The following is a 51,746-nucleotide window of genomic DNA, read 5'->3' as shown; positions in this document are numbered from 1 at the left end:
CCGCCACCGTAGCCGCCGCGACCACCGCCGCCGCCGCCATAACCGCCGCGACCACCGCCGCCGCCTTCACCGCCACCGTAGCCGCCACGACCGCCGCCGCCTTCGCTGCCGCCACCATAGCCGCTGCCGCCCCACCGTCGCATAGTCGCCGAACGCCTCCCCGCGCTCGTCGTAGCACACCACGTGGTCCCCCTCGACCCCCAGCCACACGTCGGCAATCTCCAGATGCACCCGTCCTTCGCCGTCCGGCGGACGCAGCCGATACCTCCCGCCCTCCAGCCGGTAGTCGAGCAGCCGCACCCGTCGCACTCCCCCACGCCTCACATCGTCCACAATCACGTACTGCCCCACCCCCGCCCGCGCATAGTGCTCCACCTTGCGCTCCAGGTCATTCTCACGCGTCTCTGGCGACGTGATCTCGATGATCAGCGCCGGACGTGCCCCCTCGACCGCCACCTCGAACGTGCTCCAGTCCCGCCGTTCCGCAATCCCCGGAATCACCATCATGTCCGGTCCGTGCGCCCGCAGGTCGGGCAGGTCCCAGGCGATGCGCACGTCGCTGAGCACAATCGCCGCGCCGGACCCCTCCAGCCGCGCGCGCAACACCGCAGTCAGGTACATCCGGTCGGTCTCGTGGCGGTCGCTATGCACGATGAAATCTCCCACTTCCGGGTGCAGCACATCCTCCAGCGTCAGCGGAACCTGTTCCAGATTGTTGGGATCATCCGGCGTGGGACGCCGCACGAAGCGCCAGCCGTAGCGAAACGGGTCGTCGGCGCGCGCCGTCTCGGACGCGGGCGGGGGATGGAGCGTGGTGCGGGTCATCGGTCTGACCTCCTGACGAAGAGCGTGCAACAGACGTTCGTATTGTAGCACATCCATTGGCGCCCTGCGGCGTCGCGCGCGTGCGCCGAACGGTGCGCGCCCCCCCTGGCGACCTCGCTCCCCTCTTCCGGCGTGGCGGTCCGGTCGCCCCGTCGGCGCAATTGCGCCAGGCTGGCGCGTGCCGGGAAGGGAGGCGCGCACTCCTTGGCGAGGGTCCAACCCGCAGCAATGCGGCGGTTGCTGAGCGCGCCAGCATCCGCCGGGCTTCGCCCACCATTATCGGGGCGACCTGGCGGGAGCGATCGCCGACTTCGACAAGGCGCTGGCGCTGGACCCAAATGTAATCACGTATATCAACCGGGGTCTCGTCCGCTACCAGCAGGGCGACCGGAAAGGAGCGCGCGCCGATTTCGAGCGCGCCCGTGCCATAACAACCGATCCGCAGTTGCAAAAACAGCTGGACCAACTAATCGCGGCGCTGCGGTGAAGCATCCCAAACTCCCAACGCAACGGCGCGCCAGGGGTTTCCTTGAGGCACTGATCGCGGCGCTGCGGCAAGCATCAGTTGGTAGAACGTCTCTCCTCGCCCGGCGCCCGACGCCTGCCCCCCGGTTCTTTGTTCTCATACTACCTTGCGGTCAGTCAGACAAGATGTTCGAGCGCCCGGTTCGCAAGGCATACTGATCCACAACGCGCGCTGGCGGTTGTGGACGCATGACTGCGCATTGGCATCAGCAGCCCCGGCGGGGCTTTCACTTGCCTCAGCGAGGGCTTTAGCCCGCAGCGCCCCGGCAGTATTGTACGAATGATCGCACATTAGTATCAGTTCTCGCAACCCCTGATCACCGCCAGCGTTCGACGCGCAACTTCGGCAGGCGTGCCAGAGCCGTCGATGCGACGCAGAATCCCCTGATCGTCATAGTAGGCAATCAACGGCGCAGTCTGCTGGTGGTACGCCGCCAGGCGCTGTCGCACCACATCAGGACGGTCGTCGTCGCGCTGCACCAGCCGTCCGCCGCGCTCCCGACAGCGCATGATGCTCGCCAGATCGTCGATATGCACCGGGAACGGCTCGCCAGCCCCTTCGCAGATGCGCCGTCCGCTCAGACGGCGCACCACCTCATCATCGGCGACATCGATGGCAATGACCATGTGCAGGACGCGATCACAGTCGGCGAGCATCGCGGCAAGGCCCAGCGCCTGACGCATGGTGCGCGGGTAACCATCGAGCAGGATGCCCTGGTCTGGATCGAGCGTTTCCAGGCGGGCGCGCAGCACCCGATCCATCAGCGCATCGGGCGCCAGGTCGCCGCGTTCGAGCAGCGGCGCCACCTCACGTCCGATGGATGTGCGGCCTTTGATCTCGGCGCGCAGCAGCGCTCCGGTCGAGATCGGAACCAGCGGCAACTGATGGACGAGTTCTTCGGCAATGGTACTCTTGCCGGCGCCAGGCGGACCCAGCAGGACAATGTTGAGCGCGGCATTCATGCGCTTCTCGCTCCTAAATCCTCGCTCCCAAAGAACGTTTACAGCGCGCCGGATGAGCCTGGAGAGAGTGCATCGTTGACCGAATCTGGATCGACGGTGGTATGCCGATCAAGACGACGCTCGAAGGCTTCCAGCGACATCATCAGTTGATCCTGGCGGATCGCAGCAGTGACATCGCCGCGGGTCCGTTCGAGCACGGCGCGCAGCGCGTCGGTCGTGCGCCGCAGGCCGCCGGTGACGGCTTCGGGGTAGTCCACCGTCATCAGAAGACTGTAGACATCTTCCATCACTGCCAGCAGTCCGGCGCTGCGGGCGGTTGCGCCTGTGCGCAGGCTGTCGAGAATGGCGCGGCGCAATTCCGACGCCGCCTCAGCCAGTCCGTTAAGATATGCCGCTGCATCAACTCCCAGCGCCGCCGCATCCGGCGGCGGGTCGCCGTGGAGAAACGCATACACCAGCGCAGCCTCGGCGTACTCCTTGAGCGCGTCTTGTGAGTAGCCAGCGTACAACAGATCGGGATGATCGGCAAGGCTCTCGCGCAACGCGCGCGCTGACGCGCCCGCTTCCGCCAACAATACGGCAGCCTCGGCAAACTCACGACGATGCGCCGCACGAATGGTGTTGGCGCACTGGCGCGTCAGCGCGCGCGCCAGGGTCAATGCTCGCTCGCGCGCAGCATGACACGCCTCGATCTCCGCGATAGCATGGGCAACAATCGTATCTATCGAGTTCATGGCGTTCCTTCTGGCTTCTCTTTCGCTGCCGGAAATATCCACAGTATAGCCAGCGCAGTAACTCGTAGCGAATCTCAAAAGTCGTTCCCCGACGCCTGTGCTATACTGAAGCCTCTACCCGGCAGTCGCTCATAGACAGGCATCTGACGTATGATGATCAATCGGCGTTCGCATAATGTGCTCAATGCTGCTGAAACGCTTCCCGTTCGCGCCGTTGACTGGCGCCGCTTGCTAACCTACCTGAACCCGTATCAGCGGCACATGGCAGGCGCGCTGCTGGCGCTGGCAGGCGCAAGCGCCATCAACCTCGGATTCCCGCTCGTCATTGTCCAACTCCTGGAAGCGGTGCTGCAGCAGGGCGATCAAACGGTGCTGACGAATCTGACGCTTGCGCTGATTGCGCTCTTCTTCCTCCAGGCATTTCTGACATTCCTCCAGGGATACATCCTCAACATCGTCGGTGAGCGGATCGTTCTCGATATGCGCGTCCAGTTGTATCGTCATTTGCACACACTGTCGTTGAGTTTCTTCGCCAACCGACGCGTCGGTGAACTTGTGTCGCGCATCTCCAGCGATGTGACGCAGGTGCGCGCTATTCTGACGAACAATGTCACCCAATTTCTGTCGAGCATCGTCGCACTGATCGGTGCGATCATCATTGTGTTCCTGCTCAACCCGCGACTGGTGGGGTTCGTGCTGGCGCTGGCGATCAGCGTTGTTGCCGTTGCCGCTATCTTTGGGCGCTGGTTGCAGCGTTTCAGCACCCGCGTTCAGGACGAACTGGCAGATGCAACGGTGGCGGTCGAGGAGGGATTGCAGGGGGTGCGGGTAGTCAAGAGTTTTGTCCGCGAGTCGTATGAGATCGAACGGTACGAGCGCGCCATGCAGCGCACCCTGAAGGCGGCGTTGCGCCTGGCGCTGCTCCGATCCGGGTTTGGCGGCCTGATGGCGTTTCTCGGATTCAGCGGCATCGCGGCCATCCTCTGGTTCAGCGGCAGCGAGGTGCTGGCAGGGCGCATGTCGTTTGCGACGATCAACGGTTTTCTGATCTATGCGATCACCATCGGCGCCAGCCTGGCGCAACTCTCCGGGTTATACGGCCAGTTCCGCGAAGCGGTTGGCGCTGTGCGGCGCGTATTCGAGATCCTCGACACGCAGCCGGCCATCGGCGATGCGCCGGATGCGCGTGATCTGCCCCCGGTGCGCGGCGAGATTACATTCGACAATGTATCGTTCGAGTACGAAACCGGGCAGGGGGTGCTGCATGACATCGCATTGACCGTGCAGCCAGGCGAAATCGTGGCGCTGGTAGGACCGAGCGGCGCCGGCAAGAGCACGCTGTTCAACCTGATCCCGCGCTTCTACGATCCGACTGCCGGGCGCGTTCTGATCGACGGATACGATCTGCGGAACGTCACGCAGCGCAGCCTGCGGGAACAGATCGGTCTGGTGCCGCAGGAAACGATGCTTTTCGGCGGAACGATCCGTGAGAATATTGTGTACGGAAAACTGGACGCCAGCGACGAGGAGATCGTTGCCGCAGCAAAAGCCGCCAACGCGCACGACTTCATCATGACAATGCCGCGCGGCTACAACACGCTGGTCGGTGAGCGCGGCATCAAACTGAGCGGCGGGCAACGCCAGCGCATTGCGATTGCACGCGTGATGCTGAAGAACCCGCGCATTCTGCTCCTCGACGAAGCCACCAGTTCGCTCGACAGCGAATCGGAGGCGCTGGTGCAGGAAGCGTTCGAGCGCCTGATGCGCGGGCGCACATCGGTCATTATCGCACACCGGCTCAGCACCGTGTCGATTGCCCACCGGATCATCGTGCTCAACCATGGGCGCATCGTCGAACAGGGAACCCACGAGGAACTGCTGGCGAACCAGGGGCTGTATGCGCGCCTCTACGCCCTGCAGTTCCGCGAGGGGGTGATGGTGGGGTGATTCGGGTTGAAGGTTGCAGGTGGGAAGGTTGAAGGTTGAACGTTCCATGCTGAACGTTGAATGTTGAATGTTGGACGTGGTCAGTCGAAGAACGCTCCCGACCCGTGAGGTCTCTACCGCCGATCCTGCACTGTGGTGGAGCGTCGTTGGCGAAATCGCTCCACCCCGGAATCCATGATCCTGACCTCAAGGTTCCAGGGGACAACGTTCGTGTTCTTCGTGGATACATATTTTGAACTTCGTGCTATTTCGTGTCCTTTGTGGACAGAGAAGGAGGTTACCATGCAAACCGGCGGACCTGTCAGCCAGTTTGTACGGCATCATTTCCGCCACTTCAATGCCGCAGCGCTCGTCGATGCCGCAGAGGCGTACCGTGCGCATCTCGATAAAGGCGGGAAGATGATGATCACGCTTGCCGGCGCGATGAGCACGGCAGAGCTCGGGCTTTCGCTGGCGAAGATGATCCAGCAGGACAAAGTGCACGCGATTTCGTGCACCGGCGCCAATCTGGAAGAAGATATCTTCAACCTGATCGCCCACGATTTCTATGAGCGTTTGCCGAACTACCGCGATCTTACGCCCGCACAGGAGCAGGCGCTGCTGGAACGCCACATGAATCGCGTCACCGACACCTGCATTCCAGAAGAGGAAGCCATCCGCCGGCTCGAGAAGGCGCTGATCGAAGAATGGATGCGCGCCGATCAAACCGGTGAGGCTTGCTTTCCGCATCAGTTTCTCTATCGCATTCTGCGCTCAGGCGCGCTGGAACAGTACTACCAGATCGATCCGCGCGACTCGTGGATGTATGCCGCAATGGAGCGCGATCTGCCGATCTATGTTCCCGGATGGGAGGACTCGACGACCGGCAATATCTATGCGGCGCACTGTATTGCCGGCGAGATTACGAATGTTCATACGGTGCGCAGCGGAATCGAATATATGATCGACCTGGCGGACTGGTATACCAGGACTTCCGCCCATCACTCGATCGGGTTCTTCCAGATCGGCGGCGGGATTGCAGGCGATTTTCCGATCTGCGTCGTGCCGATGCTGCACCAGGACCTCCACCGCACGAATGTGCCGGTCTGGGGATACTTCTGCCAGATCAGCGACTCAACGACCAGTTATGGATCGTATTCAGGCGCGGTGCCGAACGAAAAGATCACCTGGGGTAAACTCGCAGTGGAGACGCCGAAATTCGTCATTGAGTCGGACGCCGCCATCGTTGCGCCGCTGATATTCGCCCTGGTGCTGGGCTGGTGAACCTGTCCCGCAGCCTGCCTTCAGGTGAAAGAGTAAAGCCTTCCTCTTTACAGAATAGAACACTTGTGCTATACTACTCACACGGATTCCAAACAAGGAGGAATGGCATGTTTCAGCGTCTCGACGAGTTGCATACCGGCAGCCTGTATATCCTGACCGGTCAGGCGGGAGCGGGCAAGTCGCATCTTGCCGCCGCCGCTCGCCGCGCCGGAATGTTATGGGTGCTCGACACCGAAGGCGCGGCGCAAAACCTTGCGGGCAAACCCGGTATTCACCGGCGCATTCAGGTACTGCAATCGCTGTCGCTGCGTGCGCTCACGGCTGCAATGGAGGAGATTCGCGCGCAGGGCAAACCTGGCGATACCGTGATCCTCGACTCGATCTCCAAAGTCTTTCAGGCGATGCGCGCCTATGCGCAACGGCGCGCCGGCGCCGAGACCGATCGGAAGACGGGGATCGCGTATGATGAGCACGCTTCGGTCAATCGCAACATGCAGGCGGTTTACACCGGGCTGACCGAGCTGAAGCATGCCGGGTTCCACGTCATCATCATCGGGCATCTGGCGCGTAAATACCGCGCGCTCGACGATGGCGGGCTGCACGATGAAGGGTTGCGTGTGCTGGCAGACGATCAGATTGCCTATGAGGCGGACGCTATTCTGCTTGTCGAGCGCGACGGTGATGAGCGGTTCGTCACGCCGATCATCAAGCCGCCTCGTCCAGCGCATCTGAAATTGGGCAAACGCTATCCAGCAGTGCTGGCAGCGCTCTACCCCGAACAGACGCCTGAAAGTGATGCGAAGCCGCGGCGTAAAACAGCAGCCGGCGCAGCCGCACCAGAGGAAACGCCGGAAGCAACCTCACCCGCTGCGCCCGAACCTGCCGCTGCGCCCGCGCATGCCACGCCGCCACGCGACGCTGCCGAGGCGGAACAACGGTTCTACGCCCGCTATGCTGGCGTCATCGGCGGTACGGCGTGGTCCGATGTGCAGCGCTATTTGCAGAGCCGCGCCCCGCGCCCAACGACGGTCGAAGGCTGGATCGCCGTCGCCGAAGCAGTGCGCGACCGCGCCCGCGCCGAAGGGGTATCGGTTATGTCGGCGTAACACAGAAATGGCGGCTGTACCAATTGACCAGCATCCGGGTTGGGCGTAGCCGGGCGTATCAGAGCAACGTCGAAGGCTTACGTTTCGGCTGCAAAAATGCTTCTGCACCGCACGCACGCGCATATTCCAGTGCATACGCCGACAGATCGTTCTCCTCGCCATTGAGATACGCGCGTACTGCGGGCAGCAGTGCGCTCACAGCGTCTGCCAGATGCGGCTTGATCTTCACTCCCGGTCGTTGCGCCGTCAGAATGGCGCCGTAGAGCACTGCACGATCCGCCTCGCGCGCCAGATCGTCCGTCGTTACGCCAACCCGACACGCGGGTCGTGGCTCTTCGTCGGTCATGGTTCGTCTCCTCTTCATCCGAACGCCATACCGGGCATTCTCGTGAACTGAACGTCTGCGCCTTCCCTGCGTCTGGAGCAATAACCACAGAGACACAGAGGGCACAGAGTTGTTCCACACGTTCGTTGCAGGTTGGTTCCTGGTTTCTGGCTAAGCAGGGCGACCAGCAAGGATTGGTTCTCGGTTCTCGGTTCTCAGTTCTCAGTTCTCGGTTCTCAGTTCTCAGTTCTCAGTTCTCGGTTCTCAGTTCTCGGTTCTCAGTTCTCAGTTCTCAGTTCTCGGTTCTCAGTTCTCAGTTCTCGGTTCTCAGTTCTCAGTTCTCGGTTCTCAGTTCTCGGCTCTCCTCCCCGCTTCATGGTATACTTCACTCAGAACGAATACCATTGTCTGGGAGATAACCGTGCCATACGTACCGGTTCCAACGATTGTTGAGCGCACCCCGCGTGGTGAACGCTCATGGGATCTTTTCTCGCGCCTCCTGCAGGAACGCATCATCCTGCTTGGCACCCCTATCGACGACGAAGTCGCTTCATTGATCGTTGCGCAACTGTTATATCTGCAACATACCGATCCCGACCGCGACATCTGGTTTTATATCAACAGTCCCGGCGGCAGTGTGCGCGACGGGCTTGCCATTTATGATACGATGAAACTGATCTCGCCCGATGTATGCACCGTCTGCCTTGGGCGCGCTGGCAGCATGGCCACCATTCTGCTTGCCGGCGGCGCACGCGGCAAACGCTACGCCCTCCCGAACGCCACAATCCACTTCCATCCGGCCGGCGGCGGCGCCGAAGGGTATGCGCCCGATATGGAGCGTATCGTCAAAGAACTGTTGCGCATTCAGGAACTCGGCAACAGCCTGCTTGCCAGAGATACCGGAAGGACAGTCGAAGAAATCGCCCGTGATTTCAGCCGCGACCGCTTTATGACTGCGCAAGAGGCGCGCGAATACGGCTTTATCGACGCCATCCTTGAATCGAAGAAACTTCCGGCGTCAACGCCAGCATAGGGCATTCAGGCGTTCAAACGCCCCGCCATCCACGCCGCCATGCGCCGGAGCGCTTCCGGATGCAAAATAAGCGTCAGGTGACCCGCATCCGGCACGAGCAGCATGGTGGCGCCGGATGGCGCAGCACGCCATACCTCCTCCGCCTGCACCCGCTTGACGATCGCATCGCGTTCGCCGTACACCAGGAGCAGCGGCGTCTCGATACGCGACAGGCTGCCACACAGATCACATGCAGCGATCAGGTCCCAGGTGCTGATCGCTGCGCGAATGCTTGGCGTGCGCTGTGCGCGCACCAGACGATAGACGGCGCTCCCCAGGTGCATGATCGACGCCTCGCGGAGGAGATCGATCACGTATGGCTGAAAAAGCGTGCGCGCCTCGTTCCACCGGTCATGGTTATCGAAGCGCAACACTGGCGGGGCTTCCATAATCGCTAGCGCATCGACCTCCAAACCGTCCGCTACCGCACGCGCTGCCAGGCATCCGCCCAGGCTGATGCCCAGTATCCCAACCCGCGCATGGCGGGCACGCAACCAGCGTACCGCCTCGGTGGCACACTCGAGCATCTGTGGATAGCGTTGCACCCGCGGGTTCTCGCCGTGGCCGTCGAGATCGACCAGCAGCACAGCCATCTTTTGTCGCAACAAGGCATTGGTCAGGCGCCACGAGAAATAGGTTTTGTCGCACCCCGAGCCATGCAACACCGCCACCGCCGCCTGAGCGCCATTGCGCGGCACGACATACAACCCCGGCATGAACGCTTCCGGCATTGGAATATCAATGCGCGCAACCGTGCAGTCATCGTACAACCCCGGTTTGAGCGTCGCGCGTGCGTCCAGCGCACGCCGCCGCATACCGGCTGCCGCTGCCTGAATCACCAGCGCGGGGAGCGCCGCCAGCGCCAGCGCCGGCGCCCGTTGCCGCCACGTAGCGTTGCGCGGATGCAACGCCAGCGCCGCAATTGCCAGCAACGGGCGCAGCGCCGGATGCCCCCAGCTCAATCCACGCCACCCGCGCATATCGGAAAGGAACTCATACACGATCGCCGCTAACAGCAGCGCACGAAGAAAGAGCGGCATACATGCTCCTCGATCATACTCAAACTTCATAGTATCATACCCGGCACAATGCTACTGCACTGTCAAGGAGGAAATGATGAGCCTGCTACAAGGCAAAAAAGGTCTGGTCATGGGCGTCGCCAATGATCATTCGATTGCCTGGGGAATTGCGAAGGCGCTTCACGCACAGGGCGCCGATCTCGGCTTCACCTACGTCGGCGAGGCGCTCGAACGGCGGGTGCGTCCGCTCGCTGAGAGCCTCGGCGCGCGCCTGATCGAACCGTGCGATGTGCAGCGCGACGAGGACATCGACGCGCTGATGGCGCGTGTGCGCGATGTCTACGGCTCGCTCGACATCATCATTCACGCGATTGCGTTCGCCAACCGCGATGAACTGAACGGACCCTACCTGAAAACCACGCGCGAAGGGTTTCGCCTGGCGCTCGACGTGAGCGCCTATTCACTGACGGCGGTCGTCAAAGCCGCGCAGCACCTGCTCGCTCCTGGCGCATCGATTGTCACGCTCACGTACCATGGATCGCAGCAGGTTGCCCAAAACTACAACGTCATGGGGGTCGCCAAGGCGGCGCTGGAGGCGAGTGTGCGCTACCTGGCGAATGACCTGGGTCCGCGCGGCATTCGGGTGAATGCGATCAGCGCCGGTCCGATCCGAACCCTGGCAGCCAGCGGCATCGCCGGCTTTCGCACGCTGCACAAACAGTTCGCCGAAGTCGCACCGCTGCGCCGCAATGTCACAATCGAAGACGTCGGGAATGCCGCCGTCTGGCTGTGTAGCGACTGGTCATCGGCGGTGACCGGCGAAATCATCTATGTGGATGCGGGATTCCGCAACATTTCGATCAGTTTGCCGGAGTGACCGCTTTCTCGGCTTGATCGACCTGCGTTACAGTCGCGTGATCGATGGGCGCCGGCGCCTAGTCGTGCTGGACCGCGCTCGACGGCGCCGGCGCCTGTCCATGACGCACAGGCGCAAGATCGAGCGGCAGATCGGGCGTATCGATCAGTTTATAGTACAGGTAACGCAGCAGCAGGCGCGCGACCGCGGCAACCGGGATCGAAACGAACAACCCGAACGGTCCGCCAAGCGCGCCGCCTGCCAGAATGGCAAAGATGACCAGCATGGGGTGCAGGTGAACCGCAAGACCGACCACATGTGGAATGATGAAATTGTCTTCGAACATGCGGAGCACAAAGTAGGTCAACCCGATCGAACCTGCGATCAGCCACGCAGGCCACCCCCACGGCGCTGGCGCTTGAAAAAGCGCCACGGTGATCGCAATTCCGGCTGCCGACCATGGACCAAGGAGCGGAATCGTTTCCAGAATGCCAGTCACTATCCCTAACACCAGCGCATAGCGCACCCCCAGGAGCATCAATGCGATAGTGGTCAGCGTCGCCATAATCGGAATGAGCATCAGCGTTCCGCGCACATACCCTGCCAGGATGCGATCAATCTGAGCGCCGAGCGCGCGAATTTCGGCGCGGTAGGGTGCAGGCGCAAGCTTATACATCCACTCGACAATCCGCGGCGCTTCCAGCAGCAGATAGAACGTGACAATCAGATAGGTGACGAATAACAGCAACGTCTCGAAGGCAACAGCGACCAGATGCGGCACATGCTCCGGCAGGCGTCGCCCGAAATCGGCGAGCGCTTCGCGCAGCGCCTCGTTGATCGGTGCGAAATCGACGCTGATGCCCGCAACAATGATTTGATCGCGCAGCAGCAACTCCTGCTGGATCAGGTTCAGCGCATGCGGTATCTGCGCCTGCAAGCCGACATACTCGCGTTCGATCGCCGGTCCAAGCGTCCGCCAGAGACCATAGACCAGGCCCCCGATCACGACATACAGCAGACCGATCCAGATTGCCCGGCCAACGCGTGTGCGGCGGTGCAGCCAGGTAATGAGCGGATTGAACAGGTACGCCGTAATTGCCGCTCCCACAAACGGGATCAGCACATTACCCAACCCGCGGACTAACCAGAAGAAGAACGCTGCAATCAGCGCGATCGTAATCAGTTTGACCGTTGGCGAAAAGCGGATCGGGCGAGCTTCTGCGCTCATGTAGACCTCCGGACGTCAAAATGCGGAGATGCTCATCTCGCCTATTGTACCGCATGGAAGCCCGTGATGGAACGTAAAACACGATCGAACGCGCCAGGCGGGCAGGTGTTGAACGTTGCGCGTCGAATGTTGAACGTTTGGAAAGCGGGGATGTTGAACGGGAGGTGCGAAGGTCTGAAGGTTGCACGTTGAAGGGGAAAGTTGAACGTGGCACGTGGGAATACAGCAGCACAGAGAGACGGCAGCGGGTGCGAAGGTCTGAAGGTTGTACGTTGAAGGGGAAGGGCGAGAGGGTTCGCCTCACGCCTCACGCCTCACACCTAACGCCTCACCCCTCACCCCTCACAACTTCTGCGGCGTCCGTCGCAACGGAATATCCGCCTTGAGATGATCGACCGCCTCGCCACGCAGAAGCGTCACCTCAATCGCGCCAGCATCAACCGAAGGCACATACCGTGCAATGACCGCCGAAAGATCGGCCTTCAGCTGCTCCATCATATCAGGCGTCAACTTAACCCGATCATGGACCAGTACCGTCAACAGACGCTCACGCGCAACATCGGAGCTACGCTCACGCTTGCCAAACAATGCATCCAGAAAACTCATCGCATCCCTCGTTTGCGCTTGATAGCCGAACAGGTCCGAAGCGCTTCCATCTTCGGGAACCACAGGACCTATCGCTCACTTCCCCTCGGTCGAATGCCAAATGCGCCAAAAATTCGGTTCAAGAGGCCCGAACTATCATCAAACACGGTGATTGGTATATCCTCGCCTGCCAGCCGACGGGCAATCTCGGCGAACGCCCGCCCCGCGCGCGAGTTGCGGTCCAGCACAGCGACTTCACCACGATTGGTGCTGGTGACGATCAGTTCATCGTCGGGCACCACGCCGATCAGGTCGATCGCCAGGATTTGCAAGACATCATCGATGCTCATCATCTCGCCGCGGCTCACCATGCGCGGTTTGAGGCGATTGATAATCAGGCGCGGATGCCCTTTTTCAAATGCTTCGACCAGACCAATGATCCGATCAGCATCACGCACAGCGGCGACTTCCGGCGTCGTAACGATCAGCACTTCATCAGCGCCGGCGATGGCGTTGCGGAACCCGGCTTCAATCCCGGCTGGACTGTCGATCAACACATAGTCGAATTCTGCGCGCAACTGATTGGTCAGCGCAATCATGTCATCCGCCGTCACAGCGTCCTTATCGCGCGTTTGCGCCGCCGGAAGCAGACAGAGATCGGGAAAATGCTTGTCCTTGATCAACGCCTGGCGCAGACGGCAGCGTCCCTCGACCACATCGACCAGGTCATAGACGATCCGATTCTCCAGACCCAGAACGACGTCCAGGTTGCGCAGGCCAATGTCGGCGTCGACCACCGCCACTTTCAGCCCCTGTAGTGCCAGCGCAGTGCCCAGGTTAGCGGTCGACGTCGTCTTCCCGACGCCGCCTTTGCCGGAAGTAATCGTAATGACCCGCGACATGTGTTCTCTCCCTGAAGGAAGAATCACCCGACCCGCTGTATCACAGGTCGCTGCGATTCGACCTTCGGTATCGTTCCCATGATTCCACAGCGATCTGATCGCCATCGACGTATGCCACTTCCGGATGCCCTGCTGCGCCACCATCGGGCGCTCGCGCGATCAGATCGGCAATCCGCAACTGCATCGGACGCAACTCAATGGCACAGATGATCACGGTGCGATCGCCAAGGGCGCCGGCATGCACCGTTCCACGCAACCGCCCCCACACCACGACGCTGCCGCCAGCCACGACCTCTGCGCCAGCATTCACATCGCCAACAACGGTTATATGCCCGTGGTGGCGAACGATCTGCCCGGATCGCACCGTGCGCCAGACAAACAGCGCGCCGTCGGGCGATTCGGGAGCAGTGACGCTTCGCGTGACCGGACGCGCAACCACACCGGCAGCACGCGCTGCCGATCGGCTTTCGCGCGAGGTTGACGCCAGCGCCAACGCCTCAAGATGATGCTCACGCATCAGCATCATCAATTCCGCAAGCTGTTCTTCTGTGAGCGACCGGTTGCCAATATCAATGATGACCCGGGCGCCATTGAAGAAGTGCGCCCCCTGGTCGAGCTGATTGCGCAATGCTCCCAGCACATCAGGCCATCCGGCTGCCTCGTTGAGATGCAACCGGAGACCATCTTTTCCGCCCTTGATCGCAACCAGCATTGTCATGCGCAGCACAAACGCAAAAAGAGGCGCCCCGAAACAGATGTTGCAGTCTATTTTCCACTATCATACCATTACTGTCAAGCGTTTTTTACGACTACTATGCCACATGGTTCGCTACAATGAGGAGTCGCGCGCTGAAACCCATGCGGAAAGCGCCGCCAGCAGGCGCTCGATCCCCACACGCAACTGCGACGGCTCGACCAGGCACGAGATGACGATGTGCGCTCCCTGCTCATAGCCATAGAAGTAGCCCGGATGCACCAGCACGCCATGGTTGAGCAGATAGAGGGTCAACGCATCTTCGTCGTTCCATCCGACAATCTCGGGAAACAGATAATACCCGCCATCGGGCGGATGCACACGCACCATATCACAGGCGGACAACAGGGTGATCGCCATGTCCAGCGATTGGCGAACGCGATCATGCATGGCAGCAGTAAATGCGCGACCGCGCTCGAAGATAGCCGGCAGCATAGTTTGCGTCAGGGTATTGGCGCTGAGAAAGGTATCGTTCAAGACTTCGAGACGTTCGCCAAACTGGTCGTGTGCCGCATCGTTCAGCGCAATCCAGCCAAGTTTCAGATCAGGCAGGGCAAACATCTTCGAGATACCGTTCAGATGGAAGACCGGCAGTTCCGGGTAGAGCGCGCCAACCGGAGGAACTGTCGCTGCACGATACGGAAACGCTGCGAATACCTCATCACAGATAATGGGCACATCGAGGGCGCGCAGCGCCGGCGTCCGCGATGCCAGCACGGCGCCGGTCGGGTTATGCGGCGACACGACCAGAACGGCGCGGGTGCGTTCATCCGCCTGCAACCGGAGGCTCGCCGGATCGATGCGCCAGCTCCGCCGTTCGTCCAGCGCATAGGGGCGCAGTTCGACATGGTGCGCCATCGCCAGATACTCGAAGAGCGGGTAGGTGATCGCCGGCGCCAGTACATTGTCGCCCGGATCGGTCAGCAATGCAAACAGCAAGCTGTATGCCTCGCTCGTACTTGCTGTCACTACAATCTGATCGGCATCCAGCGACAGCGGCGGCGTGCGTTCGGCGTAGTACCGTGCAATCGCCATACGCGCTGAGCGCAGCCCGCGCGGCTCCGGGTCGTACCGTCGGTTCGACCAGTACGCAGCAGATGCCTCACACAGGACATCTGCGGGAAACAAAAGCCCCTGATACGTCGGATTGCTGCTCGTCAGGTCAATGTACCCGCCGGTCGCCCTTCGGGCGCGCTCGATGGCATTGATCGAGAGATCCTCGCCGTACAGAAAACCTGGCATAATTTCGTGCTCCCATTCATTGACGTCGCCTGTCGCCGGTGCTACAATGCGCCCGCATCCGCAACACGCAGCGTATCGTTGCATGATGAGTATGGTAAATGAGCATCCTGACCGGTAAACACATTCTTCTTGGCGTCACCGGCAGCATCGCCGCCTACAAAGTCGCCGAACTCGCCCGTCATCTGACACTCGACGGTGCAGTGGTCGATGTGATCATGACGGCTGCCGCACACCGTTTCGTTGGCGCAGCGACCTTTCAGGCGCTGACCGGGCGCCCCGTGCTCGATGATATGTGGGCGCTTCCCGAAGATGGCGTTGTCGGGCATGTGTCGCTCGGGCAGCACGCCGATCTGCTGGTCATCGCCCCCGCTACCGCTCATACCATCGCACGGCTCGCCGCCGGATTGTGTGACGATCTGCTCACAACTACCGCCCTGGCGACAACCGCGCCGATCCTGATCGCTCCCGCAATGAACCCGCGTATGTACGAACATCCGGCGACACAGGCGAACATCGCGCTGCTGCGGCAACGTGGCGCGATCGTCCTCGAACCGGAGTATGGGCGCATGGCGGAACCGGTGATCGGTCGCGGACGATTGCCGGAGCCATCGGTGATCGAAGCAGAGATCCGCGCCCTCCTTGGGCGAACGTCTGGTCCGCTGCGCGGACGCCGCGTGGTGGTCACCGCCGGCGGCACACACGAACCTATCGACCCGGTCCGGTTCATTGGCAATCGTGCATCAGGCAGAATGGGATACGCCATCGCCGCCGCCGCCCGCGATCGCGGCGCAGCGGTGACGCTGATCAGCGGCCCGGCGACAGTGCAACCGCCAGCCGCGGTCACCCTGGTGCGCGTCGAAACGGCGCTTGAGATGCAACGCGAAGTCGAATCTGCTCTTGCCGATGCCGATCTATTGATCATGAACGCTGCTGTCGCCGATTTTCGACCAGCGGTCGTTGCCGGACAAAAAATCAAGAAGGGCGACGATGAAGAGGTGACGATCCGCCTGGTGCGCAATCCTGATATTCTTGCCAGTATCGCGCATCGTCGCAATCTGGTCAAGATCGGATTTGCTGCGGAAACCCACAATCTGCTGGAGTATGCGCGCGATAAACGCGAGCGCAAAGGGCTGGATATGATCGTGGCGAATGAGGCGGTCGCCAGCATTGGGGCTGAAGAGATCCAACTCGTGCTGATCGATGCGCAGGGAATCGAACGACTGCCGCTGCTGCCCAAAACCGCAGCGGCGGAGGTCCTTCTCGACGCGATTGTTGAGCGGTTCGCTGCACGACTGTGCGCTCCCGGATTGGAATCCGGCGCTGCACACGATTGACGAGGCCTATGACGCAACCTGACGCTCCCCAGAAGCCAGACGATGTCAATGGCTCGCCTGCGGAAGCGACCGACGACGAGCCAACCGGTGGCGCGCCGGCAGCCACACGCAGCCTGGTGCAGGCGACCCGCACGCTCACCACATCCGACCGGCGGATGAGCGCACATATCGCCGATGCTGCGCTACGGCAGCGGATTATGGTGCTGATCGGCGCGCTTGGCGATCCGGCTCACCCGCTGTACCCGCGCGCCGTCGATGACCTGGCGGCTCTTGGTGAACCGGCGGTTCCGGCGTTGATCGAGGCGCTACGCACCCATGAACCCTGGCTGCTTGCGTACCGCGCAACCGAGGCGTTGGGTCAGATCGGCGATGGTCGCGCTGCCGGTTCTCTGATAGAAGCGCTCCGCCATCCGAACAGTAATGTGCGCTGGGGAGCAATTCGCGCTCTGGCGACGGTTGGTGATGCGCGCGCGCTGCTGGAACTGCGCCGCGTTGCGCGAACCGATCGCAGTAAAACCAGTTGGGGCGAGTCGGTCGGTGATACGGCGCGCGCGGTGCTGGATCAAATGCAGAGCCGCACCCTGCTGGCGCGTGTCGCCGAACTGATCAAAACCGCCATTGCCTGTGTGCTGATGCTTGTTTCGCTGATCTTCGCGTGGAGCGTCCTGACCGAACTGCGCGACGAACTGAACCAGGTGGGGCAGGTTGAACCGGCGCCGGTAATCATCGCGCCGCCTATGCCTACAACCGCGCCACAGGCGGTCATCACGCCGCCAACGCCGGCGCTGCCGCCAACGGCCCCGCCGACGTCTCCCCCTGCAACGCCTGCCCCTGCTGTTTCGCCGGAATTGATCGGTGTCGTGATCGCATCGGGAAATGTGCGCGCCACACCGGCACGCTTGCCCGATAACGTCATCGGCAGCGTGACAGCGGGAGATACGTTGATTTTCCTGGCAATGACCCCCGACGGCGCCTGGTACCGCGTGCGCCTCGGTTCTTCGACTGCAGCCTCTTCACAGATCCGCAGCGTGGACGGAAGCGGGTGGATCAGCACATCACTTGTCACTGCCCCCGAGGGTGTACCGGTCGAAACGCCGCCACCATTGCCGACGCCAACACCGTGATGGAGACCGCCAAGAACCATGTCTGACACTGTCCGTGGAACCGCTTTTGCCAAAACCCTGCGCGCAATCTTCCTTGGCGTCGCGCTGCTGGCGTTGAGCGCGGCGTGTGCCGGTTATCTTCTGCTGAGCGAAATCCGACGCCCGGCAGGGACCGATGCCGCGCCCGTCGAGTTTATCGTTGAACCCGGTGATAGCGCCAGCGTTATTGCGACCCGCCTTGGCGCCGCCAATCTTATTCGTCAGCCGCTGCTCTTTACAATCCTGGTTCGTCTGCAGGGCCTCGACGGCGAATTGCAGGCAGGGCGCTACCTGTTGCGCGCCAATATGACCATGAGCGAGATCATTGCAGCCCTGCAGAACAGCCGGGTCGAAGAGGTGCAAGTGACAATCATCGAAGGATCGCGGCTCGAAGAAATCGCCGAACAACTCGCCGCTGCCGGGTTGGTCAATGTGACCGAGCAGGCATTTTTGCGTGCGACGCGCAACGGCGCTGCATTTCAGTCGCAGCATTTCTATCTCAACAGCCTGCCGCCCGGCGCTAGTCTGGAAGGATATCTGTTCCCCGATACCTACCGCTTCGCTGTGACAGCCACCGTTACCGAGGTGGTCGAAATTATGCTCGACCGCTTCGATCAGCAGTATGCAACATTCGAACGCGACGTCACTGTGCCGCGTGTGAGTGTGCACGAAATCGTCACGATGGCGTCGATCGTGCAACGCGAGGCAGCCCGTGAAGACGAAATGCCCAAGATCGCCGCCGTCTTCTGGAACCGCCTCAAACCGGAACACCTCGCTGAGACCGGCGGCGGCAAATTAGGCGCCGATCCGACGGTGCAGTATATTCTGGGGCAACGCGGCAACTGGTGGCCCCGCCTCGATTCGTTGAGCATCGATGAGATCAATGGCATTGCCAGCCCGTACAACACGCGCGTCAATCCGGGTCTGCCCCCCGGTCCGATCGCCAGTCCGGGACTGGCGGCGCTGCGTGCCGCTGCGCGTCCCGATGAGTCGGCGCCCTACCTGTACTTCGTCGCGTCGTGCACGAACCCCGGTGCGCACAATTTTGCTGTCACCTTCGAGGAATTTCAGCGTTTCGAGCGGGAGTATCTGACATGTCCATCGCGTTAGCCGGCGTCATTGGCGATCCGGTGAGTCACAGCCTGTCGCCCTTTCTTCACAACGCGGCGTTTGAGCATCTTGGCATTGCAGCGCGCTATGAGCGCTGGCAAACGCGCAGTGCGGAATTGCCGGCGCGGATTGACTCGTTGCGCGCACCGCACATACTGGGCGCAAACGTGACATTACCGCACAAGATCACCGTCGTGTCGCTCCTTGATCGGCTCGATCCCCAGGCAGCGCAGATTGGCGCAGTCAATACCATTGTGCGTCTTCCCGATGGGCGCCTCGAAGGAACCAACACCGATGCGCCTGCCACAATTGCGACACTACGGGAAGATGCCGGTTTCGATCCGGCAGGAAAACGGGTGGTGATTCTGGGAGCGAGCGGCGCTGCTCGCGCTGCGGCATTCGCGCTGATTGCCGCGCAGGTTGCTGCGCTGACGATCATCAATCGAACCCTGGAGCGCGCCGAGGAATTGCTGGCGGATGTCCTCGCCAGCAGCGATGATGATCCGTATCTGCGCGCACTGGCGCCCGACGACCCGGACGTTCCCGAAGCGATCCGTGCCACAGATGTCATCATCAACGCCACATCGGTCGGCTGGCGCGCCGATGAAACGCCGCTGCCGGGGCATCTCATCCCGGCGACAGCGCTGGTGTTCGACATGGTCTACCGGCCGACGCGCCTGCTGCGTGAGGCGGCGCAGGCAGGCGCCGCAACGCTCGATGGACGCGGCATGCTGGTGCGGCAGGCGGCGTTGTCATTCGAGCGCTGGACCGGCGCGCCGGCGCCGCTTGAGGTGATGTTCGCTGCATTCGACCAGGCTCGTGCGCTGGCTGCATAGGGTTATCGCGTGGATGTCGTTCTGGTTGCGCTGGCCGGGCTTCTGCTCGGCGCTCTGCTGAATCTGGTCATCATTCGTCTGCCGCGCGAGCAGGGATTTGGCGGTTGGCCCCGTTGTACGCGCTGCGGTCGACGTCTGGCGTGGTGGCAGGTCCTGCCGGTCTTGGGATGGCTGGTGCAGGGCGGGCGCGCCCGCTGTTGCGGTCAACGCCTTGATATGCTCCATCCCCTCGTTGATCTGATCACCGCCGGAACCCTCGCGCTACTCTACTTCCAGCATCGCCTGAGCATCAGTATGGTCTATGGCGCGACCGTGGCTGCGGTACTGATTGTGACCGGCGCTATCGACTGGCAGCATCGTCTGATCTACACCCTCCCGACTCTTGGCGCCACATTCGCGGCAGTTCTCGTCGCTTTTGCCATTCCACACCACAGTCTGCTGAACGCACTGGCAGGCATGGTCGTCGCCGGTGTCTTATTTGTCATTTTCTACCTGCTGGCGCGCGTTCTGTTTCCCGCACACCGCGCACCGTTCGGATTGGGAGACGTCTATCTGGGCATGTTCATTGGCGCTGCACTTGGATTGACGAACCTGCCCGGCGCCCTCCTGTACGGCATGCTTCTGGCCGGCGCATTTTCGGCGATACTGGTGGCAGTGCGACGCATCGGCAAACGCGATGCGCCACAGTACATTTCCTATGGCACATTCCTGAGCATTGGCGCGCTTATGTACCTTCTTATCTGGGGACTTGCCGGAGCGCGCCCGCTACTGTAAAGAAATAGTTACTAAGATTCGGGACGATTCTCTGTGAATAAATCGTCATTCTACGAAGTTGCATCGTATGATAAGATAAACTCAGCGTTATCCCGAAGTGAGACCCTGATAGAATATGCGACAACGATTGACGCTGCTGCTTGCCATATGGAGCATCGTCCTGTCTTCGGTGTTCTTCACAAGCGCTTCTCGGGCTGATGAAGCAGAGCCTTTTCCGTTTACAACTGACACATCAGGACGCATCATCGCCCCTCCCGGATACGTCGATCCTCGCCAACCGCTGACGATTATGCTCGAATTAGCGGGCACGGCGGAACGACCGCCAGAAGGCGTCGCCGCACCTCAAAGCGCCACAGTCGATCCCGGAGAGATTCGACGGTTGCTGGAAGCGGCGAACATTCCCGTGCTCTTTCAGACGCACACTGCCTACAGCGGCATCGCCGTAGCGGCGACGCCGGACTGGCTGGCGCTCTTACGCAACCTGCCGGGTGTTGCCGGCATTCATATTATGACCCCGAAAGAACGCTCGACTGCGCGCGCCATTTCATTCGTCGGCGCACCGCAGTTCTGGAGCGCAACAGGTCAGATGACCGGCAGCGGCGTGCGCATTGGCATTATCGACAGCGGCATTGATTATACCCATGCCACATTTGGAGGTCCAGGCACGCCCGAGGCGTTTCGCACCAATGATCCGATGATTGTCGAACCTGGCACATTTCCAACCGAAAAGGTCATTGCAGGCTACGATTTTGTCGGCGATTCATATGATGCATCAGGTCGGTTTGGATCGCCGCTTCCTGCTCCCGATCCCGACCCGCTCGATTGCGCCGGAGATTGCGCCGATGCCGCACGACGCATCAGCGGCGGGCATGGCACCCACGTGGCAGGCATCGCTGCCGGTTATGGCGTCGATCCAGAAGGCAAGACGTACCGGGGACTCTATTCCGGGAGCGTCTCGTTCGAGGAGTTCATCGTCGCGCCCGGCGCAGCCCCAGGCGCATCGCTTGTCGCCCTGAAAATCTTCGGCTGTCGTGGCACGACGACCTTCCTCACCCGCGCTATTGACTACGCCATCGATCCGAACGGCGACGGCAACACTGATGATCGCCTGGTCGATGTGTTGAACATTTCACTGGGATCGCCATTCGGCGGCGAAACCGACCCCGACGTTGTTGCAGTCAACCGGGCTGTGGAAGCCGGCGTTGTGGTTGTGGCAGCAGCCGGCGATACCGGCAACACGTTTTACAGTGTCAACTCGCCTGCATCCGCCGGTCGAGCCATCACAGTCGGCGCGTCAGTCGATGTCGGACGCGATCCGTCACTGCCGCCCGACAGCCTCGATCTGCTGACTTCGCGCGGTCCGCAGCGCGCGCGCATCCTCAAGCCCGATCTGGTCGCGCCCGGGTTGGCGCTGCGCTCGGCGGCTGCCGGCGCCGGTAACGGCGCCCAGTCCCTCAGCGGCACATCAATCGCTGCGCCGCAGGTGGCAGGCGCAGCGGCGCTGCTGCGCCAGATCCATCCTTCCTGGACGCCTGATCGGATCAAGGCGGCGCTGATGAATGCGGCTCGCCCAACCCGTGATGCGTCCGGCAACCTGTATCCGCCATCGCTCGCGGGCGCCGGCAGGCTCGATGTATCGACGTTGTTTGCCTATGACGTGCTGGCGTTTGATGCCAACAATCCTTCGGCCGTCGCTCTATCGTTGGGCGCACCGTGGATCAGCCAGCCGCAGCAGGTCCAGCGGACGTTGCGTATTCTCAACACCGGCAGTCACACGCGCACCCTGCGCATTGCTCCGGTCGTCGCCGCCGATGAACCAGGAGTTCAAATCGAAGCGTCGCCCGGTCCATATGAGTTGTTGCCGGGTCAAACCGTGGATGTGCCGGTCAACATATCCATCGATCCAGCAGCGCTCGATTTCACGCGCGATGCAACGACGCCGCCGCGTCAAACGGGCGATCCGCCTGTCTTTGAACGATACTACATGGCAGAACAGAGCGGCGTCATCGAAATTCGCAGCACGCTCGGCGCGCGGCTGCGCGCAGCGCACGCCGGCGACTTTGATCGGGTTACGGTCGTCATTGATGACCAGGTGCTCGAACCATCGATCAGCCCTGGACGAACCGGCAGATATCGCGCATTCAGTCCGGGGCGTCGGCTGGTGCGCATATTTCAGCCCGGAGCGCCGCTGACGTCTCCGCCGCTGGGCGCTGCCGAGTTTGATGTGACCGACGGGCGCGACTATACGGTTGTGGTCTATGGTTCGTGGCGCAATCCGCAGCTGGCGCTGATCGATAACATCCCTGATCCATCCGTACCGCGTGACAGGGTCATGCTGCACGTGTTCAACGGCGATCCGCTCCGCGACGGTTCAGCGGTTGATGTCTATCTCGACGGCGCGTTGCTAGTCGCCAACCTTCCGGTTGGCTCGGTCAGCGCATTCAGCGTGACGAACCCCGGCAACCACAAAGTGCGCTTCCTCCGCGCCGGCAGTTCGCCATCCACGTCGTCGTCAGCTGCCAGCAGAGAGTTTCTTGCCGGTTCCGGCGAAGTGATCCTGGTGATCGGCGGCAGCAATGCGTCGTGGTCGCTGCGTGGCTTTACCGGTCGCGGACGGTTGATCAATGAACAGACCACCCGCGTTCCGTTCCAGATCATTCCAAAATCCGCTTCAGAGATCTCAGCGATACAACTGGAGGCGGCAATTCCACCTGGTGCAACCACGTTTAGCATCGCGCTGCGCAACAGTGGCGCACGCAATCAACTCTCGTCGCCGCGTGGCTCGCAAACGCCGCTGGTGAGCGCCTACGAACTCGATCCTCAAGGGCGTAGCCCGGAAATCGCGGGATTGGCGCCCAACCTGCGTCCCGCCGATATTCGCTATGTCGGTGTGACCAGCAGCTACCCGGCGCGTGGTTGGGAGGGCAGCAACACCGTCATCTTCTTCGGTCTGGCAGGGTATGCCGCCTGGGCAACGCCGAATGAGGCGCAGTATCGCGTCTACATCAGCACGACCGGTCCTGGCGGATCAGGACCGCCGGACGACATCCCCGAGTTCGTGCTGGTCAATACGAGTCTTGGCGCTGTGCTTCCCGTGAGCGGCGCAGAGGGGTTCACCCGCCCCAACGATGTGTTCCGCGCTATTCTGTATCGAATTCAGCCGGACGGCTCATTGACCGTGCTGCGCCTGACCGACTGGAACTTTATTCCGCCGCCATCGCTGGCGCCGTTTCTCGACAGCGCGCCGTTCGATACGTCGGTGATGGCATTAGCGACCACGGCAGGGTTCCTTGGTCTCATGCCAGACGCGCCGGTGTTCAATTATTATGTCGAAACATATGCGCGCGACGCGGGCGGATTCACCGAGCGGATCGACCGTGCACCCGCCAGCGGCGTGATTGCCTACGATCTCCGCTCACCGGCAGTCGCGCCGCTCAACACCCTGCCCGACACTGGCGTAGTCCGGGCTGGACTGCCAACACCCTTTTTCTTCGGGGTTGATGGCGCGCAGATCACCGGCAGCGTCAATCAGGACGCGCTGACGTTGCACCGCACGCAGGACGTGCTCTTGCTCTATCATCACAACGCTGCCAACGCGCAGACCGAGGTCGTGACGTTGCACAGCAACCGTCTGGTCGGGACCGTGCCGCCTGAAGCGTACTGGGGCTACCTGCCAATCGTCGTGATACCCTGATCTTCCGGGTGATGACATCGGCAAGCAGCAATCGCTGTCGCCGGGCAGGTTTCTGGTGCGTGTTCCGTTTTCCCCTCATCCCCCCACCCCCCTTCTCCTACAAGGGGAGAAGGGGGCGCTTACCGCATTACAGTTTGTGGGCGCTCCATCCAGGAGCGCGGGCATCCCCGCCCGCATCCATCGATCACCCCTGGGAGCGCGGGCGTCCCGCCCGCGTCCGGGTTCGACATCACTCGCTCAGGCATATGAGGACACCCAACCGCCCCCTTCTCCCATACGGGGACAAGGGGGCGGCGGGCAGAAGAGGGACTGCGGGCAACATCGCAGCGCCAGCATCCCTTCAGATGACGATCATCTGTGCCTACGGCGGTAAAACCGTCACACATAGCGCAGGCGTGCTTGAAGTAATCGTACCGATCTCCGAGACAGTCACATCCCAACGAATGTTGCACCGCGCATCGCTGCCGGGCGGAGGCTGACTTACAAACGTGCCGCCTATCTGAAGTTGCATACTTTGCCTTGGCGTCAGAACAACGCTCCCTGTCCACGTGGCTGCGGTCGAAAATGGCCCGATGGTGCAGGAACCTCCCTGCGGACTGCTGCACGAGCCAATACTAAATTGGGGCGGGTCGAGCGCATTACCTGTCTCGAATGTATCTTCTATCTGGGTGACCGTCACATTCGTCGCGCCGATATTGAGCACCTCGATCGTCCAGGTAACCGCCTGACCAACCTGAACCGAGGTGCTGGATGCGCTCTTCGTCACCTGAACGCCAGGAATTGGCGTCGGCGTCGGCGTCGGCGGCGTCGGCGTCGGCGTCGGCGTCGGCGTCGGCGTCGGCGTCTCAGTCGGCGTCGGCGTCGGCGTCGGCGTCGGCGTCGGCGTGAACGTCGGCGTCGGCGGCAGCGTCGGTGGAACCGGCGTCGGTGGAACCGGCGTCGGTGGAACCGGCGTCGGTGGAACCGGCGTCGGTGGCGCTGGCGTATTGGTCGGTTGTGGCGTTGGCGTATCCGTCGGAACCGGCGTTGGCGTCTCAGTAGGAACGACCGGCGAGAACGTCGCAGTTGGCGGCAACGTCGGCGGACGCGGCGTACTGGTTGGCTGTGGAATCGATGTTGCCGTCGGTTGCTGCTCGGCGCGCGGCGTATCGGTTGGTTGGACGACCTGAGTATTGGTTGCCGTCGGTTGGTTCAGCGGCGGTGCGGTCGGCGTATTCGTGACCGGCTCGAAGGTCGCAACGACCGGCGTACTGGTGGGAATAATGCCAACCGGCCGTGGCGTGACGGTTGGCGGCTCACCGATGAGCACATCGCCGGGGGTTGGAGTGGGCGCATCGAGTGCTGGCGGCACCACCGGCACCAGAGCAGTTGGAACGCTTCCGACAATGATCGGTGTTGGCGTCCCCCGTGCTGCGATGCTGGTTGCAGTGGCGCGCTCGGCGGCCTCTGCAGCAGCGGCTTCGGGCGGAATGGCAGGAATGTCGAGCGGCGTCAACCAGGGGCTATAGTCGGCGCGATCTTTCGAGAGCAGGTTCAATGCCGTTGCCAGGTTGCGGGGGACGAGGACGCGCACGACAACTTCGGCGACGCAACAAATCGAAAGCAGCGCCAGCAGCAAAGCCGAAGCGACAATCCAGCGCAGTGGTTCAGGCTGTCGCCTGCGTCGCGCGGGGGTTGGAGATGGAGTCTGTGTACTCATGGGCGATAGGGAGTGCGATGCTGAATGTACTGCCACGCCCAACGTCGCTGTGCGCCCAGACTCTTCCGCCGTGGCGCTCAACCAGCTGTCGCGTGATCACCAGACCAAGACCGCTGCCGCGCTCGGGTGAATTATTGCCTTCGACCCGGAAGAAACGCGTAAATAGGCGTTGCATATGATCGGCGGGAATACCGGGACCGGTGTCTGTCACATCAATCTGCACCATATCATCATCGCACCGATGCGCTGTAATCACCACTTCGCCCTGCTGAGTATACCGGCGCGCATTATCGATCACCTGCCCAAGCATAATCAACAGCTGTTCACGGTCTGCGCGCACCAACGGCAGATCCTCGGGCGTATTCACCGTCAATGTCAACCCTTTGCGTTCGAATGCTTTGCGCATCGGCGCGACCACTTCATCAATGATGCGTCGCACATCCTGAGCGGCGAGATCGGTCTGAAGCGTATCAGCTTCAATACTGGCAACCAGGATGACATTCTTGACAATATTATTCATCAACTCAACACGACTACGAACCGCTTCGAGCAGATCACGCTGATCGCTGCTCAATTCACCGACCAGGCCGCGCAGCAACAGATCGATATAGCCATAGATCACCGTCAGCGGCGAACGCAGTTCATGCGAAATAGTAGCGATAAAGTCGGTTTTCGCCTGGTCTACAGCCGCTTCAGCCGAAATATCGTGCAACACTACCACTTCACCAATTTGCGCACCTTCGCCGGTGACAACCGGAGCGCTGCTCAGGCGCAACACGCGATCACCGAGACGGAAATGCTCACGATAATGCCCCACGCCATTGTCGCTGAACACCTCGTGGCGCACATCAACCTGCTTCAGCGGGATTTCACCGAACGAATGCCGCACAAGTTGCCAGTCGTGCAGACCCAGCATCTGCTCCGCTGCACGATTGGCGATCACAATATACCGTTGACGATCGAGAACAACGACCCCATCAGCAATCGACTCAAGGATCGCGCGTCGTCGCAACGCCTCGCTCTGAACCCGATCAAAGAGCACGGCATTATAGAGCACGCTGGTCGTCATATTCGCAATTGCGATCAGCGAAGGCAAAATGCTACCCTCGAATGCGTCGGGTTCGCGATGCGCCAGAATCAACAGGCCTGCCGGTTCCCCCTGCACCACCAGCGGCGATACCAGCAGGCTCTGATACCCGGCGACCTGTTCAAGACCGAACGATATCAGACGCAGCTCTTCAGCAGGAGAGAACAGCATGACGCGCTGTGCTTCGGCGATCTCGCGCACCAGCGGGTCGCTCAGCGGCACTCGCACGTGTCGCAGGCTGCGAACGATGTTCGGCAGGTCTTCATCGATATGATATCTCAGCGCATCGTCCTCAGCGATCAATGCCAGCACGTCGGCGGCAGGAAGCAACGAACGCACCGCGCGTTCCGCCACTTTCAGCACCGGCGTCACCTCAATCGCCTGATTGAGATCGCGACTTGTGCGGTACAACCGCGCCAGGTGCTCGGTCATCTGGTTAAACGCCAGCGCCAGACGACCGAACTCATCGGGCGACATCACCGTCGAGCGCGCTTCGAGGTCGCCGCCGATCACTGCCTCAGCCGTCGCCACCAGATCCGACAACGGACGTGTGATGCGTCGGGCAATCTGGTACCCCAGAATCACCGATCCGGCTGCCAGCACCATGGCAATGGCAATGACCGCATTCCGGCTGAGGGATAGCTGCTGCACCTGGAAATCGCGGGACAGACCAACCGAGAAGTACCCCACCTGGGCGCCAGCAATGACCAGCGGGCTGTATGCCAGCTGATACCCACGCTGGCGCAACTCAACCGTGAAAATCGACTGTGCCTTGCCGCTGAGCAGCGATTCCACCACCTGCGGCGGCATATCGAGCGCGCTCAACTCAGCGCGCGGCAACAGGGTTGTGCTGATGGCTCGACCAGACAGATCATAGAATGTCGTCACCGCCGCCTGACTGCTGCGTTCGAGCGACTGGAGCAGCCGATCACACTTGACTGCAATTAAGATGCCGCCGACCACCTGATCGCCTTTGCGCACCGGCGCCACGGTATAAAAATAGGGTTGCACGTCGGGTGCAAAATAGATCAGGTTAGAGAACTTATCGTTGCCGTCGATGGTTTGGCCCGAAAGAATGAGCTGGACAAAATCCAGTCGGGAAAGGTCGGTCGTCATAATGCGCTGCGGAGGATCGGCTGGATTCTCAGAGACCCGCAGCCAGTCAACCAGCGTTTTGCCGTCGCGGTCAAACGCGACCATTCGATCAAAATCCAGATTGACGCTGCCAACGCCAAACCGATAGTACGGATCGAGCGCACGCATCACCTGTGTGTCGTCGCCGCCGGCGAACGCATCCGCCACTGCGGGAATATCGTTGTTCGCGGGCGCAAACACTATTTGGCGCAGAAACTCCAGATGGTTGCGTTCACGCCGCACGAGCGCATCCGTCGAGTTGCGCGCCACCTGCGCGAGCTGGTTCTGGAGTCGTTCTTCCCACGATGCCGCCACCAGCCCAACCGCAATCGCTGCGCCTGCCATCATTACGACCAGGGTCAGCGCCAGGTAGGGAAAGATGATTTTGTATCGGATCTGTGAGCGGAAAGCCGATACAAGTCCGCGCATACCCGATTTGCCTTCTAAAATCAACTTACACAACATCCAACTTGACAGGTTTATTATAGCCGTCTCGCAACCGTGTATCAAGCATGACTTCACTGCAAAAAGCTAACCACGAAGGTCACAAAGGGACACAAAGGAAATGCTCTTCATTTTTATTCACCTTCGTGCGCTTCGTGTCTTTTGTAGTTAAGCCTTTGTGTAGTGGACTCAAGCATAAAAAGAGCAATCAGGCTAAAAAGACCGTCAAGTATTCAGTGAATACATTGTCATTTGAGAAACAGTCACACGCGAGGATCGCCATTGCGACGCACCGGCAACGTAAAGGCGAAGACGCTGCCGGCGCCCTCGGCGCTCTCCACCCAGATCCGCCCGCCATGCGCTTCGACTGCCAGGCGGCAGAAGGTCAACCCCAGGCCGGTTCCTCGCACCTTCCGACCGCGCACCTGACCGAACTTTTCGAAGATGCGCTGAAAATAGGCAGGAGGTATTCCCGGACCGCGGTCCTGCACCCACACAACCAGGCACTCCCCTTCCTTGAACGGAATGTGCACCGGGACGTTCTCCGGCGACGTGGATGCATCGCCAGCCAGAAACGCCCCAATGGTCACCACACCGGGTGATGGAGAAAACTTGATCGCGTTGTCGAGCAGATTCTGGAGTACACGCACAATCTTCTCGCCATCGATCTCAACCGGCGGAAGGTAGGGCGCCAGCCGCTGCTCGATAATGATGTGACGACTGTCCGCAAGGCTCTGCAGGCGCTCAATCGCCTGATCGATCACGCTGAAAACGGGCAGCGGCTTGAGGTCCAGCGCCATCTGACCCTGTTCCAGTTTTGAGATGTCGAGCAGGGTGTTGATCAACTGGAGCATAGTCTGACTGCCCTGATAGGCGATCTTCAGCAATTCCTGCTGTTGTTCATTGACCGGACCGACAATGCCGCGCTGGAGCATCATGACGCCATTCATAATCGACGTCAGCGGTGCGCGCAGGTCGTGCACCAGCATGCTGGTATAATCTTCGCGCAACTGCTCCAATTCGCGTTCCTGGGTAATATCACGCAGAATGAGCAATTCGCCGCGCGGTTCATTGTGTGCGTCATAGACAGGGAGCCGCAGCAACCGCACATAGCGATGCGTCCCGTCGGTTAGCGCCAGATCGCTGATCTGAGCCGGTGCGACGGCATCCTGCCCCCAGGCAGGCGCCGAGAGTTCGTGCGCGCGCGTATGCAACTCCGCTACCACATCATCGATCCGTCGTCCAATCAACGTCTCTTCCGCACACTCGCATATCCGCGCTGCCAGAGGGTTGACAAGCTGGATTTCGCCGCGCATATCCGCCATCAGGATGCCATCGGCGGTAGAGCGCAAAATGGACGCCATGCGATCGCGTCCGGCTGTGACTTGCTGGAAGAGGCGTGCATTTTCAATGGCAACAGCAATGAATGTTGCCATACGCATCAATCGAAGCGCCTCTTCCTCATTGAAATCGCCGCCGATTTTGTTGAGCAGCTCGATTGCGCCGATAACGCGCCCCTTGGCAATCATCGGCACACAGAGAATTGAGCGAGTCTGAAAACCGGTCGCCTCACTGATTTTGCGATAAAAGCGCGGATCATGCGCGACATCATGCACAATTTCCCAATGACCGGTGCGCACGACGTGCCCGACAACGCCCTGACCGGCTGGTACGCGAATGCCCGCCAGTTTTTCTTCGCCCCCTTCGATAGTCATGACAAACTCAAGATCGCCGGTCGATTCATCGAGGAGCAGCAACGAGCCGGCTTCGACATGGAAGTAATCACTGAGTTGCTGGACGACCAGCCGATACACCTCACGCGTATCCAGCGTCGATGTGACTGCAGCGGCAATGTCGTTGAGCGTTTTGAGTTCCTGCGTGCGTCGTTCGGCAGCCTCACGGCTGCGAAACGAAGCGATCGCCAGCGCCATCTGACTGCTCAACGCTCTGATCGAGGCAACATCGTCCTCGCCAAACACGCGCGCGGTTTGCGTGCTGCAGACTGCCAGAATGCCAAGCGCTTTAGCACGAGAGATCAGCGGTGCAATGACCATCGCCTGAATGCCGCGCTCCCGAAGCGCAGGCTCAATCTGACCATCGTATGCATTGTGAACGTGAATAACCACCGGATGCCGCAGCTGCATCACATCCAGAGCGCCGGTCAGACTCTTGAGCGTCAGAGGGGATGCGTCACCAGGTGATGGATGTTCACAGACCAACATCTCTCGCCCCTGGGCATCGACCAGGAGGGCGATGGCGCGTTCTGACTGAAAGACATGACTCAATTCGATCAGCGACAGCTGCAGCAACTGTTCCAGGGTTGTCGCCGCCTCTACCGTCTGCGCAATGCGCATTAAGCCCTCCAGCCGCGGATCAAAGCCGGCTGGCTGCTCGATAACTTCGGAGGGTTGATCGGTTGGAGTCTGCCGATTCATGCGCAGGCCGCCTCTGGTTATTGCGATCAGATGATAGCACGACAACGAGACGTGTCATTCCAGACGCAACGAGGAGCCTGAAGCGTGTGCGGGGGAAGATTCCTCGCTACGCTCGGGGTGACAGGCAGTGGTCGGCATCAGGATGCGCATTCACGGTGACGTCTCGTTGTCGTAACAGGATGGATCAATATTTTCTTAAAAACATCCCCGCTTTATTATATCGTATCCAGGTAGGCAGAACGATACGCGATGACCACAAAATGATGACAATCTTCGGCGTGTGTCTAAAATCTCGCCTCACTGAGGTGCAGTTGGGTGGGCGAAGGCAGTGCCTTCGCCCATCCAGGCGACTTCTCAGACACGACTCCTGACGCGGTCTGGCAGGACCTCGCCAGGCGGCATGTAGGGTGAACCGACGGCGAGGTACCCGTATCCGGCGGCGACCAGTTCTGTATAGTCGGGAATCATGCGTCGTCCATCGATCACCAGGTAGGGCGGCGAGACCGTTTCTTCGATCGTGCGCGAGAGACCGCGAAACTCCTCCCAGTCGGTGGAGATAAAGAGCATATCGGTTCCGGCAAGCGCCTCGCGCACCGAGGTGTGGTAGGAAATGCGTTCAAACAGGTGATTCTTCTCAGGATCGAAGAACTTGCGCGCCTCCCGCAGCGCCATCGGGTCATAGGCGCGAATGGCGCGCACGCCTCTGCCCAGCAACGCTTCGACCACCTTGAGCGATGATGAGTCGCGCATGTCATTGGTGCGCTGTTTGAATGCCAGCCCCAGCAGCGCCACCGTTCTGTTGTTGAAACTGACCCCCGCCTCCCGGATCGCGCGATCGATCAGGTAGGTCTTCTGATATTCATTGATGCCGTAGACCGATTGCAGCATATCGACCGACTGCCCCGCAGTCTTCAGTTGATAAATGAGCGACTGAATATCCTTCCCGAAGCATGATCCGCCGGCGCCATTCGAGACATACGATCCCCAGGTGCTGATGCGCACATCCGCCGTAACGCCGCGTTTCAGATCCTCCATGCTGATGTTCGGGAAGGTCTCGGCAAGACGCGCCCCGACTCCATTCCAGAACGAGATATAGGTCAACAACAGGGTGTTGGCTACATACTTGATCGCCTCCGCCGTCTCCGGCGTGGTTTCGATGTAGCGAATGCGCACGTGGTTGACGAACTGCGAGTAAATCCGGCGGATGATACGAAAATCTTCCTCATAGTCTGCGCCGACCACCACCCGATCCGGCCGACGTGACTTTTCGACCGCGTCGCCTTCCGGGAGGAATTCAGGGTTTGACGCAACTCCCACGTTGGGCACGTGGGAGTCACACAGCACATGCTCAAGTTGTCTCGCCGTTCCAATTGGCACGGTGCTCTTGTTGATGACGACCACACGGCGCTGATCCCGGCGTCGCGCCATCAGTTCCGCCAGATGGCGCACTGCCGCGAAATAATAACTCAGATCCGATGAGCCGTCCGGCTTGGGGGGCGTCGGCAGGCACAGGAAGAGCGCATCAGCGCCCTCGATCACCGGTTCGATATCGTCAACGAAGAACAGGTACCGCCCGTGGTTCTCAAGGATGATGCTGGTCAGTCCTGGTTCATGCACATAGTGCTCGATTGCTTCAGGGCGGCACGACCGATACGCCTCGATACGCTGGCGATCAATATCGTATGCGTAGACTTCGTGGCCATACTCTGAGCAGACCGCTGCATGTGTCAGACCAACGAAACCGGTGCCAACAACGATGATTTTCATAGAACGTGCGCTCCTTGATCCACGAGTATTACCGACTGCGTACCAGCAGGTTGCTGAAACGAACGACACCCTGTCCTTCACCGAAGGTTTCTGTCCCAAACGCAAGTTCGCCGCTTTGGAAGGCGCTGTCGCGCAGGGTCGTAAGACGCTGACCATTAGAGTAGAAGGTCAGTTCATCGCCAACCATCTCGACCTTCAGCCGGTTAGACGAACCGGCGGCGTTGATGGACGGCGACGATGTCCAGTCGCGTAGCACCGAGAAAGCGTCATTCACATAACGGGCGACGCGATAGCGGCCTGCGCCATCGACGCTGAGAATGTAGAAGTTCTGATTGTCCTGATAGCGAAACAGCAGCGCCACTGCCGCACTACGCGGCTTGCTGACCGTTGCCTCGATCTCAAATGATGCGTCATCGACGACGCCGTCGATAACTTGCCAGACGATCTGATCCGCTTCGAACGCCTCGATCACATACGCGCCATTTTCAAAGCGGTAATCGCCAGCGTCTGTTCGTTCGGCGGTAAACTGACTGCCCGCTGCACTCGCAAGCGAGTCGCGCAGCAGTACGTTCGGAAAATTGGACGTCGCTGGCGGATTGTCGATGCTCACTACTGTGCCAGAGACGGTCGTGCCAAGCGACTGAACCGCCGACTGCCCGATGAGATACAGAGCGCCGATGACCAGGATGCACCCCAGCACCAGCACACCGAGAATAATGCCAATAATCAGCAGCCAATTGGGTCCCTTTTTGGCGGGCGTGGTTGCAGGCGGCGGAGCGACGGGGCTGCTGGCGGCAGGCGACGACGCAGAGGAGGGCAATCCAAACCCGCCGCCTGTGGCGGGGGGGATGGATGGAGGCAATCCGAGTCTGCCGCCCGAGGCTGGCGATGTTGAAGGCCCCGTCGGTGATGGCGGGGAGGACGGTAATCCGAATCCGCCGCTTGCCGGCGGTTGGGTCGAGGCTGGGGAAGCGCCCGATGCTGGCAGTTGCGGCTTCTGGGACTGATCGGCAAGAATTGTCTGTAATCCGGCGCTGCTGGACGGCGTTTCGGAAGGAGGCGCCGGCGGAACCATCATCGTCTTGCCGGCATCCCCTTCGGGCGGCAGCAGCACCGTGCGGCCCACATCTCCCGTCGGCGCCGGCGGAACCACCATCGTCTTGCCGGCATCTCCGGTCGGAGCGGCTGACGGTGGCGTTGTCTCAGAGGCGCGCGCTTCTGGCGGCAGCAACACCGTCCGCCCGGCATCGCCAGACGGTTCAGGGAGGCGTGCGCCACACTGAGGGCAAAAGCGTTTTCCTTCGGCAATCTCGGCCTGACACTGCGGACAGCGAATCATCACGCATCTCCTTGCGAACAAGCGTCCGCCTTATATAAGAACGCATCGACAGCATGGAAGTTACGCCATCTACGTGGAACCGTTCGATTGTGGCGGCCCCCCCAGCGGCAGCACGACATAGAAGGTGCTCCCACGCCCTTCGATGCTCTCCGCCCAGATGGTCCCACCGTGCCGCACCACCAGTTCATAACTGAGGTACAATCCCAATCCAAGCCCTTCACCGCTGCGGTGACGACCGCGCACGTACCGGCGGAACAGGTGCTGCATCGTCTCTTCCGACATGCCAATGCCATAGTCACGCACCGTAATCAACGCCAGTGGTTGTGACTCATGGTGCATACCGGCCAACCATGACCGCAGCGTTGTCGGTGGCTGGTGCGTATACCGCATCGCCAGCACATCAGATCGAATAACGACCTCTATCATCTCGATTGGCGCACCCGAGCCGCTATAGCGTGCTGCATTGACCAGCAGATTGGTCAGCACCTGATGGATGCGCAGCGGATCGCAGGTGATCAACAGATCGGGCGCATCGCTGGTCAGTTTCACTTCGCGCTCACCAATCGTCGGGCGCAACTGATCGATCACCTGCTGGGTCAGCGCAACCAGGTTGACGCGCTGGAGTTGCAGACTGAAGAGACCGGCGTCGAGGCGCGACATATCGAGCAGGTTATCGACCAGACGCAGCATATGGCTCACTTGCTGGGAAAGGATGGTCAGCCCGCGCAAATCGGTGGCATCCTCCTTCTCGCGGCGCTGCTCGCGACGAATCAGGAGATCGGCGTAACTGCGCACTGCCGCAAGCGGGCTGCGCAATTCGTGCGCCGCAACCGCAAGAAAGTCGTCCTTGGCGCGTTCGAGTTTCTGATGCTCAGTAATATCACGGAAGATAACAACCGCGCCCTCGATAGTATTCATATCACCATAGACGGGCGCACCGCTGAAACTCATCACCGTGTCTTCGCCGCTGGCGCCACGCAACAAAACCCGGTAATCGTGAAACACTTCTCCGGCCAGCGCGCGTGTGAGCGGCAGGCGCTCAACCGGCAGCGCACGTCCGTCGAGATCGCGAATGGCGTAGAAGTCCGCCATTGAACTGATCGGCTGCTGGTAGGGAAACAAGTCGGACGACAGCAGCTCCATCGCCGTGCGATTGGCGAGCACTAGTCGTCCGAGGCGGTCGCACAACACGACCCCCTCGACGATGCTATTGATCACCGCAGTCAATTTTCGGCGTTCGATATGGCTTTCCTGATACAGTCGCACGTTCGCAATCGCAAAGCCGATCAGGTTGCCCATCATCATGAGCGTCTGCACGTCGATACGTTCCGGGAGCGTGGGATCGCCGTAGATGCCGACCACCCCCACAACCGTGCCGCCTGCCAGGAGTGGTATATATGCACAACTCGACAACCCTTCCTCGATCAGCGCCTCCTCGCCAGACCCGGCGATCAATGGACGGCGGATCGGTTGACCATAACGCACGGCTTCCTCACACATCGCGCCGGCGACGTGCATCTCGCGGTGCTGTTCGACGAACTGAGACGGGATGTTGCGCCAGGCGCCGAGTTGCAACATCGCACGACCGGGATCGAGGAGCAGCAGGACGCCAACCGACACATCCACCACACCAAGCACAACATCCAGTACGTTGCGAACCAGTTCATCAAGATCCGCAGCCGTGCTGATCACGGTGCCAATCGCGCCAAACGCTTCCAGACGACGCTGATGTGCCTGCATTTGTGCATGGAGTTGGGCGTTTTTGATGGCGCCTGCCGCCAGGTTGCTGAACGTCTGCAACACCTGGAGATCGGTGCGGCGCAGTTGAGGCCGGTTGCTGAGGTTCATCAACTCCAGCACACCGATCACTTCCGTACCGATGCGCAGCGGCAGGATAACTGCAGTCAGTTCGCGCGGGAGGCGTTCAAGGAAGGCGCACACATCCGGCTCGCTGCGCGGACTGACCCGCCGCGCCAGATCGCGGTACGACGAGCGGGTCTCGATCAGAAGCGGCTCACCGCGTCGCAGCGCTTCACCCGCCAGACCTTCGCCAGGGCGCAGGCGCAAACGACAGACGGCTTCATTCGCCGGACCGAAGTCGAGACCATAGAACGACTCCAGATGCAGCGTTGTCTGGCGCCGGTCGTAGATCCAGAGCAGCCCGGCCTGCACTGCGGGAACCACCTCAACAACACGCCGGACAAGCCCGGCGAACAACTCATTGGGGTTGAGCATCGACACGAGGTACGTCGAAACATCCAGCAGGTTCGCCAGCACCTCGCTGCGTTGTTCCGCCTCGTTGACCGGTTGTTCGAAGATTTCGCCGACGAGCGGCGGCTGCGTAATCGTCATCTCACGCCCCCGACGCAGCGTGTTCCAGATTATGGATTATAGCATGACAGACGTTGCGTAGTCGTGGGTTGGGCACACGTGCATGCACGCACCACTGTAAGCGAACGATTCCCGAAACCGTCCACTTCGATGCTTGTCGTTCCGGTGCGGGCTTCTCCTGGAATATGGCATATCTGACTTCACTGCAAAAAGCCAACCACGAAGGTCACAAAGGGACACAAAGGACATGCGCTTCATGTTTATGCACCTTCGTGCGCTTCGTGTCCTTTGTGGCTAAGCCTTTGTGCAGTGGACTCATATCTTTATACAGATCACAGGCGATAATATAGTATTTTGCTACAATCATCTCATACGCATGCGCGGTCATTCGTACACTACTGCCGGGGCGCTGCGGGCTAAAGCCCTCGCTGAGGACGCAGTTCGACCATGCGCGCCGCACGCGGTTCGACGGCGCTCACCGCACGCGGTTCGACGGCGCTCACCGCACGCGGTTCGACGGCGCTCACCGCACGCGGTTCGACGGCGCTCACCGCACGTGCAAGCCCCGTTGGGGCTGCTGATGCCAGGGCGTTGTGGATTGTTACGCCTTGCGAACCAGGCGCTCGAACGTCTTGTCTGACTGACCGCAAGTTAGTATCATCTTCGGCTCAGTTGCCTGCGGTGAAGCGAGCGCTCAGAGCGATGTCAATTTCCTGGTCGAAATCGGACATGTCAGCCTGTATTGCCCGTCTTGCGGCTGACGTTGGCTGCGACCGGCTCAGCCAACGTCAGCCGCTCCACTCAGGCCCATCATGGGCGATTTAGCGCTTGCTCGATTGTATCAGGCGTCTCAGGCGCCGCAGGCAACGGCGCCGAGACCACCTGCCGATGCACCATGCTATCGAAGGTATAGATCGCCAGCGCCGTCCAGATCAACACAAACCCGATCAGTCGCGGCAATGTCAACGGTTCGCCGTACAAACCGACGCCGATCAGGAACTGCAAAGTTGGCGCGATATACTGCAACACCCCCAGCGTCACCAGCGAGACCCGCCGCGCGCCGGCGGCAAAGAGCAAGAGCGGGATCGCGGTGATTGGTCCGGCGGCGATCAGGAGGAGCCAGGTCAACGGATCGCCGTGGATGAACGTGGTGTGCATCGTCAGTTCACGGTATGCCAGAAATGCGACCATGGGCGGGGTCAGGAGCGCCGTTTCGAGTGAAAAGCCGTTGAGCGAGTCGAGTGATGCGGTTTTGCGCAATAAGCCGTAGAGCGCGAATGTACCAGCCAGAATGAGCGCAATCCACGGAAACGATCCGTACTGAAACGTCAGGTACAGCACGCCGATCAGCGCCACGCTCATTGCCAGGCCCTGCCCGATGCGCAGGCGTTCTTTCAGCACCAGCGCGCCAAGCAGCACATTGACCAGCGGGTTGATGAAATAGCCCAGGCTGGTCTCGACAATGTGATTGGTGTTCACCCCCCAGATGTAGACGAACCAGTTTGCCGTGAGCAACGCGCCGGTGACCAGAAAGGTCGCCAGCACACGCCGGTTGCGCCAGACGATGCTGATCCGCGACCAGCGTCTGCCGGCAGTCAGGAGAACGACGGCAAACGCCAGCGCCCAGATGATCCGGTGCGCGACAATCTCGAGCGCATCGATGTGCTGTAACAATTTCCAGAAGACGGGAAGCAATCCCCAACAGGCATAGGCGCCTGCCGCGTAGAGCACGCCTTTGTTCATAGATACCGCCTGCGCCAGAGCAAATGAACGACAACCCCGCTATCGTACCACAATCTGTCATCGACGTTGAGTGCGAGAAAAGTCACAGACGAGGCGTTCCTGCCAGAGTACACTAGAGGTCAGAATGCGGGCGCTCAAGCAGAGAGAAGCACATAACAATGCCCTGGACGCTTCCTGCGATCAATCACGACCGCTGCACCGGCTGTGGACAGTGTGTGCAGCACTGTCCGACACAGGCGGTGGAACTGATCAAGCACAAAGCCGTCATTGTTCGCCCATACGCTTGCACCTATTGTGATGCCTGTGAGCGGGCATGCCCCACCGGCGCAATTGGGCGTCCCTTCATCATCGTGTTCGAGACCAGCCAGCAATGGAGGAGTGTATGATCCGGCGCACGGTCCTTCCGCATCAGCGCCGCCTGCCTGTCACGCCGGTGCAGGCTGCGGGAATAGTTCTGATCGTTGTGGCGGCGCTCCTCAGTTATGGCGGGCTGCGGGACTCGTTCCGCCCCTATACGGAGCGCATCGATGAGGCGATCAAGAGCGGGCGCAGTGTTCAACTGGTCGGCTTTCCCGGCAGCGCGGGAACGTATGATGCGCAGGGACGATTTACGTTTGTCCTTGAAGACGAAACCGGTCGACGGGTCACAATCGTCAGCCATGAGCCGAAACCGTCGCACTTCGAATTGGCGACGAGCATTGTAGTCATCGGACGATACGACGCGAATCAGCAGTTCTTCCTTGCCGATCAGGTGCTGGTCAAGTGTCCGTCAAAATACCACGAGCAGGATATTGCGCGCTAATCGCTTATCCGAAACATTGCCATGGGACGTGCGGCGCTTCGACCCGCTCAGCGACCGCCGGGCAGGTGAAGGCAATGCCTTCGCCTGCCCGCAGTTCGGTTTCATTCCCGTTCACTTTCACGTTCAAGACCTGTGCGATCAACGATGACGATGACACCGCGCTCAATGCGGATCAGCCCCATTGCCTCGAAGGTCTTCAGTGATCGTCCGACCATCTCGCGCACCGTGCCAAGGCGCGCCGCCATTTCACTTTGGGTGAGCGGCTGAACGAAACCCTGCTCGCCAGCTTCCGCCTGCGTCAGCAACAGACGCGCCAGGCGACCCTGCACCGTGGTGAGCGCCAGATCGTCCACCAGATCCACCAACTGCTGCAGATACCTGCACGAGTCGGCCAGCAGGCGCAGCGCAACCGCCGGATGTTCCAGAATGAGGGCATGGAGCCGCTCGCCTGGAAACAACAGCGCCGTCACGTCGGTCTGAGCCGATGCGTTGATCGGACACGGACCGCCGTCGAACACGGGTACGGAATTGAAATGATGCCCTGGTGTAACGATATGGATGACCTGCTCACGACCGTTTGGCGATATGCGTGACAGGCGCACCCGACCGCTGAGGAGCACATATAGCCCAGGCGATGGATCGCCAGCAAGAAAGAGCGTCGCGCCGGCGGCGTAGCGCACGCGCAGCGCAATCGACGCCAGCGCAACACACTCTTGCTCCGGCAGATCGGCAAATAACTCGACGCGACGAATCTCGGCGCTTTCGACCGGCATCCATGGCCTCGCTTTCCAGTGCAGTTTTCGGGAAGCGGCGCAGGCTTCCGCCGAATATGTGCTGCACACGACAGAAGGCTGAAAGCGGGCGTTTGATTGTCTTATCATTCTCTATTGTACACGATGGCGAATGAAGCGTGAGAAACGAACGATGAGATTGTCAATTCATGACTGCGCCCTGTGCGTGCGGCGCCCGTTCACACTTGTCCTGCGAGCGCAGGCGTGATATGCGGCGCCTCGGGGCGCCGTGCGTTGGCGCTCGCTGAGGCTATTCCGCCGCCGCTGCTCCTTTTCGGGGGCAGCCCCCCGAATCCCCATTTTGGGGCGACTGGCGGCATCGTTTATCGCAACCGTGAATACTTACTGCGTGCACACGCTTTGCACCCTTGCCATTCACATGGTATGCTGTACGCATGCAACAACAGATGTGGCTTGCGCCATCTCCTGGCCTGGATGTGCATGCGCATCACACGCCCGGCGATATCGTCGAGCCGCTACCAAACAGGAGTACACAATGGCAACGGCACAAACTGGCGACACCGTGACAGTGCACTACACCGGCACGCTGGAAGATGGCACCGTCTTCGACAGTTCGCACGGTCGTGAACCGCTGGTGTTTACGCTGGGCAGCGGGCAGGTCATTCAGGGGTTCGAGGAGGCAGTGGTCGGCATGCAGGAGGGTGAGACGCGCCGCACTGTGCTGACGCCAGATCAGGCGTATGGCGAATATCACGATGAGCTGGTCTTCTCGCTGAGCCGTGATGAACTTCCACCGCAGATCGATCCGGCAGTTGGCGAGCAGTATCAGATGCGTCGCCCCGACGGTCAGACGTTCATCGTTACAGTGCGCGATGTGTCGCCGTCCGATGTGACATTCGACGCCAATCATCCGCTGGCAGGCGCCACATTGACATTCGATATCGAACTGGTGGCAATTGAATAGCCGACAATTTCGGCACATAGAACAAGCATCCGGCGTTTCCGCACTGTGAGACGCCGGATGCTTTTTTTTCCGTCCATGGATACACCTGTCAGGCGTCCGTGGGGCGGAAGACAGGCGATCAACGCAGCGCCGCGCGCATGTATGATATACTGAGACGCACACCCACAAAGCAGAACACCAGATGCGAGGATGCTATGACCACTGCTGATACTCAGGCGCTGCTTGCCGATCTCGCCGCACGTCTCGGTCCCGATCGCGTTGTCGTCGATCCGGCGCAACTGATCACCTACGAAGTCGATGGCAGTTTCGACCGCGGACATCCCGATGGCGTCGTGTTTCCCCGTTCAGTTGATGAGGTTGTCCAGGTGGTGCGCTGGGCTGCCGAACATCGCACCCCCCTGATTGCGCGCGGTTCGGGCACCGGGCTGGCTGGCGGCGCGGTGCCCGAAATCGGCGGGCTGGTGGTGCAGCTTGGTCTGATGAACCGGGTGCTGGAACTTGACCTGATGGGACACAGTGCAGTTGTCGAGGCAGGGGTTGTGAACCTGATCTTCGATAACCAGGTGCGCAAGCACGGTCTGTTCTTTCCGCCCGACCCCTCAAGTCAGCGCACCGCGACGATCGGCGGGAATATTGGCACGAATGCTGGCGGACCGCACTGTTTCAAATACGGCGTCACAAGCAACTATGTGACGGGTGTGGAGGTCGTGCTGAGTGATGGGCGGATCATTCACACTGGCGGACGCGCGTTCGATATTCCGGCATACGACCTGACAGCGCTCTTTGTCGGCAGCGAAGGCACGCTGGGCATCATCACACGAGCCAATCTGCGCGTGCTGCGCGACCCGCCAGCCGTGCGCACCATGCTGGCAGCCTTCGACAGTGTCGAACGCGCCGGAGAAGCGGTCTCTGCCATCATTGCGCGCGGTTTGGTGCCGGCAACGATGGAAATGATGGACTCGAGCATTGTGCGCATCGTCGAGGAGTATGCCCATCCCGGGTTGCCGCTCGACGCAGGCGCCGTGCTGATCATCGAGGTGGATGGGTATCCCGAAAGCGTCGGACTGCAGATCGCGGAGATCGAGGCGACGCTCCGCGAATGCAATGTGCGCGAAATGCGCATTGCGCAAAGCGCTGCCGAGCGTGACCGCATCTGGTTTGCGCGCAAGAGCGCAGCCGGCGCCATGGCGCGGCTGGCGCCAGCATACTATCTGCTCGATGGCACCGTGCCACGCAGCAAACTGGCGGAAACACTTGCGATCGTCAATCAAATCATCGAAGCGGACGGGTTCCGCACCGGTCATGTATTCCACGCTGGCGACGGCAACCTGCACCCGCTCATTCTGATCGAAGACCCCTCGGATCGAACGCTGATTGCGCGCATCCTCGAAACCGGGCGCAAAATCCTGGCTGCATGCGTCGCAGCAGGCGGCAGCATCACCGGCGAGCATGGCGTCGGCATCGAAAAGCGCGCGTTTATGTCGCTCATGTACGGTCCCACCGAACTTTCATTGATGTGGGATATGAAGGAGATCTTCGATCCAGTGGGTATTATGAACCCCGGAAAGGTGCTGCCGCCGCGTGAGGAAGCGGTTGCGCCGTCGCACAATGGGCGTCCGACAGACTCGGCGCCGGTCATACACTCGCCGGAAATAGCGGAAGCGTCTGCCGCACCACCTGTCGCTACGCCAGAAAGCCCGGAGGAAGCGGCAGAAACGCTGCATGCCCTTATCGATGCAGGGAAGAGCGTGCGCATTCGCGGTGGCGGGACGAAATCGGCGCTTTTGCCGCCTGCCGATGCAGTGCTCTCCACCGGGTGTCTGTCCGGCATTCGCGCGCTTGCCCCGGAAGACCTGTATGTGACCGTTGGCGCCGGGATGCGGCTGGAGGAGTTGCAGGCAGTGTTGCAAGAACACCGGATGTGGGCGCCGCTGGCATCCCCCTGGTCTGCTGCAACGATTGGCGGCATTGTTGCCGCGAACGCCAACGCACCACTCCGCATGCGCTACGGCAGCGTCCGCGACATGCTGCTGGCGGCGACCATCGCCCTTCCCGACGGGCGTGTGGCGCGCATCGGGCGACCGGTGGTCAAGAATGTGGCAGGGTACGACCTGCAAAAAGTGCACGTTGGCGCACACGGGACGCTGGGGCTGCTCTGTGATGTGACGTTGAAACTGGCGCCGCTGCCGCGTGCGCGCGCGACCGTGATCGCTCTACCGCGGCGGGTTGCACAGGCGCTCGACATCGGTGCAACGCTGGCGCAGCAATCGCTGATCGCTTCGGCAGTGCTGGCGCTGGAGATCGCCGATGGCGGGAACTGGCTGTCGGCATTGCCGGTGGCGCTGGATCGTCGCCCAACAACGCTGCTCGTCTACACTGCCGAAGGGCTGGCAGAGGATGTCACGGCGGAGATTGCCGCCGTGCGCGCTGCGCTGCGCAGCGCCGACATTCCGGCGGTTCAGATCAACGCGCCTTCAGGCTGCGATCTGTGGGGCGCATTCATCAATGCCGCACAACCGGAAGACTTGCTGGTGCGGGTTGGGGTTGCGCCGAAGGATATCCGCGCGTTCATGCAGCGCGCTGGTTTTGGCGGGAATGAGTCGTATCTGACGGATCTGGCGGCGGGGCAGGTGTATGTGCGCGCGCCGGCGCCGCACCCGGAGGATGCATCCCGCATGCTGGATCGCCTGCGCACCGCTGCGCGAACGCTCAATGGCTACGCCGTCGTTCTGGCGGCGCCGGCGCGCGCGCGCCTCAACCGATGGGGATACATGCCTGACGCTCTCGACCGGATGCAGGAGATGCGGCGCCGCTGGGGCGCTGGCGGGTTGCTCAATCCGGAAGCATTCATCGTCTGACTGGAGCAGCGGAGGCGAGGGCTGTGAGAAAAGTCACAGACGAGGACGATCCCTGTAGCGTATACTCCTCGTAAAGGTGAAGATGGGCATTGGTATCGCCCACGCAGCGAGGAGGCTGTCTATGCGCCTGTGGAAACACCTCGTCTTTGGCGCTCTGCTGGGGTTGGTCGTCCTGGTTGCCTGTGCGCGTCAGGCGGAGGTGACGCCAACGGCAACCGCACCAACCCCACAGACGGCGCCAGTAGCCGCCACAACCGCGCCACCAGGCGATCTCGCGTTGGCGGCGTTCAAAAAAGGCGGTTGTGGCGCGTGCCACACCATCCCTGGCGTTCCCAACGCCAGAGGAACCATTGGACCAGACCTCACGAACATCGCACAGGTCGCTGCCCGGACAATGCAGAGCAGCGCCTACACCGGCAACGCCACAACGGTCGAAGCATACCTCCGCGAAGCGATCCTCGAACCGGATGTCTTCGTCGCCCCCGATTGCAATGGCAGCCCGTGCCAGAAGGGGGTCATGCCGCCGTCATTGGGGCAGGGATTGTCTGAAGAGGAACTGGCAGCGGTCATCGCCTACCTGAAAGAACCTCCAGGCGAAGTGGAAGCGATTGTTTCCGAAGAGCCAGCCGCCGCTCCAGCCGAAGCCGCGCCAACCCTGAGCGACGACGAGTTCGCCTGGGCGAAACTCGTCTATTTCGAGCGCTGCGCTGGATGCCACGGCACCCTGCGCAAAGGCGCAACCGGTCCGGCGCTCACGCCTGATCGCACCATTTCGCTTGGTACGGTCGGGTTGTCGACGATCATCTACAACGGCACATCGCGCGGCATGCCCGATTGGGGCAAACAGGGCTTCTTCACTCAGGAGCAGATCGATGTGCTGGCGCGATTCCTGCAGCGCGAGCCGCCTGCGCCGCCGGAATTGCCGCTGGTACGGATGAAGGAGTCGTGGAAGGTGTACGTGGCACCCGATCAGCGACCAACCACGCCGCAGACGAAGCGCGACTGGCAGAACTATTTCGTGGTCACGCTGCGCGACGCCGGACAGGTGGCGGTGATCGACGGCGATACGTATGAAGTGGTGAGCAAGGTGGATAGTGGCTACGCCGTGCATATCACCCGCATGTCGGCGACCGGACGCTACGCCTATGTCATCGGGCGCGACGGAAAACTGGCGATGATCGACCTGTGGACGGAAACACCCACAAAAGTCGCCGAGGTGCAGGTCTGCTACGACGCGCGTTCGGTCGAAGTCAGCAAGTACAATGGTCCAGCAGGCGATTTTACCGACAAACTGGCAGTGGTTGGCTGTTACTGGCCCCCCCACTTTGTCATCCTCGACGGCCAGACTCTGGAACCGATCCATATTGTCAGCACCCGCGGCTACACGGTCGATACGCAGGAGTACCATCCCGAGCCGCGCGTCGCCAGTATCGTCGCCTCCGACTTCAAGCCGGAGTGGATCATCAATGTGAAGGAGATCGGGCAGATCTGGCTGGTGAACTACGCTGATCCGCAGGCGCCGCAGATCAAGATGCTGCCGGCGGCGCGCTTCCTCCACGACGGCGGCTGGGATGCAACCCACCGCTACTTCCTGGTGGCAGCCAATCAGTCGAACAAGGTTGCGGTGGTCGATGCTCAGGAGGGACGGATGGTTGCGCTGGTGGATACGCCCAAAATCCCGCACCCTGGTCGCGGCGCCAACTGGATCGATCCTGAGTTCGGTCCGGTCTGGAGTTCAGGGCACCTCGGCGATCCGGCGATTGTCTCGATTGGTACGGACCCTGAAGGACACCCAGACTCTGCCTGGAAGGCGGTGCGCGTCACGCCGCTGCCCGGCGCCGGAAGCCTGTTCATCAAGACACATCCAAAGAGCCAGTGGATCTGGGTTGATATGACGCTCAACTCCGACCCGGCGCTGGCGCGAACGATCTGCGTCATTGCGAAGGAAACGCCAGCAGAGACCCATAAGTGCTGGGAAGCCAGTTCTTACGGGCGCGCCGTGCATTTCGAGTATAACGCAGCCGGGACGGAGGTATGGGTGAGCATCTAGGGCGATGCGAGCAAACCGGGCGAAACGGGCGAGATCGTCGTGTACGATGATGCAACGCTGACCGAAAAGGCGCGCATCCCCAACCTGGTGACGCCGACCGGTAAGTTCAATGTCTACAACACGGTGCGCGATATTTACTGACAGGAGTGACGCGGTCGCCTCACCGACGAGCCGCGGAACGACTCTTTTTGCCTTCGGCAGAGTGGTATTTGTCTTCTTTTGTGGTGTGGTGCGGCGACTTCGCCGCCGCACCACACCGCCTTGATGGGAGTACCACGCTGCCGCAGGCTCTGGCGAAGCCAGAAAACGCGCCACCGCGTAAGTCCTGTTACTGATGGGGCTCTGCGGATGTACGGGCATGCCGCTGCCAGCGACGGCGGCATGCCTGTTCGTGTCTCAACCCGAAGATAAGGCTGTGGTCGTCTCGCGCGGAGAAGTGATCGTGTTGTCAGCGTGCGATGAGAACCTTATAATGAGATCGATGCGCTTCGATGCGCTCTCTGTAGTTCATACGATGCAGCATTGAGAGTCTGGACCTGGCATACACCTATACATCTGGCAGCCAGATTCGATACAGGAGACACATTATGACTACCAGGCAAATTACGCTCGAGATTCCGGAAAAGGTGCTGCTTGCTGAAAAAACAGATCCTGTTTCATTTGGGCGCGAGCTACGCGTGCTGGCAGCAATCAAGCTGTACGAAATGGGACGCCTTTCGTCAGGAAGGGCGGCGGAATTGGCTGGCATGCCTCGAATCGAATTCTTGCTCAGTTTGAGTCGGTATGGCGTGTTCCCTTTTGCTACTGAACTGGAGGATCTGGAGCAGGAACATGCCTGAAGCGATCAGCAATACGTCGCCGTTGCTGTACCTGTATCGCATTGGTGCGATAGAACTTCTGCCTGCCCTGTTCAATGAAGTCTGGTCGCCGGAAGCGGTGCGTGACGAACTCAATGTCGGGTTCAGCAGAGGATACGATGTGCCGGATCTGCATGTGTATCCCTGGATCACGATTGTTAACCCCTCTGCTATGCCGTCAGAATGGCTGGCGCTTGATCTCGGACCTGGTGAAATAGCCGCTATGGCACTGGCGCTCGAATATCGGGAACGTGTTATTTTGCTTGATGATAGACTGGCGCGACGTATCGCACAGGCAGCCGGATTACAGGTATGGGGTACATTGAAGGTGTTGATCGAAGCGAAGCGGATCGGACTGATTGACAGAATTGCACCTTTTGTGAACCGTTTGAGCGATCAAGGAATGTGGATTTCGGTAACCATTAGAAGACGGATTCTGTCACTTGCCAGTGAAGATGAACCGTGAATGGAGTAACGAGATCTGTGTCAGAGGCGGATAGAAGGTCGGCGACCAGTTGAAAACCGTATGCCCGCAGCTAATGAAGACTCGGTATTTCTTTGGGTATGCCGCCAGTGGCACGCCCCTTTCGACAAGCTCAGGGAGCGCGCCTTGACCGGCGGGGCGTCACGCCCGATGCGCTCGACGGATGCAGGAGATGCGGCGGCGCTGAGACGCAGGCGGATTGTTCAAGCCGGGAGCATTCATCATCCGACTGGCGCTGCCTGCCGCTCCAGGTACTGCTTGCGATAGTATTCCTTGAACTCACCCGACTTGATGGGGCGCCACCAGTCCTGGTTTTCGATGTACCAGCGCACGGTTTTTTCGATAGCCTGAGCGAAGGTGTGGCGCGATTGCCATCCCAGCGCCTTGATCTTGTCGGTGCGCACCGAGTAGCGCCGGTCGTGCCCCGGTCGATCCGCCACCGGCTGGATCAACGAGTAGGGCTTGCCCAGCAGATCGAGGATCGCCTTCGCCATGACGATATTCTCGGTTTCGACCCCTGAGCCGATGTTGTACGCTTCGCCAATGGCGCCGCGGTGCAACGCCACGTCGATGCCCTCGCAGTGATCCATTACATACTGGTAGTCGCGCATCTGCCGCCCGTCGCCATAGAGCGGCAGCGGAATATCGTCGATCGCGTTCGTGATGAAGAGCGGTACGGCTTTTTCGGGGTACTGGTAGGGACCGATATTGTTCGTGCCACGGGTAATCAGCACCGGCAGCCCATAGGTGATGTAGTAGGCGTACACCAGGTGTTCGCCGCCAGCCTTTGATGCCGCATATGGGGAACGCGGCTTGAGCGGATCATCCTCGGACGACGAATGCCCCGGTTCGATGTGACCGTAGACTTCATCAGTGCTGACAAACAGGGCGCGCTCGAGTTTCATTTCTTTCACTGCCTCGAGCAGCACATAGGTCCCGTAGACATCGGTGCGAATGAAGGCGTCAGGGTCCATGATCGAACGATCAACGTGCGTCTCGGCGGCAAAATTGACCAGGGTATCGATGTCGTAGGCGCGGATGGTTTCGCGCACGGCGGCAGGATCACAAATGTCGCCGCGCACAAACGCAAAGCGCGGATTGTCCCGAAAGCGCGCCAGGTTTTCCAGCCGTCCTGCATAGGTCAATTTATCATAGACAATAATCCGGTAGTCGGGGTATGTGTCTAGCATCAATTCAACGAAGTTGCTGCCGATGAAACCGGCGCCGCCGGCGACCAGGATATTGCGCATGGTGTGCTCCTGAACCGTATGTTGTGTATCTGCTGGAGTCTACCATAGCACCAACAGATGTCAAAAGGATGACACGTCACCGCGCCACCACGGGCAACGCTATGCGATGGATCGTCAGGTTCGTATCGACCTGCGCCGTCAATTCGCGCATGGGACTCTCATTGCCGGCTGCATCGACTGCCTGATAACGCAGACGGTATGTTCCGTTCTCAGGCAAATCGATGCGCGCGATTGGTCCTGCAGTCGTCTGCCACGGCGCTCCGTTCAGGCTCCAGCGGATCGCCGCAATGCCGCTGCCACCGCGATCATCTGCGGCAAGCGTAATGATCGTCGGTCCGGCGAATGTTCCGCCGAAGCGCAGTGCGGCATCCAGCCCATCGGGGACCGGCTGAAAGACCGGGGAACCCGGCAGTTGCACGTCATACCCGGCAGCCGCCATACCGCGCAGTTCGAAGAAGACCACCGACAGCACGTGTAGCCCTGCGTCGAGATAGATCGTTCCGGTTGCTTCCGATTGCTCATGAAGACCGCCATTTGCCACGACAGTACGCCCATTCACCAGCAACCACGAGCCATCGTCGCTGATGGTGCGGAAGATGTACTCACCGCTGACCGGCGCATAAAACGTTCGTGTCTGAACGACCGCAAAGTGGTCTGTCAATCCCAATGGTCCACCGTCACCCCAATCGAGCAGTTCGCCCTGCCAGGCGAAGCTGCCGACCTCCGCGCCCAATGGAAGCGCCTGTGCGTCGCCGGCGCGCGCCAGGAGGCTGTCCGGCACGAGACTGAGACGATACACGCGCGCCGTGGGACGCAGCCATTCGTCGAAGGTTGCGGCATCAGGCGGGGTGCGCTCATTGGTGACGGTAATCGTCGTTGCGCCGACATCCTGCGCCAGATAGCGCACATATTCGTGGATCAGTCCGGCGCGTAGCGTGTATGTGCCAGGCGTATGGAAGCGCACATAGCCGACGATCGTCTGCTCTGCACCTGGCGCCAGTTCGCGATTCAGCCCCCAGCGCCACGGATAGTCGGAGGTCGGACCGGCGCACCCGCTGCCATACAGCGCGCCCCAGCCCGGCATGCCAAGCGTGATGCGTATTCTGCCCGCTTCTTTCGGAAACATGGGGAAGGCGCCGGTCGGGCTGCCAGCAAAGCACTCATGCTGCTCATAGACATAGGCGTTGGCAGGGTCGTTCATTCCGCCGCCGGCGGTCAGGTCAACCCGCGGCTCCTGCCCGACGATCATGGTCGATCCGGTGTTGCGCACGGTTACATCCACGCGAACCAGTTCGCCTGCCGCGATCGTGTCGCGCTCGAAATGCACCGCAACGATCTGCGCGTTCGCCTGCGGGTTTTCGGGAACCCATTTGACCGCATCGAACATAATGATCCGCCGCGCGGTGAGCATCTCGCCGGTCAGATCGTCGAGTTCGACTGCTCCGCCGTTCCCTGCATCAAAGGTATAGACGCCGAGATCGACCCATCCCTCGACACTTTCCTGGCTGACGGGAACGACAATACTACCCGCCGCGCTATGCACCACATATCTGGCATTCCCCGTCAGCGAACCCAGCCCGCAGTTACGCGGGATGTGCGCCAGCACACGGTATGAGCCACGGTGCGGCAGGTTCGGGCGCCAGACGCCGCGATTCGTGCTTTCTGCCGGGTTATTGGTTGCAAAAGTGTAGAATGCGTGGTCGCCGGTGCCGCATGCTGCGCTGTACCAGTTCGCGGCGCTCCGGCTGAAACTGCTCTCGCGTTCGTCAATGACCAGATCGCCATTGTCGTAAGTTCCGTCACCGTTGCGCATCAATGCGAGCGCGCGATTGCGCAGATCGGGCAGGATTGCCATTGTCGCGTCACCCGGACACGTGGTATGTCCCGGCGTCACCTGGCGATGACCGGCGATATTTGGCACAATCGCGCCTGGATTGAACGGTAAACACTTGCTCGACCGGGAACACCCGTAGTAGTACGAACGTCCGAGCGGATCAATGTCCTTCTGCGCGGCTTTCCAGGCGATCAGACGCACCAGCGCCTCCTGTGCAGCGGGGGTTGGGGCCACGCCGGCGTAGGTTCCGATCAGCGCGATGCCCATTGAGCCGTAGTTGGCGGTATCGTGGAACCCAACCGCATCGTCGCCGCCCGCCCGGCCTTCGTAGATCACGCCGTTGGGATCGATCAGGTAGTTGTAGCCAATGTCGCCCCACCGGCGCGTGATCGCGTGGTATGACCAGATCGCCCGTACCCGCGCTGCCCAGTTTGGTTGCCCTGGCGCCAGGGTATTGCCATCGGCAGTGTGGTGGACGATGATATGGTTCACCGGATAGTACGCGGGCCTGGCGCGGCTCCCCTGGCCATCAGGCGATCCCCAGGCAATGCGTGACACCACCGGCGGCTTCGCCGGACCGCTGCTCTGCGGCAGGGCGATGTCGGCGGCTGGCGGCGCGACCGGACCGGTCAGCGCATCGACGGTGTGCGCTTCGATGGCGCCAATGGTCGGGAAGGCGCCATCCGTCGCAGGCGCCATGACCACCCGCACCTGCCAGAAATGCATTAACGCGCCAGCGTCGATGATGTCGCTCCAGACAACATCGGGACCATCCTCTGGACGCCGCATGTCATCGCTGCCGACTACCCCGGTCCAGTCGGTCCAGGCAGCGCCGTCGGCGGACGCGCGCACAAAGAGACTCAATGTTGCGCCCGTCGGAACCTGCGCTTGATAGTGTAGCACCAGGTGGCTGAACGGTCGCGTCGTCTGCACCGGCGTTGTCAGATATTCCCCGATAGACTGGATCGACGCCAGCAGCGCATCGCCCGCAGGTGGCGCTACGGTATGCTCCGGCTGCAAATTGCTCGCCTGTTCCTCAGCATCTGACGAATACGACGGAAGCAGCAGCGCAATGGTTGTGAGCAGCAGCGCAGCAATGGCAGTGAGACGTAATGGTGCAATCTTCCAGGTGCGCATACAAACCGCCCCTTCCTCCAATACGATGTTCAGTTCCATCGTAGAACGCCACACAATGGAATTGCTGACACCTGCCTGACAGACGGCTGACAGCAATCTGACCGGCTCAAGGGCGATAGTTGATTTAGGTCATCTTGATGCGGTAAACGAAACAATCAGTCTGTAATGAAAATGTAAAGGACGCTACAGGCTAAAGCCCCGGCTGAAATTGTGCGAGCCACTGTGCGGCTGTGCACCCTGATCAAGCCCGCGCGCGCGGGTGTTGCTTCGGACTGAAGTCCGCGCTACCTCGCCTCCCGCTCCCCGGATGGGAACGGGAGGCGGGGGGCGAGGGGCAGACGGGCGGAGACCACACCATATCCCCCACCCCCACCCCCTCCCCCACGAGGGGGGAGGGGAGCGGTATTTCCCTCGCTCCCCGGATGGGAACGGGAGGCGGGGGGCGAGGGGCAGACGGGCAGAGACCACACCATCTCCCCCACCCCCACGAGGGGGGAGGGGAGCGGTATTTCCCTCGCTCCCCGGATGGGAGCAGGAGGCGGG

General features: G+C 60.7%; 39 protein-coding genes and 2 pseudogenes. 20 read left to right on the top strand and 21 right to left on the bottom strand.

Annotation, left to right across the window (positions count from 1 at the left end; genetic code table 11):
* Nucleotides 1-96: 96 nt before the first annotated feature.
* Nucleotides 97-825: pseudogene (locus AC3EA7_RS22060) on the bottom strand (Uma2 family endonuclease); the annotation flags it as partial.
* Between the two features lie 80 nt (nucleotides 826-905).
* Between AC3EA7_RS22060 and AC3EA7_RS22055 the strand changes: the two are divergent.
* Both AC3EA7_RS22055 and AC3EA7_RS22050 read left to right on the top strand, forming a co-directional pair.
* Nucleotides 906-1,169 (top strand): hypothetical protein, encoded by a 264-nt coding sequence (locus AC3EA7_RS22055; RefSeq protein WP_488616234.1) that lies wholly within the window; start codon nucleotides 906-908, stop codon nucleotides 1,167-1,169.
* Entirely contained in the window at nucleotides 1,115-1,312 is a 198-nt protein-coding gene (locus AC3EA7_RS22050; protein ID WP_488616235.1) for a hypothetical protein, read from the top strand. Before AC3EA7_RS22055 ends, AC3EA7_RS22050 begins: the two co-directional genes overlap by 55 nt.
* 335 nt (nucleotides 1,313-1,647) lie before the next feature.
* On the opposite strand, the gene AC3EA7_RS22045 is transcribed toward AC3EA7_RS22050, so the two are convergent.
* Both AC3EA7_RS22045 and AC3EA7_RS22040 read right to left on the bottom strand, forming a co-directional pair.
* Complete coding sequence (locus tag AC3EA7_RS22045; RefSeq protein ID WP_488616233.1) at nucleotides 1,648-2,313, bottom strand: adenylate kinase; 666 nt, start codon at nucleotides 2,311-2,313, stop codon at nucleotides 1,648-1,650.
* Nucleotides 2,314-2,351: 38 nt separating this feature from the next.
* A complete protein-coding gene (locus tag AC3EA7_RS22040; protein ID WP_488616232.1) occupies nucleotides 2,352-3,047 on the bottom strand; it encodes a haloacid dehalogenase in 696 nt (231 codons plus the stop codon).
* Nucleotides 3,048-3,197: 150 nt separating this feature from the next.
* Here AC3EA7_RS22040 and AC3EA7_RS22035 point away from each other — a divergent pair, with 150 nt between their 5' ends.
* The 3 genes from AC3EA7_RS22035 to AC3EA7_RS22025 all read left to right on the top strand — a co-directional run bounded on the left by AC3EA7_RS22035 (nucleotide 3,198) and on the right by AC3EA7_RS22025 (nucleotide 7,363).
* Nucleotides 3,198-4,994 carry an ABC transporter ATP-binding protein gene (locus AC3EA7_RS22035; RefSeq protein WP_488616231.1) on the top strand — a complete coding sequence of 599 codons (1,797 nt, stop codon included), beginning with the start codon at nucleotides 3,198-3,200 and terminating at the stop codon, nucleotides 4,992-4,994.
* Nucleotides 4,995-5,276: 282 nt separating this feature from the next.
* The gene (locus AC3EA7_RS22030) at nucleotides 5,277-6,257 is read left to right on the top strand and encodes a deoxyhypusine synthase family protein (protein WP_488616230.1); all 981 of its coding nucleotides are present in this window, start codon (nucleotides 5,277-5,279) and stop codon (nucleotides 6,255-6,257) included.
* 107 nt (nucleotides 6,258-6,364) lie between these two features.
* Nucleotides 6,365-7,363, top strand: coding sequence for an AAA family ATPase (locus tag AC3EA7_RS22025; RefSeq protein WP_488616229.1), 999 nt, complete (start codon nucleotides 6,365-6,367; stop codon nucleotides 7,361-7,363).
* 58 nt (nucleotides 7,364-7,421) lie between these two features.
* Here AC3EA7_RS22025 and AC3EA7_RS22020 read toward each other — a convergent pair whose 3' ends face one another.
* On the bottom strand, nucleotides 7,422-7,709 hold the full coding sequence (locus tag AC3EA7_RS22020) for a hypothetical protein (protein ID WP_488616228.1): 288 nt from the start codon (nucleotides 7,707-7,709) through the stop codon (nucleotides 7,422-7,424).
* A gap of 400 nt (nucleotides 7,710-8,109) precedes the next feature.
* Here AC3EA7_RS22020 and AC3EA7_RS22015 point away from each other — a divergent pair, with 400 nt between their 5' ends.
* A complete protein-coding gene (locus AC3EA7_RS22015; RefSeq protein WP_488616227.1) occupies nucleotides 8,110-8,721 on the top strand; it encodes a ClpP family protease in 612 nt (203 codons plus the stop codon).
* Nucleotides 8,722-8,726: 5 nt separating this feature from the next.
* Here the strand turns inward: AC3EA7_RS22015 and AC3EA7_RS22010 are convergent, their stop codons facing one another.
* Complete coding sequence (locus AC3EA7_RS22010; RefSeq protein ID WP_488616226.1) at nucleotides 8,727-9,800, bottom strand: alpha/beta hydrolase family protein; 1,074 nt, start codon at nucleotides 9,798-9,800, stop codon at nucleotides 8,727-8,729.
* A gap of 76 nt (nucleotides 9,801-9,876) precedes the next feature.
* Between AC3EA7_RS22010 and AC3EA7_RS22005 the strand changes: the two genes are divergently transcribed.
* Nucleotides 9,877-10,656: an enoyl-ACP reductase FabI gene (locus AC3EA7_RS22005; RefSeq protein ID WP_488616225.1), complete on the top strand. Its 780-nt coding sequence runs from the start codon at nucleotides 9,877-9,879 to the stop codon at nucleotides 10,654-10,656.
* Nucleotides 10,657-10,714: 58 nt separating this feature from the next.
* Here the strand turns inward: AC3EA7_RS22005 and AC3EA7_RS22000 are convergent, their stop codons facing one another.
* From AC3EA7_RS22000 to AC3EA7_RS21980, 5 genes are all read right to left on the bottom strand, one after another.
* Nucleotides 10,715-11,863: an AI-2E family transporter gene (locus AC3EA7_RS22000; RefSeq protein ID WP_488616224.1), complete on the bottom strand. Its 1,149-nt coding sequence runs from the start codon at nucleotides 11,861-11,863 to the stop codon at nucleotides 10,715-10,717.
* Nucleotides 11,864-12,205: 342 nt separating this feature from the next.
* Complete coding sequence (gene minE, locus AC3EA7_RS21995; protein ID WP_488616223.1) at nucleotides 12,206-12,469, bottom strand: cell division topological specificity factor MinE; 264 nt, start codon at nucleotides 12,467-12,469, stop codon at nucleotides 12,206-12,208.
* 68 nt (nucleotides 12,470-12,537) lie between these two features.
* Entirely contained in the window at nucleotides 12,538-13,350 is an 813-nt protein-coding gene (gene minD / locus AC3EA7_RS21990) for a septum site-determining protein MinD (protein WP_488616222.1), read from the bottom strand.
* Between the two features lie 40 nt (nucleotides 13,351-13,390).
* Nucleotides 13,391-14,068, bottom strand: a complete 678-nt coding sequence (minC, locus tag AC3EA7_RS21985) for a septum site-determining protein MinC (RefSeq protein ID WP_488616221.1) — start codon at nucleotides 14,066-14,068, stop codon at nucleotides 13,391-13,393.
* A 111-nt stretch (nucleotides 14,069-14,179) separates the two neighbouring features.
* Complete coding sequence (locus AC3EA7_RS21980) at nucleotides 14,180-15,346, bottom strand: pyridoxal phosphate-dependent aminotransferase (protein ID WP_488616220.1); 1,167 nt, start codon at nucleotides 15,344-15,346, stop codon at nucleotides 14,180-14,182.
* 98 nt (nucleotides 15,347-15,444) lie between these two features.
* Here AC3EA7_RS21980 and coaBC point away from each other — a divergent pair, with 98 nt between their 5' ends.
* The 6 genes from coaBC to AC3EA7_RS21950 all read left to right on the top strand — a co-directional run bounded on the left by coaBC (nucleotide 15,445) and on the right by AC3EA7_RS21950 (nucleotide 24,236).
* Complete coding sequence (coaBC, locus tag AC3EA7_RS21975) at nucleotides 15,445-16,680, top strand: bifunctional phosphopantothenoylcysteine decarboxylase/phosphopantothenate--cysteine ligase CoaBC (RefSeq protein ID WP_488616219.1); 1,236 nt, start codon at nucleotides 15,445-15,447, stop codon at nucleotides 16,678-16,680.
* A gap of 8 nt (nucleotides 16,681-16,688) precedes the next feature.
* Nucleotides 16,689-17,804, top strand: a complete 1,116-nt coding sequence (locus tag AC3EA7_RS21970) for a HEAT repeat domain-containing protein (protein WP_488616218.1) — start codon at nucleotides 16,689-16,691, stop codon at nucleotides 17,802-17,804.
* Between the two features lie 18 nt (nucleotides 17,805-17,822).
* Complete coding sequence (mltG, locus tag AC3EA7_RS21965) at nucleotides 17,823-18,932, top strand: endolytic transglycosylase MltG (RefSeq protein WP_488616217.1); 1,110 nt, start codon at nucleotides 17,823-17,825, stop codon at nucleotides 18,930-18,932.
* Nucleotides 18,917-19,768, top strand: coding sequence for a shikimate dehydrogenase (gene aroE, locus AC3EA7_RS21960; RefSeq protein ID WP_488616216.1), 852 nt, complete (start codon nucleotides 18,917-18,919; stop codon nucleotides 19,766-19,768). The genes mltG and aroE overlap by 16 nt, the downstream gene beginning before the upstream one ends.
* Nucleotides 19,769-19,777: 9 nt before the next feature.
* Nucleotides 19,778-20,542: a prepilin peptidase gene (locus AC3EA7_RS21955; protein WP_488616215.1), complete on the top strand. Its 765-nt coding sequence runs from the start codon at nucleotides 19,778-19,780 to the stop codon at nucleotides 20,540-20,542.
* Nucleotides 20,543-20,657: 115 nt separating this feature from the next.
* Nucleotides 20,658-24,236, top strand: coding sequence for a S8 family serine peptidase (locus AC3EA7_RS21950; protein WP_488616214.1), 3,579 nt, complete (start codon nucleotides 20,658-20,660; stop codon nucleotides 24,234-24,236).
* Between the two features lie 361 nt (nucleotides 24,237-24,597).
* On the opposite strand, the gene AC3EA7_RS21945 is transcribed toward AC3EA7_RS21950, so the two are convergent.
* The 8 genes from AC3EA7_RS21945 to rarD all read right to left on the bottom strand — a co-directional run bounded on the left by AC3EA7_RS21945 (nucleotide 24,598) and on the right by rarD (nucleotide 38,215).
* Nucleotides 24,598-25,935, bottom strand: a complete 1,338-nt coding sequence (locus AC3EA7_RS21945) for a hypothetical protein (RefSeq protein WP_488616213.1) — start codon at nucleotides 25,933-25,935, stop codon at nucleotides 24,598-24,600.
* A complete protein-coding gene (locus AC3EA7_RS21940) occupies nucleotides 25,883-28,585 on the bottom strand; it encodes an ATP-binding protein (RefSeq protein ID WP_488616212.1) in 2,703 nt (900 codons plus the stop codon). Before AC3EA7_RS21940 ends, AC3EA7_RS21945 begins: the two co-directional genes overlap by 53 nt.
* A gap of 278 nt (nucleotides 28,586-28,863) precedes the next feature.
* Entirely contained in the window at nucleotides 28,864-31,035 is a 2,172-nt protein-coding gene (locus AC3EA7_RS21935) for a sensor histidine kinase (RefSeq protein ID WP_488616211.1), read from the bottom strand.
* A 354-nt stretch (nucleotides 31,036-31,389) separates the two neighbouring features.
* Entirely contained in the window at nucleotides 31,390-32,802 is a 1,413-nt protein-coding gene (locus AC3EA7_RS21930) for a UDP-glucose dehydrogenase family protein (RefSeq protein ID WP_488616210.1), read from the bottom strand.
* Between the two features lie 28 nt (nucleotides 32,803-32,830).
* Nucleotides 32,831-34,141, bottom strand: coding sequence for a zinc ribbon domain-containing protein (locus AC3EA7_RS21925; protein WP_488616209.1), 1,311 nt, complete (start codon nucleotides 34,139-34,141; stop codon nucleotides 32,831-32,833).
* A gap of 69 nt (nucleotides 34,142-34,210) precedes the next feature.
* Nucleotides 34,211-36,493 carry a GAF domain-containing protein gene (locus tag AC3EA7_RS21920; RefSeq protein WP_488616208.1) on the bottom strand — a complete coding sequence of 761 codons (2,283 nt, stop codon included), beginning with the start codon at nucleotides 36,491-36,493 and terminating at the stop codon, nucleotides 34,211-34,213.
* Nucleotides 36,494-36,888: 395 nt separating this feature from the next.
* Nucleotides 36,889-37,023 (bottom strand): hypothetical protein, encoded by a 135-nt coding sequence (locus tag AC3EA7_RS21915; RefSeq protein ID WP_488616207.1) that lies wholly within the window; start codon nucleotides 37,021-37,023, stop codon nucleotides 36,889-36,891.
* Nucleotides 37,024-37,282: 259 nt separating this feature from the next.
* Nucleotides 37,283-38,215, bottom strand: a complete 933-nt coding sequence (gene rarD, locus AC3EA7_RS21910) for an EamA family transporter RarD (RefSeq protein ID WP_488616206.1) — start codon at nucleotides 38,213-38,215, stop codon at nucleotides 37,283-37,285.
* A 158-nt stretch (nucleotides 38,216-38,373) separates the two neighbouring features.
* On the opposite strand from rarD, the gene AC3EA7_RS21905 reads away from it, so the two are divergent.
* Together AC3EA7_RS21905 and AC3EA7_RS21900 are read left to right on the top strand one after the other, a co-directional pair.
* Entirely contained in the window at nucleotides 38,374-38,601 is a 228-nt protein-coding gene (locus AC3EA7_RS21905) for an ATP-binding protein (RefSeq protein ID WP_488616205.1), read from the top strand.
* Entirely contained in the window at nucleotides 38,598-39,017 is a 420-nt protein-coding gene (locus AC3EA7_RS21900) for a cytochrome c maturation protein CcmE domain-containing protein (protein ID WP_488616204.1), read from the top strand. Before AC3EA7_RS21905 ends, AC3EA7_RS21900 begins: the two co-directional genes overlap by 4 nt.
* 101 nt (nucleotides 39,018-39,118) lie before the next feature.
* On the opposite strand, the gene AC3EA7_RS21895 is transcribed toward AC3EA7_RS21900, so the two are convergent.
* On the bottom strand, nucleotides 39,119-39,790 hold the full coding sequence (locus AC3EA7_RS21895) for a Crp/Fnr family transcriptional regulator (RefSeq protein ID WP_488616203.1): 672 nt from the start codon (nucleotides 39,788-39,790) through the stop codon (nucleotides 39,119-39,121).
* A gap of 514 nt (nucleotides 39,791-40,304) precedes the next feature.
* Here AC3EA7_RS21895 and AC3EA7_RS21890 point away from each other — a divergent pair.
* From AC3EA7_RS21890 to AC3EA7_RS21870, 5 genes and pseudogenes are all read left to right on the top strand, one after another.
* On the top strand, nucleotides 40,305-40,733 hold the full coding sequence (locus AC3EA7_RS21890) for an FKBP-type peptidyl-prolyl cis-trans isomerase (protein ID WP_488616202.1): 429 nt from the start codon (nucleotides 40,305-40,307) through the stop codon (nucleotides 40,731-40,733).
* 194 nt (nucleotides 40,734-40,927) lie between these two features.
* Nucleotides 40,928-43,591 (top strand): FAD-binding oxidoreductase, encoded by a 2,664-nt coding sequence (locus AC3EA7_RS21885; RefSeq protein ID WP_488616201.1) that lies wholly within the window; start codon nucleotides 40,928-40,930, stop codon nucleotides 43,589-43,591.
* 82 nt (nucleotides 43,592-43,673) lie between these two features.
* Nucleotides 43,674-45,782, top strand: a pseudogene (locus AC3EA7_RS21880) (cytochrome D1 domain-containing protein).
* Between the two features lie 446 nt (nucleotides 45,783-46,228).
* Nucleotides 46,229-46,480 carry a UPF0175 family protein gene (locus tag AC3EA7_RS21875; protein ID WP_488616200.1) on the top strand — a complete coding sequence of 84 codons (252 nt, stop codon included), beginning with the start codon at nucleotides 46,229-46,231 and terminating at the stop codon, nucleotides 46,478-46,480.
* A complete protein-coding gene (locus AC3EA7_RS21870) occupies nucleotides 46,473-46,964 on the top strand; it encodes a PIN domain-containing protein (protein WP_488616199.1) in 492 nt (163 codons plus the stop codon). Before AC3EA7_RS21875 ends, AC3EA7_RS21870 begins: the two co-directional genes overlap by 8 nt.
* A gap of 239 nt (nucleotides 46,965-47,203) precedes the next feature.
* On the opposite strand, the gene rfbB is transcribed toward AC3EA7_RS21870, so the two are convergent.
* Nucleotides 47,204-48,232, bottom strand: coding sequence for a dTDP-glucose 4,6-dehydratase (gene rfbB / locus AC3EA7_RS21865; protein WP_488616198.1), 1,029 nt, complete (start codon nucleotides 48,230-48,232; stop codon nucleotides 47,204-47,206).
* A gap of 76 nt (nucleotides 48,233-48,308) precedes the next feature.
* Nucleotides 48,309-51,242 (bottom strand): N-acetylmuramoyl-L-alanine amidase, encoded by a 2,934-nt coding sequence (locus AC3EA7_RS21860; protein WP_488616197.1) that lies wholly within the window; start codon nucleotides 51,240-51,242, stop codon nucleotides 48,309-48,311.
* Nucleotides 51,243-51,746: the final 504 nt, after the last annotated feature.

The organism is Roseiflexus sp. (genome assembly GCF_057785375.1).
Note: the sequence above shows the minus strand (reverse complement) of the source record. Positions and strands in the feature narration are given on the sequence as shown.

Coding starts and splice junctions, on each gene's coding strand:
- rfbB (WP_488616198.1), bottom strand. CDS start 48,232: ATGCGCAATATCCTGGTCGCCGGCGGCGCCGGTTTCATCGGCAGCAAC.
- AC3EA7_RS21885 (WP_488616201.1), top strand. CDS start 40,928: ATGACCACTGCTGATACTCAGGCGCTGCTTGCCGATCTCGCCGCACGT.
- AC3EA7_RS22005 (WP_488616225.1), top strand. CDS start 9,877: ATGAGCCTGCTACAAGGCAAAAAAGGTCTGGTCATGGGCGTCGCCAAT.
- coaBC (WP_488616219.1), top strand. CDS start 15,445: ATGAGCATCCTGACCGGTAAACACATTCTTCTTGGCGTCACCGGCAGC.
- AC3EA7_RS21860 (WP_488616197.1), bottom strand. CDS start 51,242: ATGGAACTGAACATCGTATTGGAGGAAGGGGCGGTTTGTATGCGCACC.
- AC3EA7_RS22030 (WP_488616230.1), top strand. CDS start 5,277: ATGCAAACCGGCGGACCTGTCAGCCAGTTTGTACGGCATCATTTCCGC.
- minE (WP_488616223.1), bottom strand. CDS start 12,469: ATGAGTTTTCTGGATGCATTGTTTGGCAAGCGTGAGCGTAGCTCCGAT.
- AC3EA7_RS21920 (WP_488616208.1), bottom strand. CDS start 36,493: ATGACGATTACGCAGCCGCCGCTCGTCGGCGAAATCTTCGAACAACCG.
- minD (WP_488616222.1), bottom strand. CDS start 13,350: ATGTCGCGGGTCATTACGATTACTTCCGGCAAAGGCGGCGTCGGGAAG.
- AC3EA7_RS21875 (WP_488616200.1), top strand. CDS start 46,229: ATGACTACCAGGCAAATTACGCTCGAGATTCCGGAAAAGGTGCTGCTT.
- AC3EA7_RS21935 (WP_488616211.1), bottom strand. CDS start 31,035: ATGAATCGGCAGACTCCAACCGATCAACCCTCCGAAGTTATCGAGCAG.
- AC3EA7_RS21895 (WP_488616203.1), bottom strand. CDS start 39,790: ATGCCGGTCGAAAGCGCCGAGATTCGTCGCGTCGAGTTATTTGCCGAT.
- AC3EA7_RS21905 (WP_488616205.1), top strand. CDS start 38,374: ATGCCCTGGACGCTTCCTGCGATCAATCACGACCGCTGCACCGGCTGT.
- AC3EA7_RS21900 (WP_488616204.1), top strand. CDS start 38,598: ATGATCCGGCGCACGGTCCTTCCGCATCAGCGCCGCCTGCCTGTCACG.
- AC3EA7_RS21945 (WP_488616213.1), bottom strand. CDS start 25,935: ATGAGTACACAGACTCCATCTCCAACCCCCGCGCGACGCAGGCGACAG.
- rarD (WP_488616206.1), bottom strand. CDS start 38,215: ATGAACAAAGGCGTGCTCTACGCGGCAGGCGCCTATGCCTGTTGGGGA.
- AC3EA7_RS21870 (WP_488616199.1), top strand. CDS start 46,473: ATGCCTGAAGCGATCAGCAATACGTCGCCGTTGCTGTACCTGTATCGC.
- minC (WP_488616221.1), bottom strand. CDS start 14,068: ATGACAATGCTGGTTGCGATCAAGGGCGGAAAAGATGGTCTCCGGTTG.
- AC3EA7_RS21930 (WP_488616210.1), bottom strand. CDS start 32,802: ATGAAAATCATCGTTGTTGGCACCGGTTTCGTTGGTCTGACACATGCA.
- AC3EA7_RS22010 (WP_488616226.1), bottom strand. CDS start 9,800: ATGCCGCTCTTTCTTCGTGCGCTGCTGTTAGCGGCGATCGTGTATGAG.
- AC3EA7_RS21890 (WP_488616202.1), top strand. CDS start 40,305: ATGGCAACGGCACAAACTGGCGACACCGTGACAGTGCACTACACCGGC.
- AC3EA7_RS21940 (WP_488616212.1), bottom strand. CDS start 28,585: ATGCGCGGACTTGTATCGGCTTTCCGCTCACAGATCCGATACAAAATC.
- AC3EA7_RS22035 (WP_488616231.1), top strand. CDS start 3,198: ATGATGATCAATCGGCGTTCGCATAATGTGCTCAATGCTGCTGAAACG.
- aroE (WP_488616216.1), top strand. CDS start 18,917: ATGTCCATCGCGTTAGCCGGCGTCATTGGCGATCCGGTGAGTCACAGC.
- AC3EA7_RS22040 (WP_488616232.1), bottom strand. CDS start 3,047: ATGAACTCGATAGATACGATTGTTGCCCATGCTATCGCGGAGATCGAG.
- AC3EA7_RS22000 (WP_488616224.1), bottom strand. CDS start 11,863: ATGAGCGCAGAAGCTCGCCCGATCCGCTTTTCGCCAACGGTCAAACTG.
- AC3EA7_RS22025 (WP_488616229.1), top strand. CDS start 6,365: ATGTTTCAGCGTCTCGACGAGTTGCATACCGGCAGCCTGTATATCCTG.
- AC3EA7_RS22045 (WP_488616233.1), bottom strand. CDS start 2,313: ATGAATGCCGCGCTCAACATTGTCCTGCTGGGTCCGCCTGGCGCCGGC.
- AC3EA7_RS21970 (WP_488616218.1), top strand. CDS start 16,689: ATGACGCAACCTGACGCTCCCCAGAAGCCAGACGATGTCAATGGCTCG.
- AC3EA7_RS21925 (WP_488616209.1), bottom strand. CDS start 34,141: ATGATTCGCTGTCCGCAGTGTCAGGCCGAGATTGCCGAAGGAAAACGC.
- mltG (WP_488616217.1), top strand. CDS start 17,823: ATGTCTGACACTGTCCGTGGAACCGCTTTTGCCAAAACCCTGCGCGCA.
- AC3EA7_RS21980 (WP_488616220.1), bottom strand. CDS start 15,346: ATGCCAGGTTTTCTGTACGGCGAGGATCTCTCGATCAATGCCATCGAG.
- AC3EA7_RS22020 (WP_488616228.1), bottom strand. CDS start 7,709: ATGACCGACGAAGAGCCACGACCCGCGTGTCGGGTTGGCGTAACGACG.
- AC3EA7_RS21950 (WP_488616214.1), top strand. CDS start 20,658: ATGCGACAACGATTGACGCTGCTGCTTGCCATATGGAGCATCGTCCTG.